Source organism: Methanobacteriaceae archaeon, assembly GCA_030656015.1.
Lineage (GTDB): Archaea > Methanobacteriota > Methanobacteria > Methanobacteriales > Methanobacteriaceae > UBA349.
Map to the genome: position 1 here is coordinate 1 of JAUSNX010000012.1, position 57,671 is coordinate 57,671.

Below are 57,671 nucleotides of genomic sequence, written 5' to 3' on the forward strand. Positions count from 1 at the left end.
AACATCACACAAAACAGTGGAACAGGACTAACAACCATCGGATCCAACACAATCATACAAAACAACAACCTACAAAACAACACCGGATACGGAATCGACACCAACGGACAAAACAACACACTAACACAAAACCAAATCACAAATAACGGAGCAGCCGGAATACAAATTAATGGTATGAATAACATCATCAACAACAATATAATCGCTAAAAACGGATACAGTCCACCTTATAGATGGAATAAAGGAGGAATATGTTTAATAAGTGGTAACCAAAGCGTTATTAATAATTTAATTGCTGAGAACACCGATGGAATTACAATTTCTACCTCAAACAACACCATAAAACAAAATACGTTCATCAACAACAACATAGGACTGACCCTAAGCTCAACAAATAACACAGTAACCTTAAATAATATTTCAAACGGTGCTACAGGAGTTTCCATAAGTACAAATGAAAATTTCTACAATAACACTATCTTTAATTGTACTACTGGAGTCTCACTGATTTCAGCACGCATTTCAGGAAATACAATTATGAATTGTAGCACTGGAATTTCCTTAACCACACCAAACAACAAGGTTTCTAAAAATACAATTACAAATAACGCCGTAGGAGTCTATATAGGATCCACCAATAACCAAGTTTCCGAAAACGAAATAAAAGGAAATCAAGAAGGAATACGTGTTTATAGAACTTCAAATAATTTAATTTCTGAAAATAATATAACTAAAAATGTTATTGGGCTAAGAATCGTTTCTGCAACAAAAAATAATATTGTTAACAATGAAATCCTTAACAATTCTTTAAATGGATGTTTAATAGAATCATCATACTCTAACTTACTGTTTGAGAACACATTGAGATTTAATAAAAATGGACTATCCTCCATCTCATCCGTGAGTTTAGTTTTAAATAGCTTAATTTTAAACAATCTCGAAAATGATATTTCAATGAATAATTCCAAAGCAGATATTGCATATTCAACATATGATGAAACTAAAACGACTTTTAGTAATAACTCCATCATAACTCCAACTTGGGAATTTTATGTCGTTGTTTTAGACAAAAACAGAAATCAAGTAGAAAATGCTTCAATAACAATCAAAAATAATAATGGAACTATAATAGGTCAGGGTATCACTAATTCACATGGTTTGTTCAAACTAGATAATGCTGCATGGTATAATCGTACAGAAAATTCTTCACAAGCCCCTTATAAAATATCGGTCATATTAAATGGGAAAGAATACTGCTTTGAAAATAATATAACACAAAGAGCAGTAGGATATCCTGCGGGCCCATTAGAATGTTTGTTACCAGTTATTGATCCAGCACATGCAACATTGCCAGATGGAGATGGAGATGGAGATGGAGATGGAGATGGAGATGGAGATGGAGATGGAGATGGAGATGGAGATGGAGATGGAGATGGAGATGGAGATGGAGATGGAGACCAGTATCCACCAATATATAAAGAAATATATCAAAAATATGTGGAGACTGCAAAGAACCATATAGAACTCTATGTTTCATTACCACCATTAGATATCAATTCACAGACTTATGTAAGATTTGGCCAATCTGTTGAACAACCAGTTTACATAACAAACTTGGGCACTATAGATACTGGACAGCTACTTATCTACATAAAAATGGAACAAAACGACCAATTCTTTAATATAACTGGAGTAAGATTAATTTCAACTATAAAATCAGGGAATACAACCGAAAAAGCATATAAATACTTACTAACTCAAGAAGAAATGTCAAAAATGGTTTCAAAAGAGGAACCTGCAACTATTGCATTACCAAATATTGCTCCGGGATCATGCATTGAGCTCTCAGTAACAATACAAGCAGGACCCCTACCGGCAGACATACCACCTAGACAAGTTTATACAAAAACAGAATCTCTTAAAGTTTCAATTTTTGGTACGGAAGACACACAAGTATACCAGTCAGGTTTAGAGTTCAGACAAAAATTAAATGGAAGTGAATGGACACCTATTGGAAAATCATATAAAGGAAATACCTCTTTTTATAATGATCTTCAAATAAGCAATTCCATAAAAGTACTAACAGCAGCAATTTCAGAACGATTTCCTCCTTTTAAAATAATAGAATTAGCATTCGATCTAAATGAATCTAGAAAAAATGCTGAATTCGGTGGACAAATTTACAATCGAACAATAATAGTCAATACAGTTTATGTCGATGAAGCCGGTAGAATACAGCCCATAACCATACGTAGAGATCTAATGGACAACGAAACTATCCCGTCAGACTTAAATTATGAGTTTAGGTATGAGTTAAAGTATGGATTAGATGCTCAAATTAGATTTGCAAGAGAAGATAGTGTAAAAATAACTGCAATAGGTTCAAGAGACCCTAATAATAAAATAGGAATTGGCGGTGAAGGTGATCAAGGATTTATACCTTATATACAAACAATCCCATATATAATAAATTTTGAAAATATGGAAAATGCTTCAGCACCTGCACAGAAAGTCGTAATTCTGGATCAGTTGGATGAAAACTTTGATTGGAGAACATTCAAATTTGGGAATATAAAAATTGGTAATCAAACCATACCCTCTTGGCAAGATTTAGTTGATTTACGACCATACCAAAATTTAATAGTAAAAATTAATCGAACTATAGATTATGAAACAGGACTAGTTAAATGGGAATTTATTTCAATAGATCCAGATACGGGTTTAATGACAACCAAGCCTCTAGCTGGATTTTTACCACCCAATATTATCCAACCTGAGGGAGAAGGGGCTGTAAGGTACACTATTCAACCAAAATTAAATCTAACCTCCGGAACAACATTGAAAAACAAGGCTTGGATAATATTTGACAACAATGACCCAATAGAAACCAATGAAGTCATAAACACAATAGATGATGAAAAACCAACAAGTAATGTAATTCAACTCCCAGGGAATACTAATCAGACAGATTTTGAAGTTTCATGGATTGGAAACGATAATAATGGATCTGGAATATCCAAATATACAATATATGTTTCAGATAATAATGGATCATACAACATTTGGTTAGAAACCAATGAAACTTTCGCGACATATAATGGAACTTTAGGTCATACATATAAATTCTTTAGTATAGCAGAAGACAACGTAGTTAACACAGAGTTAGCTCCAAGAGAACCAGATGCAATGACCACCATAATAACCAATCTAGCACCAATGGCCCACCTATTAGAATCTTATTTAGGAGAAGAAGGTTCAGAAATAACCTTTAATGCATCTACATCATGTGATCCAGATGGAGATAACCTTACATACCGCTGGGACTTTGATAATGACGGAATCTGGGATACTGAGTGGCTAACTAATTCAATAATTACTCATAAGTGGGTTGATGACTGGATGGGAATAGTTAAATTGGAAGTTAATGATGGAAATTTAACCAATTCAACTACTACCCAAGTAACAGTTGACAATGCAGCCCCTATTGTAAACGCAGCAGAAAACATTACAATCAATGAAGGAGACACCACACAATTCAACGCCACCTACACCGACCCAGGAACACTAGACACACACACCATAACCTGGAACTTCGGAGACGGAACAACCACCACCAACACACTAAACCCAACACACACCTACCAAGACAACGGAAACTACACAACAACACTAACAATAACCGACAACAACGGAGCAACCACAACCAAAACACTAACAATAACCGTAAACAACCTACCACCAATCGTAAACCCCGGAACAAACAAAACCATAAATGAAGGAGACACCACACAATTCAACGCCACCTACACCGACCCAGGAATACTAGACACACACACCATAACCTGGAACTTCGGAGACGGGACAACCACCACCAACACACTAAACCCAACACACACCTACCAAGACAACGGAAACTACACAACAACACTAACAATAACCGACAATGACAATGCAACAACTACAAAAACATTAAAAATAACGGTGAATAATGTTCTTCCTACAGTTAATGCTGGTTTAGATCAGAGCACAATAGTTGGAAATCAAGTCAATTTCAGTGGTAAATTCACGGATCCTGGAGTTTTAGACACACACACCATAACCTGGAACTTCGGAGACGGAACAACCACCACCGGAACACTAAACCCAATACATAAGTACTCCAATAAAGGCAATTACACTGTTAAATTAACCGTGACTGATAACAGCGGCGAGAACAGCACAGATACGTTACTCGTCTCAGTTAAACCAATTTCAGTGAATTTAGTTATTGATCCAGATACCATAAACATGAAAAGTAATGGAAAATGGGTCACAGCATATATAACTCTACCTTCTAGCTACAGTGCAAATAATATTGATGTTAACAGCATCAAGTTGTCTTATGGAAATAAAAGTGTTTCTGCTTCTAAATACAAGGTTAAAAATGGAATTTTAGTGGTTAAGTTTGAAAAAGATAAGATTAAAAACTTATTTTCAAATTCAATAACCAATGCTACCGTTTCGGTCACGGGAAAAATACTCTCCAATGACCAATACCTTGAATTTGAGGGATCCGATGATGTAACTATTAAACAAAATGGATCTTGTCAGAACATTTGGGAAAAGTGGATCAACTTTTTGTACTCCATTATTTTTAGAAAATGTTTAGATGACTTTTAAACATTTTCACTTTTTTATTTTTTAATATCCAAAAATACTAGTTTTAGAATAATTAAAACATAATAGATAATATGATATCTATTATGGAATCCAAAAAAATCCACCCCACTACAAAAATATTTCCGGGTTCACACATCATAGGAAATGTTAAAATAGGCCAAGATTCTTCATTATGGTACAATGCAGTCATAAGAGGAGATATTGAATCTATAATCATAGGCAATTTTTCTAATGTTCAGGATAATTGCGTGGTTCATTCTTCCAGAGAATATTCAGTAGAAGTAGGAGATTATGTTTCCATAGGCCATGGTGCAGTTGTGCATGGCTGCAAATTAGGTGACAATGTCTTGGTGGGCATGAATGCTACCATATTAAATGGAGCTGAAATTGGAGAAAATTCCATCATTGGTGCGGGAGCGGTGGTGACAGAAGGTAAAAAATTCCCTCCAGAAAGTTTAATAATTGGTTTACCAGCTAAAGCTGTTAGAAGCTTGTCGCAAGAACAGATAAAATCCATTAAAGACAACGCCCTTAGATATGTGGAGCTTTCTAAGAAACACTCTGATGAAAAAAATTCAATCATGAAATAAAATCCCGAAATTTAATAAAATGAATCATCAATTCAAATCAATTAAATAAATTTATAATATTCAATTTTTATATTTTATTTAACAATAAACTCTCGAAGAGATTATGATCAATTTTAAAATTAATTTTATTAGAATAGAATTGTTACCTGAGTTAAAAATTATTGATATCTGATTAACTTTAAAAAATTAATCCTCAATTTAAAATTAAGAATGAAAAATTTAGAATAAATACACTAATAGTGATTTTCATGGTCAAAGTACGTAAAATTATCAATGAACTGGACCCTTATGTTCCTGGAAGGTCTATTAATGAAATTGCAGCAGAATACAACCTTAAAAAGGAAGATATTATAAAATTAGGATCCAATGAAAACCCCATGGGACCATCTCCAAAGGCCATGGTGGCTGTAGAATCAGAAATCAGTAAAATCAGTCAGTATCCAGAATCCGGCCTGGGTGATCTTAAAGAAGAAATAGCTCGCTATTCCCGAGTTTCACCCGAGCAGGTGATAATTGGCGGAGATGGTGCTGATGAAATCATAGAAATGCTGGGAAAAACTTTCATAGACCTTGGATGTGAATTTATAGTAGCTTTACCATCTTATATGTACTATGAATACACTTTACAGAATTATGAGGCCGTTCCAGTTTATGCTCGCTGGGATGTTGAAGAAAATAAACTGGATGTGCAATCCGTACTGGATGTTATCAGTGAAAAGACTCGATTAATATTTTTATGCACCCCCAACAATCCTACCGGCGGTTTAATTGATAAAAAAGATATAAAAACCATATTAGAAGCTACTGATGCATTGGTTGTGGTTGATGAGGCCTATTTTGAGTTTTCACTTGTAGATAATGTGGATCTTCTGGATGATTATTCCAATTTATTTATTATGCGGACATTTTCCAAAGTTCTGGGCCTGGCCGGTATGAGAATTGGGTACGGACTATCCAACAGCAAAATAATTGAATACATGCATCGGGCCAAACCAGTTTTCAGTTTAACCAAACTTTCCCATGCTGCAGCTCTAGCAACCCTCAAAGACACGGAGTATATTAAAAAATCAACCGAACTTTCTATTGCTAGTAGAGAATTTTTGTATGATGAAATTTCTAAAATAGATAATATACAAATATTTGCATCAAAATCTAATTATCTGTTAATGGATATTAGAAAAACGGGTATGAATGCAGCAGAATTAAGTAAAAAACTATTAAAAAATGGGATTATTGTTAGAGATTGTACTTCCTTTAAAGGGCTTGACGAATATTGGATTAGGGCCAGTGTAGGTACATTAAAACAAGATGCGAAGTTTGTAAAAATTTTAAAAGAATTAGTTTCATCTTAAATTGATTTTAAACTAATGTTAACCCAATTTTTATATTTTAATAATATTATACTCCTGTATTTATTAACACAAGCAACTTAAACCTAGCAATAATAAAAATAAACTCTTTAATCTGAAAATACTAAACATAAAAGAAAACGATGATTAAATGAAAATAGGTGGAACATTCATATCATCCCTGGATTTTCCAGGGCGTATTTCTCTAGTTATTTCTACGGGCGGATGCCCTCTAAGATGCCCCTACTGCCATAATCCTGAATTAATTGATGGTGGAGAAGAAATGAGTATTCCAGAAGTATTAAAACAAATTGAAGATGCCTTGGAATTTATAGATGGGCTAGTAATAACTGGTGGAGAGCCTTTAATGCAATTAAATGAAATTAAAGAACTCCTGCATTATGCTAAATCCCATGGCCTGGAAACTAAACTTGATACCAATGGCTGTTATCCAGAAAGGCTTAAAAAAATATTAAATTTGGTAGATTATGTGGGAATTGATGTAAAATCACCATTTGATAAATATGAAAAAATTGTAGGGTCCGATATTGGAGATAATGTTGAAAAATCTCTAGAAGTAGTTTTAAATTCAGATTCAACATTTTTAGAATGTAAAACTACTTATGTACCTGGCCTTATTTCATTTGAAGATATAAAACAGATTTCAAGAGAGATAGAATGTGATTTATATACCATTCAGCAATTTAGAAATAGAGTTGTACTTGATCCAGAATTAGAAAATACGCCCAGCCCCTCTCCTCAAGAACTTAGAAAAATGGCAGAAAGCATAAAACCTGTTTTAAAGAAAGTAAAAATCAAAACTGCCGAATTTGGGGAAGAAATAATATAAAATATATTAGAAAATATTTTAATAAAAATATTTTAATATCTAGTCTATTAACTAAATCTATCAACCAACCTAAATTAAATTAAATTCATTATAAATCAACAAAAAATCATCATTTAGCTGCTAGGAGGAAACAATTGCCAATTTTATCATTTGGAAGCCGCAATATCGATCTTATAACTGGTAAAAAAACCATGACCATTCGTAAGTTATGGAAAAAACCTCTTAAAGTAGGTGACAGACTGCATTGCTACTGGAATTTAGTTTCAAAGGAGCGAAACAAAATTTTTGAGGCAGAAGTAGTGGATGTTGAAGTTTTAAAATTTGAAAATCTGATTAAAAACGACAAATTAGCACAAGAAGAAGGTTTTAAGAACGCATCTGACTTGGCCAGTGAATTTAAAAAGATGTACTTAGATGAAATAAAGAAAGATACATTATTCCAAGTCATAAGATTTAAGAAACTTCCTATTAAAGACTGGGAAGGTGAAAAAATTGATGAAAAGGCAATGATAACTCAAAGGGCAGATATATTATTTGATTCTGGAAAATATGATAAATCTGCTATGTGTTATACTGCTGCTCTAAAATTCGATCCCAGCGATATTTACATTTTAAATAAAAAGGGAGACAACCTTACCCGGCTCGGGAAATTTGATGAAGCATTAAATTGTTATAATAAGGCTTTGAAAATAGAACCTGAAAATGAATACATACTAAATAATAAAGCCATAACTCTTTTGAATTCAGGCCATCCTTATGACGCCCTGAAATGCAGTGATAAAGCCGTGCAAATCGATCCTAAAAACGCAGTAATACTCTATTGGAGAGGATTTATACTAGAAATGCTGGGGAAAACTTATGAAGCCCTAGAAACATATAATAACGTTCTAAAAATTGATTCAGACAATCCTGAAGTTTGGAATGCTCGTGGAAATCTTTTAACCGATATGGGAGAAACTGAAAAGGCGCTTGAAGCATATGATAAAGCATTAGAACTGGTTTTAGAGGATGAACCTACTGCAACTGCATGGAATAGAAAAGGAAATGCTCTTTTGGAGTTGGGACGATTTAAAGAAGCATTGAACTGTTATGAAGAAGCATTGAAATTAGATAAGAAAAATGATGCAATATGGGGCAATAAAGGTGTGGTTTTAATGGAATTAAGCCGTTTTCAGGAAGCTGTAGATGCATTTAATAAATCTTTACTCATAAATTCTCAAAATGACGATGCTAGAGTGTTACGTGATGAATGTCTTGAAAACCTTTAAACATATTTTTCTATCAAACCCATGCGCCAATAATTCTCCTTTAAAAATTAAATAAGATGCAATTAATCTTATTTCAAAATTTTTAAAGAAAAATAAGAGTTATTAATAAACACCCCCCACATAAAAGTGCCCATTAATTAGTTTAAGATATTTTAGCACCTCAAAATTTCATACATGCTTGTTAAATTTTTGGTTTAACATATTACTAATCAATCATAAAGTATTTAATATTTGAATCATTATTCTATATTTTTACAGACTATAATCCAGTTTTTCAGAGATTTTACCTTTTTAGCATCGAATATTTAACTCAATTCTCCAATGGAAATACTGAAAGTCTTTTTTAATATTTTTATCGCTTAAAGAAGATTTAATTATCTTTAAAGGCTATTTTAAATGATTTAAAAATTAAAAACATTTAAATAGTGAATTCACTACACATAGGTATACTGAAACAAATTAGTAGTGTATTCCACTTGGAAAAATTTGTTTAGGCTATTTTCTAAGATAATTTATTTATTAAAACTAATTCTAAAAGTTTTTGAATCTAAAATTTTTGAATATATAAAAATTTCAATACTTGAGTGATATTTTATGGAAAAAAATATTGAGCCGCCCACGCGGCTTTTATTATATTCGGCTATTCTACTATTTTGCGCTCTTATTTTTTCTAGCGCATCTTTTGCAGTCGACAACACAAAGGAAGTTAAAAACCAAAAAGATATCATATCCGGATGGTTTAAACCATCTGGCCCTGGATCAAGCCATTATGAATATAAATGGCATTATAAATATTGGGTAAATGAATGCCCCGTCTGTCATACCCATACTATGGCTTATAACCCTAAAGGAGTTGCTGAAGCAGAATTAACCTGTTTGAAATGTTCTGCTGATTTTGATGGGGTTACGGGCATAGAAAAACAGTACAATCCTCGATGGAGATTAACTCCTGCTTCCCAACCAAAAGAAGAAAAAACAGTTGTGGAAGCTGCAGAGATAGTGACTCTGGCCAAAATTTCCCGACCCACCTTGCTATTAAATAAATGGCAAATTTGGAAATACAACCACTCAATTCCAATCCCTGGAGGATCTTAAATCTGTTAAATGGTGCAATTCACCATTTATTAATTTTAAATTAATTCCATTATTTAATTATTATTAAATTTTATTTATTTTGTTTTATTTTATTAAAAAGAGTTTTTTATACAAATTTATCGCTTAATTAACCAAAAAAAGCATTTATTATATTAAATAATATCTTAATTTAGACCATAGTATTTATTACTCTAAATTAAAAATAATATAATAAATCCTGGGTTTAATATGATTATTTTAGTAAACCAATGCAGATCTTTAAAACTTCAGCCATGAAAGAAGAAAATTTCAGTGCAGAGCTGCTTCCAGCAGTTTATAATATTTTGAATCCCTTGCAAGATAGGGGAATGGTCCCACTGGTATTTAGATTCCACTTAGGCGGCCTTATAAATGAAGATGAAGATGATGTGTTGCTAGATATAGAAGAAATTCTAATTAATAGTGGATGGATAATTCAGGACCCCAGAAGCAGACTTTTAATGGTTAGTGACAAATTGAGGGAATTTATTGAAGAATAAAGTAAAAAAAGCCATTTATTTTTCTAAAAATAGGATCAATCTGCCTCCAGGATGGTTTTTCTGGAAAATCAACAACAATTGGGCCGTTTATTACCAGTGTGATCTTAAAAAATCCTGAAGAAAAATTAATATATTGGGAATCTAGAGAAGCCCGTAAACATCATTTCACTCTGGATAAAAGCTCAGGATAAACTTGGTGGGCACCAGGTGCTATTGGATGGTGGATAGGAATTTTATTTGCCATGGGAGCATTATTTTTTGGATTAGGTTCATTTCCACCATATCATTCCATGGTTGGTAATTTTTATAATGGTTTAACCTTTTTATAGGGTCTCTCTTTTTCACCATTGCCACATTTTTACAGTATTTAGAAATAATTAATAGTCCACACCAGCCTCCCGGGCAAAAATTGAAAGAAAAGTTTCATTTACTGTCTTTAGAACCACGGCGTATAGACTGGTGGTCCAGTGTAGTACAGTTCGTAGGAACACTATTTTTTAATATGAATACCTTAAAATCAATGCACCAATCTCTTTCCATGTCCCAAATAGACCATCTGGTCTGGTATCCCGATATTTTCGGCTCCATTTGCTTTTTAATAGCCAGTGGCCTGGTATGGATAGAAGTAGGACATTCATTACTTTCCTGGAACCCCCAGAGTATTTCCTGGAGAATTGCATTTTTAAATCTTTTAGGTTCGATTGCCTTTGGTGTTTCTGCAATTTCAGCTTATGTCATGCCGGCCACGGGACTCCCTAAAAATGAATTTCTAGTAGCCACCGGAACATTTGTAGGGGCGGTGTGTTTTTCATTGCGGAGGTATTATTACTTCCAGAGAGAACCGATGAAAATGAAATGGTGCCATTAAACCATGAAGCAAGTCTTAAATCATGAAATAGATTGTTCAAGTAAAAATAAATAGCAAGTCAATAAAATCAATTATAAACTAAAAATAAGAAAAATAAAAAAGAATAATATAATTATAAAATTTTTTCAAAAAATAACAGGTTTAAAAATCCTATATTAACATCATATTAATATAATAGAGTTGGATTCTCCCTTTCTTTATGGTTACTAATTTTTTGTTTTTCCAAATACTCATAGGCCTCCATTATATCATCTAAAAGAGAATCGACCATGTCTCTACCAAAGTTTTCTTTTATGACCATTCTCAGTACGGCCACATCCTGTGCATTTTCAGGTAAGGTATAAGCCGGAATTATCCAACCTTTCTCCCTTAATTTTTCTGAAAGTTGAAAAACCGTGAAATCTGCATCTTTAAGGCCAACAGCCACTAGTGGAAACATAACTTCTTTGTTAATAATTTCAAATTTGCCTGATTTCTCTAATTTTCCGGCCAGATGCTTGCAGTTTTGAAGCATGTTTTCCATTATATCTTTATATCCGCTTTTGCCCAGCCTAAGGAAATTATAGTATTGGGCCACAATGGTGCTGCTTCCTTTGGAAAAATTGAGAGAATAATTAGGCATGAGTCCCCCCAAATAGTTTACCTTGAAAATTAGCTCTTCTGGGAGATCAGTTTTATCTTTAAATACTAACCAACCTACTCCAGGATATACCAGACCATATTTATGGCCTGAAACATTTATAGAGCGTACTTGTTCCAAGCGAAAATCCCATGAAAGATCAGGGTAAATAAAAGGAGCTATAAATCCTCCACTGGCACCATCAACATGTATGGGTATGTCCCATCTTTTTTTTTCTTTTATATCCATTAAAAGGTCATTAATTTCATTAATAGGATCCATTTGGCCAGTGAATGTTGTTCCAATTACCGTACCCACACATATGGTATTTTCATCTATTTGTTTGGCTACTTCTTCGGCCGTTACAATATATGTATCCTTTGCCAAAGGAATTAAACGAAGCTCCACGTCGAAATACAGTGCAAATTTTTCCCAAACAGTGTGTACATCCGCCCCCATTACAATATTTGGCTTATCAAAGGGTTTTCCTTCCGCTTTTCTGCGATTTTTCCAGGTCCATTTGTGGGCCAGAAGACCCAGCATAATGGCCTCAGAGGAGCCTATGGCACTGGTACCAATAGATTTACATTCATAAGGTGCGTTAAAAAGCCGAGCCAGCATATTAATAACCCTATCTTGGATTTTAGAAGTTTGAGGGTATTCATCATTATCAATAAAGTTTTTTCCCATACTTTCCATTATTAATTTGTCTGCCTCGGGTTCCATCCAGGTAGTGACGAAACTGGCCAAATTGAGGGCTGGATTACCATCTAAATTTAATTCTTCATGTATTAATTGGTATGCTGCACGGGGAGGCATTCCTTCTTCACTAATTTCATATTTAGGTATGGATTCCGAAAAATAACGGCTCCCAAAAGTACTAGCTACTTCTCTCTCAGATTTCTTCATCTTTTTAAGATTTTTTTTCTTAGATAACACTAAATTCACCCGCCGGTAATAGGAACTTAATTTAATCCCATTTAATAAAAAATAAAAGAATTAATTGCCCTATTTTCATAATAAGCATATATAATCATTAGTATACAACAATATAATTTATAATGAAACTTGTTTATTAAATTTCTCTTAGAATATCTTAAATTGATTAAGATCTAAATAAAATAACAGGAAAAAATTTAAATATATTTAATTATAATTCCCTATTCTCAATTAATCCTGCGAATTTTATAATCCCATTTAGAGGAAATATAAATGGATAAAAAAAATAAAACAGACTTAAACGTCACTGAAAAGCAGCATAAAGGTAAAAAATTCAATCATGAACTTTTAGAATTCATGGCGGGTTTAGGTAAGTCCCTTACTTCTGCAGGAATATCTGTTACGGCTGTTCAATCAATTTTATATGATATAGCTAAAGCTTATGAAGTTAAGGCGGAAATACTTATTTTCACCACTTTTCTAATAATAAAACTGGGAGATGAAGAATCACCTCCTTTAACCACCGTAAACCAAATATCCGGCCTTTCTCACCTAAATCAAGTTTCAGAACTTTATGAATTAATATACTTAGCAGAAAAGGCAGAAATAACGCCAAAAGAAGGACAAGAACGTCTTAAAAAAATAACATGTCAAAAACACCGTTTCGGAGTTTTAGGGATAATATTCGGATATATCTTGTTTGCCTTGGGATTAGGAATGTTGTTACAACCTACCCCTCAACAATTACTTATTTCTGGACTATTAGGAGGAATAGTAAGTTTATTACTAATTTTAAGTGAAAATAAACCTCGATTAACACTTATTTTACCTGTACTAGCAGCATTCATAGTATCCAGCATATTATTTTGGGGAGTAAAAGAAGGACTAATTTTAGTAGGGTCTTTCACCATCTTAGTTCCAGCTCTGGCCTATTTCTTACCAGGGGCCACCCTCACCACAGGTATGTTTGAGCTGGCCTCTGGAGACATGATTTCTGGAGCAAGTAGAACTATATACGGTGTTACTATCTTGTTTTTACTATTATTTGGTGTTTTAATTGGTGTTCAGATTACTGGATTGTCTCAACATGATCTAATTGTAAATTCAATTCCCATCAGCACTTTTGGATGGGTTCCATTAATTGGTATCCTTTTATTTGCTATGGGAATGTTTTTATTCATGTCAATGCGAACCAAAGACTTGCCCTGGGTTATATTGGTCCTTTACATCGCTTTTTTTGGTCAGCAAGTTGGAAACTATTTTATTGGGAGTTTTTTCGGTGCATTTTTAGGTTCTCTCTTTATGACAGTGAGCGGCACCCTAATCGGCCGTTCACCCAAAAGAACACCCAGTTTTGTATCCACCATATCTGCTTTTTGGTTCCTAGTTCCAGGATCTCTAGGATTCATTGGCCTGGCCACATTAATCGGGCAAAATTATTTTACAGCCGTAAATAATTTGATTTTACTTATTATGACTGTAGTGGCCATATCATTGGGCCTTTTGATAGGTGCAGCCATTGCTGAGCCATTAAGATTACAGAAAATAAGGTCGAAATTGTATAAAGATAGCAAATAATGGAAAAATGGGAAAATAATTAATTTAAATAATTGATTTAATTGTAGTTGATTTGATTGTAAATTAATTTAATTTAAGTTATCCTATAATCAAATGGAGGCCATTCCACCATAGATAAACCGCAAATACCAATAGCAGGACACCCATACATCGCATGATGTAAATATAGGATTTTCCCGTTAGAAAATCTCTTGATTTACCAACTAAAACTGCTAACAATATTTTAGAGCCTATCAGAAATACATAGAATCCAAAAAAGAACCATATCGGAGAATAAGGATTTACTTGATAAGCCGCGATGGTAATTGGGCCCCCTACAGTTATCCAAAAGATATAGGGATTGGGACTTAGAAAATTCACAGCGGCCCCTTTCAAAAAAGATCTAGGTTCTTCCATATCAAAGTTTTCTTCAATTCCATGGGTTTTAAAGCTTTCATATGCCAAATAAACCAGATAAAATCCACCAATTATAGATATTAATCCTAAAATACTACTATTTTGAGATAAATAAGACAATAATAGTAAGGTAACAATTATAATTGGTATGTCCGTTATTATTGGTGCACAGGCCACTTTTATGCCTTCCCGGTAACCGTGTTTCAGGGTTTGAGATATTATTAACACCATTAGGGGGCCTGGAGAGAATCCAGCTGAAAATCCAAGGGATATCCCGGCAATTAAGAGTCCAATCATTAATACACCTTAATTATTTGAAAAATTGAATAATAGTTTAAATTAAAAAAATAATGAAAATAACTTTATCTGCTATAAATCCTAAGCTAAATAATTAATAATAGATTTTAATGTTTATTTTATAAAATAAATACATGCATAATATAGAATACGTAATAGATGTTTCTATTTTTAAATATTATCTTTTGTCTGCTTAAGAGCAAGTTCAACAACATCTTTTAATTCTATGTTTTCAAATGGTTTAAGTACGTACCCAAGAGGTTTTGTAGCTAAGGCACGTTCTTGAGTAGCATTTTCAGAATTAGCAGTCAAATATATAAACGGAATATCCGATTTACGGAGCTCTTCCGCCGCAGTAATTCCATCAATATCTCCTTTTAATATAATATCCATTAAAACCAAATCTGGAAGCAGTTCTAATGATTTTTCAATTGCTTCCTCACCTCTACAAGCAATATAAACCACTTCATGGCCCAAGGCCTCCAGGGTGTATTTTAAGTCCATGGCACCTATGCCTTCATCTTCTACAATAAGAATTCTTGCCAAATTAGTATCTCCACATTATTAATTCAATATTCAGTATTGCTTTTTTTATAATATAAATTAGTACATTTTAAAGGCTTTTAAATTTTATATTTAGAATAAATTTTAATTTCCAGGCCAATTTTAGAAAAATTAATTTAATACATCCTACAAAAATAAAAAATAGTATAAAATAGAGGGGTATTAAGATGAATGACACTATGAATGGATTATTATTGATGGTATTAGGTGTATTGTTAGCTATTTTATATTTTGCACTGCCGCCACAGTGGTTTGTGTATGCCTACTGGGCAGCTATACTAATATTCGTGCTTTATGGGTTCTATATGTTCCGAAAAAGATAATATTTCCTAAAATTTTTTATTTTTATTTTCTCTGTCCGATTCAGTCTTCCATAAATAATTGCCAGATTTCTATTTTTACTATTTCATTTAAATAGTACAATTATATTAACTAAAACCTCCACATTAATATTAAATAAAGCTTGTAAATAGGAGGAAATAGATATGGCAGAGGGAAATAATGTTTTGTTAGGGATTTTGGCTATAATTTTAGGTATTTTACTTATGGCATTCCCATTATTAGGAGTTTTTACCGCCAGTATCATTACTGGACTGGGAATAATATTCATTGGTATATGGTTGATTGCACACAGTTTTGGAACCTGGGAAGCCAGTAAAGCCATCAGTATTGTATCTTTAATACTGGGTATTATTGGCATAGTTGTGGGAATAGGTTTATTTGGAAAAATAGTGGCCTTCAGCATATTTGCCAGTATGATAATTTACTTAGGTGGATTTTTCCTAATAATCACTGGAATAATAGCTTTCTTCAGCGGTGCCGGCTCTTCTCCAAAATTAAGGGGCCTGAGCGGAATAATATTAGGTATTTTATACATCATAATAGGATTATATGCTCTTGATCCGTTCTATTTAGGTGCTTTAATCGGAATCTTCCTATTATTAGAAGGAATATTCATGATATTCTTACCTAAAGCTGAATAAACAAAAATAAAAACTATTAATATTTTTTTTATTTTATTTTAAAATATTTTATTTTTAAAAAAAATTATGAATTTATCTTTTTTAGTCTTTTTCTTTAATTAATTAGATTTGCTGACACTGTGGACAGATATAAGAAGATTTAATTAATTACAACTGCTGGCACTGTGGACAGATATAAGATGATGTGCTTCCTGTTTTAATTTTTTCTATGATAGTTCCACATACTGGACATGGCTTTTCTCATTGTAGGCCACTAAAAAATAGTCCCGGGTAAATCCCCATTCTTTAGCGTGAAAATCTTTTTCATAATAAAGTCCGCCTTTATCCAGTGCATCACTCAAGTTTTCAATCATTATTTCATAAAAATTTTCAATTTGAGCATCTTCTAATTCATTGGCCAGTTTTTGAGGGTGAATTTTAGCTTTAAATAATATATCGTGAATGTAAACGTTCCCAATTCCCCCAATTTTCCTTTGGTTTAAAATCAGGTTTTTGATTTGTGAACGGCCTTTAATAAGCTTTTTAAAGTGTTCTAAAGTAAAATTAGAATCCAAAGGAGATATGGCAATGTCTTTGGTGGCCTTATGTTGATTAAGTTCATTATTGGAAACTAGCTCAGAACGTCCAATCCACCAGAACCTGCATGAGAACCCTGTTTCATCAGTGAACGAGAAGCGGATTTGATAGTCTTCTGGCCATTCTTGGCCTTTTGAGTGATAAAATAAATCAGTTCCCATTCCCAGGTTTAATAGAAGATGATAATCATCAGATAACTTTATAAAAATCCATTTTCCTTTGTTATAAACATTTGAAACCTTTTTGCCCTGAATTAATTCTGCAAATTCACTAGGCCCCATATTTAGAATCTTTTCCTGAACAATATCTGCGGAAGCAAATTCCTTATCTTTCAATTCTTCGTTCATTTGACGAGAAAAAATAATTATCTCAGGTAGTTCTGCCATTTATGAAGTTCCTTTCAATTATACTGCTATCTATGATACTGTTTTGTACTATTCAAATATTCTCATTTTCATCAATGACTTTCTGCACCAGAGCCGAATCTACATAGGCCCTAACTTCTACAATAATATCATTTTCAAATCGTGTGATCCAGCAGTAAGTATTGTTGAATGGTTTTCCATTTAGAGCCGTAGATAAGGATTCCATTTCCACAATAGCCACATCAACGTCTATATAAATATTTTTAACTTCTAGAATAACTCCTTCTTTTAATATTTTGTTTAATCGGCCAAATGTGTGCAAAATAAAGTCATCTTTACTGTGATAAGTCCCGGCCAAAGGATGATTTCCCATTACCGTCCATTTAACATCAGGGGCCACTTGTTGGAAAAAAAGTTCATTTTGGCCTGTTTTAAGGTGGTTAAATAAGTTTTTCACTTTTTCATGAGTTAAAGACATTTTATAGCTCCTTTAATTGGATAAAATCTAATTATTTTAATGGATTAAATATCTAATAAATATTATTAATTCCATTAATATAGAAATATTTTGATATAATTTAACTAACGAACGGTAGGAGATCAAGCGAAACACTTTAAAACCCCTTAAAAATAGATAAAAATTTAAATTATGAGTTTTATTAGTATTATAACCTTTTTTTGTACCCTAATTCATTAAATATAAGTTTAAATTCAGTTTCTTGACTTTTATCAAGATGTATATCACCTTCTAATTGTCCAACCAAACTGTGAACAATTTGTAAGCCCAGTGCATCCGGGTTTTTAAAGTCCAGATCATCAGGCCATCCCACACCATTATCACTAACTGTTAACTCATATTTATCATGGAATTTTTTGAGAGAAACCCGAATTTCACCCTCTCTTCCTTCTGGAAATGCGTGTTTAAGGCTGTTAGAAACTAACTCACTTATTAAAAGCCCACAGGGAACCGCAGTTTCCATATTCAATGTTATATCATCAATATCCAAGATAGGGTTAATTAGTCCAATCTTTACAGCATATGAATAAAATAATTCCTTAACCAGGCTTTCAACATAATCCGCCATTTCAATATGAGATAAATCTCGAGACCGATATAGCTTTTCATGAATCATGGCCATGGATTTAACCCTGTTCTGGCTTTCAACCAGAACTTCATTTGCTAATTCATCCTCCACACACTGTTTCTGCAAGTTAAGGAGACTGGATATAATTTGCATATTATTCTTCACCCGGTGGTGTATCTCCCTTAATAAAACCTCTTTCTCTTCAAGTGAAGATTTAAGCTCTTTTTCAGCTCTTTTAATCTCGGTTATATCCTCTGAAATTCCCAGAAGATATTGGGGATTACCTTCGTTGTCGAACATAGGAATTTTCTTAGTGTGTAATAGCCTCGGACCTAATTCTCGAGTTTCAATGGTTTCTTCAGGAATATCTAACAATTCTCTACTTTGGAGAACTTCCCTATCTTTTTGGGTGAAAAAGTCCGCTTCATTTTTCGGGAAGAAATTATAGTCAGTTTTACCAACCAATTCATTAATTGGATGTCCAAAATAGAGCTCACCTGCTTTATTAACTCTTTTAAAACTAAGATCTTCAGCATTTTTTACAAAAATCATGTTTGGGATGTTTTCTATAATATTTTCTAAGAATTCTTCACTCTCTCTTAAGGCAATTTCAGCTTGTTCTTTTTCAACGATTGTCCTAGCCAGCATCAGATTACTGTAGCTTAGTCTGGATATAAATTCTGTAAATCTGGCCAGATATTTCATTGTTTTCTCTACCTTGTCTCTACTGACCCTTGGAACTCGCCGGAGAGCATCCAAATATTCCTCCCGGTTAAAACCATACTTATCTGCTCTTTCGATAAAAAATGATTCATCAACATCTTCATCTTCGAATAATAATTGTCCGGTGTAAATATTAGCTACCAGTTTATCAGCGATGAATAATGGAGTGAAAACATCATAAAGACCATTATCACATTTATACGCCCTATATTCTCCGGGTTTAAGATTTTTTGCCACTAAAATATCTTTTTCATCAGTTTGAATGCAAACACGTTTAGTTTCAGGATTAACGCGGTGAAAATATGTGCATATATCCTGCCAACCAGTTGCCGTCAGAACATTTCCTTTAGTATCTTTAATCGCTGTAGCCATGCCTGTTAATTCTGTGAAATAATCCATTAAGTATTGTATCGTGGGGGCATCGATGATGTTGGAAAGTTCTTCATCAACAATATTAACATCTGGAGAAAGAACAGCATCCAATTTCAAACGTAATTTTTCCTCGCTTTCTCGCAATGCTTCCTCAGCGCGTTTATGTCCTTCAATTTCCTCTTTCAGTTTATGATTAGATTCATCCAGTTGTTTGGTACGTTTCTCAACCTGGATTTCTAAATCCTCATGAGCTTTCCTTAAAGCGTTTTCAGCCTTTTTACGTTCAGTGATATCTCGACAACTGTAAAGATACCTTCCATCATCAATATATACCTTCTTTACATTCACCAGTAAATTGTGGATATTCCCTGACTTATCAATAATATCATGCTCAACATTTCTAATTTCCCCCAAATGTTCTAATTCATCAACAACAAAAAATTCATCTGCTCCTAAAAGTTTCGAAATTTTACCCATTTTTTCGACTTCTTGAAAAGAATAACCAAAAATCACGTCTACATTAGGGCAAATAAAAGTAAATACACCAGTATTATCTGTAATAAAAACTGCGTCAGAGATACTACTAAGGGTGAGGCGGTTAAGTTTTTCGCTTTCCCGTAACTCCTTTAATTCCTGGAGAAGTTCTTCTTTGGTTCTACTCTCATAATGCATTCAAAAATTCCCCCTAATTTTCCCGCTCAATCCGATCTATGCCTCATGAAATCAACCACACTCATTAATAAGGCACATCATCATAATTCTAGTTCTTTAAATTTAATGGTAAATCCCGTGCCATGACTCCTGTCAAGCTCGATGTTACCATCGATTTGACCCACCAGATTATTCACCAATTGCAAGCCCAATGATTCTGTATTCCTAAAATCAATATCTTCCGAGAATCCCACACCAGTATCACAAACCTTCAACACATACTCATCATCAATTTCATGAAAGTCAATATTTATTTCACCCTTTTTACCTGGTGGAAAGGCGTGTTTAACACAATTTGACACCAGCTCATTAACAATCAGCCCCAGTGGAACAGTGGTGTTAATGTCTAGCATTAAACTATCAACGTTGAAATTTAGTGTCACAATAGCTGGATTAGCTACGTATGTGTGATAAAGGTCTGTGGCCAGGCTGCGAATGTAATCACCAAAATCAATCCTCTTCAAATCCGTAGATCCGTACAATCTCTCATGAATAAGTGCCATGGACTTAGCACGGTTCTGACTTTCTCTGAAAATATCAAGTACCTCTTTATCTTTAATAAAGGTAGATTGTAAGTTCAGGAGACTGGATATGACCATTAAATTGTTTTTTACCCGGTGGTGGATCTCTTTAACGAGCATTTCCTTTTCCTTTACTGATTTTTTTAGAGCCTCTTCCGCCATTTTACGTTGTGTTATGTCTCGGAAAACAACTTGTACTGCGGGGTTTCCTTTATATTTGAAGGATGTGGCTACTACTTCCACATCTATAGGTGTAGCATCCAATTTCAACCATTTTTCTTCCATCAGAGGTACGGTTCCACCTTCAGTGTACATTCTCATAGTTCTTTTAGCCACGGCTTCCCGGAAATCAGGATGGACAAATTCTATTAAAGATTTTCCTCGGAAGTCTTCAATCTTGCCCCCCATTACTTCCATGGCTGCAGAATTACCATCCATAATCATTCCCCCAGCATGTATCACCCAGGCATCGAAAGATTCTCTTAATAATCTGCGTGTTCTTTCTTCACTTTCTAAAATTCTTTCTTCAGTTTTTTTCCTATCACTTATGTCTAAAAGTGATGCTAAACTCATTTTAGTCTCAGGGAATACGGCTACGGTTGCAAGAACTGTTTTAATATTATTTTTGGCATCAACAAATCTAAATTCATAATGTTCTGGAGCAAGTTCAGGGTTATCTCGACGGATACTGTGATATTCCCTCATTCTTTCCAGATCATCCTTATAAACCATGTCTGTCCATCTTTTTTTATTCTCAATTTCATCTTTAGAAAGGGCAGAAAGCTTTTCAAATTCTGAATTAACCAGCGATAATATTTTGTCTTCCCCAATAATTGCCATAGCTGTTCCAGTGTGTTCAAAAATAGTGCTATACCTTGTTTCGGATTCTTTCAAGGCTTTTTCAGCATCCTTTGTTTCAGTTATGTCTAGAACAATGCCTTGGTAATGAGTTATTTCCCCTTTCTCATTGCGTCTGATCCAGGTACGGTCATCTGTCCAGCGAACAGTCCCATCTTTAGTAATAATCCTGTACCCCTGTCTGAAACTTTGACGTTCCTCTTCCCGACTGTAATAATCCACTTCGCCTGCTATTCGGGATAGGTCATCTGGATGGATTATGTCAGCATAAGGTACACGGCCAGAGTAGAAGTCTTCAGGAGAATAACCAAATTGGACGATGTTTCGAGTTACAAATTCAACGGGCCATCCTTCACTAGCTCGCCAGAGAAACACAATTACAGGAGTATGATTTATAATATGCTCCAATCCACTATATCGTTCAATCGATTCTGTTAAACTTTTCTCTCTTTTTTCGTGTTGTTTTTCGGATTTTTCCAGCTCAGAAATCCGTTGCTTCATCTCATTTAATTCTAAGATGAGATTTTCCAGGGTTCTTTTTTTATCTCCTGACATCCAAATACCACATTTAATATGTTCATCATCATATTTGGATTTTAGGCTATGCGAACGAACGTTAGTTTTATATAGTATGATGTGTAAGTTGTACCTATGAAGCGAACGAACGTTAGTTATAAAATGGCAATTATAGTGGAAACTATGTACAAAACTGTACATTTTCAGGTTAAGTTAACCACATGGCCTAATAACGAACGTTAGTTTTATATACTACTTTCACTAACCCAATTATACAAACGAGTGTTAGTTAGTAAATAATTTACAGGTGAAAATTATGACATCACAAAAATCAAGCAAACCAACCAAGGAGAAAATATTCGATGTTTCCATTGATTTTTTCTCAGAAAAAGGATTCGACGCCGTCTCAATAAGGGAAATAGGCCGAGGAGTGGGAATAAGGGAAAGCTCCATTTACAACCACTACTCCAGCAAAGAAGCTATCTTAGATTCTATACTTGATTATTTTATAAAAGAAATGGAACAAACCGGATTTCCTGAAGAAGAAATGGATAAACTCCTGGAAGAAAGTCCAGAAATGTTCTACCATGCCGGGTCCAAGATGTTTGAAGAACGCATGCATAATCCTAAAATGATTAAAATATGGAGATTATTACTAATTGAAATGTATCATAATCCCAAAATCAAAGAATTCTTTTTAAAAGAATTAATAGAAACGCCGATCCGGGCCTGGACCCAGATATTCACAGCAATGATAGAAAAAAAGATCATAAAACCAGTAGATCCTGCAAGATTGGCCCGAGAATATTTTAGCTATGCCATCTACCTCTTAATTGAAAATTTCGTGCTGAAGTATCCTGATGAACCAGAGAAGTTCCTGCGCGAAATGTTCGATGATATGGAAGAACACATGCAATTCATTCTAAACAGTGTTAAAATCGAATAAAGGTGATAGAATCTGGAGAAAATATTAATCTGTGAATAGATTAGTTTGAATAAGCATTGTGAATTAATATGGTGTCAAAAATGATATTAGATAAAATAGATAATTTAAAATCAAAATATGCAGATTATCGACTTAATAAAATAAATAAATTGGAAATGAGATTAAATAAAGTTCCTGGAGCAGTTTCAGCTTCCAGTAATTCACCTGAAAAGAAAATGCCTGACAAGCTCAAAATTACATTAAAAACTCTCCCTAAACAACTTTCAATTGCTAAAAACATGGAAAAAACCATTAAATCATTAGATGAAAATCCGGAAAATCCCAGAATGCACATGGATTCAGAATTTAAGGATGGATTTGAAAATTATGCAAGTTCACTGGGAATAAATAAAATTGGATATGTGGATGTTCCTTCTGATTTAATATTCCAAGATAGATCCATTTTATTTAAAAAAGCCATTGTATTGACCATGAAAATGGATGAAGATGCCGTAAATATGGCCCCCAGCCCACAAACCCAGGCAGATGGAATCGTAACCTATGAGGAATTAGGTAAAAAAACCAACCTCCTGGCCCAGTATCTGCGAAAAAATGGTTTTTCATCACACCCCAGTCATCCAGCAGGAGGATTAGTAGTATACACCAAATTAGCAAAAGAAGCTGGCTGGGAAATATTGGAAGACATGGATTATTAATAACTCCCGAATTAGGGCCTAGACAAAGAATATCCGCCCTGTTTACAAGTGCAGAAAACCTACCAGACACTTCATCTGATGCCCATCTGTGGATTAGTGAATTTTGTGCGAGTTGTGGTAAGTGCATAAAAAAATGTCCTGGGCAAGCTATTGTAGAAAAAAATACTCCTCAAGGATTAAAAACAAAAATAATTACTGATTTATGTCATGGATGCACCATCTGTATGAAAGAATGTAGTTTTAACCGATTAGGATATCAAAAAATAGAAAATAATTTCCATTCCTAAATTTATAAAATATTTTAATTAAATTCACAATTAGTGTATTTTTTTACACTTGAAGTGCATGTCTAAATTTGAATAAAAATTTAGTCCCAGATAATAGCCATAATCAAATTTAAAAAATTTATTATTAAACATGATTAATACTAAACAGTGATTCACATGAAAATGAAAGTATTAGCAATAATGGGGAGTCCTAGAAAAAGAGGAAATACCTATCAGGCCACTCAAGAACTGGAAAAAGAAATGCGGAAACTGGGTGATGTTAAATTTGAATATCTCTTTTTGCAGGATGCCCATCTGGAAATGTGTAGAGGTTGTTTTAACTGCTTGAGTCGCGGAGAAGAGTTTTGTTCCTTAAAAGATGACCGCGAAGATATTGAAAAGAGAATTTTAGAAGCGGATGGGGTGATATTTGCATCACCAGTGTACTGTCAAATGGTTAGCGGCTTAATGAAAAATTTTATTGACCGATTTGCTTATATTTTTCACCGACCGGTTTTTTTCAAACAAAGAGCCCTGGCAATTTGCACCACCGCAGGTTCAGGTGCTAATGAAACTCTAAAATATCTGGAAACACTACATATATGGGGTTTTGGTAAAATGAATAAATTAGGAATCATTATTCCGCCATGGCCCATGAGTGAAGCTTTGAAAAAGAAAAATCAACGAAATATTGAAAAATCAGCTCATGAATTTTATAAAAGCCTTGAAAAAGGTGGTATGGCCCGCCCTACATTTAACGAGTACGTTCATTTCCGTTTCATGAAATTTACATCTAGTATGGGAGAATACTTCCCCGCAGATCATGAATTTTACCAAGATAAAGATAGTTATTTTTATCCACTTAAAATAAGTCCTTTTAAAAGAATTGGCGTCACTATAATGATGAAAATAGTTTTATTTTTAATGAGAGATATGGGGCCTGCTGAAAATTGAGAATTAATGACATTAAGGAGATTTCATGCTAAAAAATTCTTCAAAATCATCTGAAATTCCAATAAATCAAAATAATCTTAATCAAAATAATCCTGATTTATCTGGAGAAAAAATAAAAATTCTTTTGGTAGGATATAATGGGGCCAATAATACTGGCTCTGAAGCCAGACTTCATGCAATTATAGCTGATTTAAAGGAAATTTTAGGGGAAAATGTAGAGATTACCGTGCCCACACTCAATCAAGAAAATCTCCGAAGGTATCTAAAAGAAACTGAAAACATTAAAATTGTTCCTTTACCTTCCATTTACTTTTTCACCATGCGCAAGCTGGTTAAAGAACATGACATTGTAATTTTAGTAGAAGGTAGTTGTTACATGGATACCTGGACTTCCGCTCTTCTTTGGGCCTTTTTATGGGCCACTAAATGTGCCGATGATTTTAAAAAGTCGTCAATGGCCTATGCCGTTGATGCTGGGAAATTATCTTCCCTTAATAAACGATTAGTTAAAAGAGAAGCTAGTAAAACTGATTTAATAATCACCAGAAACTACAAATCCCTGGAAATTCTTAAATCCGCAGGTGTGACTGCCCCCATAGAAGTTACTGCCGATTGTGCATTTGAATTGAAATTAAATCCCGATAATTACAATTTTATAAAAGAAACTTGGCCTGAAGCCGAAAATAAGTTGGTGGGACTTTCTGTGGTGGATTTTTACTTGTGGCCAGTGGTCATTCGGCCCTGGGGGAGGTCTGAAGACCAGTATAAATGGCCTTATTATTTCTCCAGTTCCCCTAAAAGGGACCATCAAAGAGAAGCACTAGCAAATTCCTGGGCCCAAATGGCCGATCATCTTATTCAAAAATACCAGCAGAATGTAGCATTAATATGTATGGAGGACCTGGATGAGCCACTGGCCCGGAAAATTTTGGAAAAAATGCAGTATTCTGAAAAAGCCAAAATATTCTCCTCTAATAAATACAACGCCTCAGAAATGACTGTTCTACTGAGAAACCTCAACCTTCTTCTTACTTCCCGTTATCATGCCTCAGTTTTATCCCTGAGTGAAAAAATCCCGCAAGTTGCCATCGGACATGATACTCGGTTAAAAAATCTTTATAAAGAAATAGGAATCTATGAAGAATACTTTATAGATTATACTGACCCTGATTTATGGCAAAAAGTTAGAAATAAAGCTGAAAAGCTTTTAAAATCACCAGAATCTATGCAAAATACTTTAAAAATAGGTTATGATGATCAATTAAAAAGAGCACAGAAAAATAAAAATTTGCTAAAAGAGTTCCTTAAAAGATCTTTAAACAGGAAGGGCATGCAATGAACTCCCCTATCAAAAATTCTACTAAAAATCAATCCATTTCCACACCATTTATCCAGAAAACACCTGTAAAAAAATTAATAGTCCTTCTTACCGGAGCTAATGGTTTTATTGGGACATATATTGCTCAGGAATTACTCCAACGAAAAGATGTACAAATTTTAGCAATGGTAAGGGGGAAAAATGATTTTGATGCTAAAATCCGACTAAAAAGAGCATGGAGGGAGTATCCCTATCTTATTGAAAGCTTAAATGACGGAAAAATAGAGATATTGAACGGAGATGTCACTGAAAAAAATCTGGGTCTGAAGGATTCTCAGTATAATATGCTGGTTCACAATATAAGCCACATCATACATACTGTAGCTGATTTAAGACTGAATGGCCCATTAAATGAACTCAGGAAGACTAATGTAAGGGGTACTAAAAATGTTCTGTATCTAGCCCAAAAAGTTGATGAAAATCATGGCTTAGAAAGGTTTTCATTTTTATCCACCGCTTATGTGGCTGGAAAGCGTGAAGGAGATATTTTAGAAAGTGATTTGGATTCATGCAACGGTTTTTCCAGTAACTATGAAAAAAGTAAATTTGAAGCAGAGATGGAAGTAAAAAAATCCCAAATTCCTTTTTCTATATTCCGCCCAGGAATGGTGGTGGGAGATTCTAAAACTGGACAGATAAAAACTTTTAATACCGTTTATGTTCCACTTAGACTTTATTTAACTGGTAAATTAAGATTTTTACCTATTTCTCCCTCCAGTAAGATTAATCTAGTCCCAGTAGACTACATTAGCCAATCGGTAGTAGATTTAACATTTAATGATAAAGCTCAGAATTTAACCTTCCATTTAACCGCTCCTAACGAAGCTTTACCTAGTGTAAGGGAACTGATAGAATACACTCGAAAGTGGGCATCCACTAATTTAGGAGTTAATCTCCCTCGGCCTTTATTTTTACCACTACCTCAACAATGGGCTGAAAAAATCCTTAAATTTATATTTAAAGACATTAAAAAGTCTAAAAGTACTGAAGGGTTCGATAAATCAGTATTAGGAATACTTGCACCATACATACAGGAAAATCGACGTTTTAATCGGGAAAATACTGAGAAGCTCTCAGTAACTTATCCTCACCAGTGGAAAAATTTTATAGATAATATACTAAAATACGCCGTTTACATGGGATTCTTCCATCGTTCAGAGCGTACCGTTCATGAACAAATAACTTACCGCCTTAAAAGCAGAAGTTTTCCTGTAGAATGCTTTGATATTGTTAATGGACAGTTAATCAAACGATCAGGTCCAGATATAAGAAAAAAAATTATTCTGGCAGCTAATGCTTTACAAAAATTAGGTGTTAAACCACAAGATCGAGTAGCCATCTTAGGATTCAATAGCACCCGTTATTTTATTTTAGATGTGGCTATAGGCCTTTTAGGGGCAGTAAGTGTTCCATTATATTATACTAGCCCATTAAATGAAATAAAAGACCTGATAAAAGATAGTTCATCAAAATTACTCCTTTTAGGAAATGAAAGCGTACTAAAACAAATAAATGAACTAGATTTAGAAATTCCAGCAGTTTCATTTGCACTAAAATCGAATTTGAAGCATGAATTTGTTGAAGAAGGGTCTAAAAAGTACGATTCCGATCCAGTCCATCATATCATTTCTTGGGAGGAATTTTTGAATATTGGTCTGGAAAATGCCAGCAATGATATTGAAAATACCATACATGTTGATGATGAAGATCAGGAAACTCCCACCAAAATACCCGAAAATAATATAAGAGCTCCTGTTGATTTTGAATCTCTGGCCACCATTAGATACACTTCTGGAACCACAGGAGACCCTCGTGGAGTAATGTTCAATCATGGAAACCTGCGCTGGATGGCAGAATTCATTGCTTCCATGCCCCCCTGGAAAGATAGGACTGAAGGAATTTCTTATTTATCATTTTTACCTATGAATCATGTGGTAGAAGGAATACTTGGCACTTACGCCCCATATTATGCTCCTGCTCCACTAAAACTTTATTTTTTAGAAGATTTTCAAGAATTAGCACATGTTCTCCCCCAGGTAAAACCCAAAGTATTTTTTTCCGTTCCCCGGTTTTATGAAAAATTATGGGATTCTTTCAGTGAAAGTATGTGGGGCAAGATTTACTGTAAAAGCAAAGAACAATGGGGACTAAAAATCGTTTTAAATAAATATTTAGCCAGTTTTCTGGGAAATTTAGTCCTTAAAAAGGCCGGGCTACATAAGTGCTCTCAATTAATCGTGGGCTCTGCCCCTATAAGTGAAAGCCTCATTAAAAAATTTCAAAAACTGGGAATTGAAATCTACAATGCATATGGACTTACTGAAGCCCCTCTGATAACCATCAATAGATTGGGTAATAATCAACCAAACACCGTGGGAAAACCCCTACCCCAGACATGTATTAAAATAGCAAATGATGGGGAAGTACTGGTTAAAGGCCCTCAAGTAACTAAAGGCTACTTTAAACAGGATAGAAGTTCATTATTCTCAGATGAATGGTTATTAACTGGAGATTATGGGCATTTAACAGAAGATGGCAGTTTAGTGATTACTGGCCGTAAAAAAGAAGTCATCATAAACTCTTATGGAAAAACTATCTCCCCGCTTAAAATGGAAGTCCTTATCAAGTCCATAACAGGCATATCTGAGGCTATGGTAATAGGAGAACAAAAACCATATTGTGTAGGACTTATATGGCTAGATAAGCCCAATATATCACTAAAAAATCTTGATTATGCTATTATAAACATTAATTCCAGTTTATCCCACCCAGAACAAATAAAACGATGGGCAATTCTAAAAAATGATCTTTCAATTGATAAAGGCGACCTTACTGCTAATTTAAAGCTTAAAAGAAAATTCATCATAGAAAGATATAGTGAAATTATAAATTGTCTCTATGAAGGAAAATTTTCAGATAATATGCTCCATTTAGGGGCTGCAGAGGATATTTAGGAATTTTACGGTAGTATGGAAAAAAATATGATTATATTAAATGATTATAATTAATTAAATAATAAAATATAAGTAAATTTACTTTAATAGGTTGAATAGGAGATAATATGAATTTTAAACTTTTTTTGCTCTCAATCTGGATTCCCAAGTACTTTTTAAAAAAGGAATTGAATCATTTAGCGGAAATTACCTTAAATCAACTGGATAATCTATTAAAAATTCACTGCCCTACCACTTATCAACAAATTACAAAATTAAAATTTCCTTTAAATGGAAATTTAGAAGAGATTCGCTTGAAAATGGCCCAGGCACATAACATAAGGGTGAATGCTCTCTCAAATGTCCTGGGCCCAGAAGAAACCGTGCAAATTGCACGACCTTTAATGTTTAAAACCGGTTATGAACTAGGATTAGACATTAAAACTCGTCTAGGTTTAAAAGAAGATTTAAATGATTTAATAAAAGCAGCCCATATTTTATACCAGGTTTTAGGTATCGACTTTGAATTCCATGAAGGAGATGGTTGTACCCCCCCTAATTTAAAAAGCTGCATCATTATCAATCGTTGCTCTTTGGCCCATTACTACTTGCCCCTGACTTGTCAGGTGTTAAGTGGAGCAGATGAAGGAGTAGTAAGTGGTTTGAATTCGCAAGTGGAAATGATTTTTAAAGAAAAAATTACTGAAGGGGCCTCGGCCTGTATTGCTGCTATTGAATTAAAGAATGAAGATAATAATAATAATAATAATAATAATAATAATAATAGAAAAAGCTTAAAATAAATTTTAAATATTAATAAATAGGATTATCGGATAATTGAAATCCGACTTAATTATAATTAAAGGACTAAAATTTAATATAAATTAGATTGAACTATCAGTTTATGAGTGGGTGAAGAAATGCGAGCTATTGTTGTGGGTAGTGGGGCTGGAGGGGCTACTGTTGCCCGTGAATTATCCCAAAATGGAATGGAAGTAATTATACTGGAATCTGGGGGCGATTTTAAGCCATTTACCCGCCGATTATCTTGGAGTGAGCCACTTCGAAAGATCGGGCTCATGGGAAATGAAAAAACAATAACTAAATTATTTCCTTATTTAGAAACAAGCCGTTCCAGCAAAGAACTGGTGCTGGTCAGGGGTCGAGGTACCGGAGGATCTACCGTTCTTTCCTGTGGAAATATGGTTCGGACTGATCAGGGCCTGGAGGAGATAGGTCTGGATCTGGAAAGTGAATTTAAAGAACTGGAAGATTTGATTAATGTAAAAGAATTTCCCTACAAAAGATGGCGTCCTTTAACTCAGGAAATGTTTAAAAGCGCTGAAAAAATGGGTTTAAATCCTCAAGCAACTCCTAAAGCCATGGACACTGCAAAATGTGTTTCTTGTGGACTTTGTGAATTAGGATGCTCAAGCAACTCCCGATGGGATTCCAGAAGATTCTTAGAAGATGCACTGAAACATGGAACAATTTTAAAAACAAAATCACCTGTTAAAAAACTTTTATTAGAAAAAGGAAAAGTTAAAGGAGTAGAGATAAAATCCGGAATTTCTTCAAAAGAACTGAAGGCCGATTTGGTGGTTCTCGCGGCCGGCGGTATTGGTACTGCTCAGATATTAAAAGCTTCCGGCCTACCTGCTAAGGACAATCTATGGGCCGATATTGTAATAACCCTCGGAGGTATTTCTTCTGGGGCTAAAATGATTAAAGAACCCCCCATGGCATGGTACTCTCAGCAAAAAGATTATATCATATCCCCTTATGTAGATATATTGTCCCATTGGTTCCATAAACCCTGGAAAAATGTTTCTATTAATGATCGAGTGGGTATGATGGTTAAACTGGCAGATCTGGAAGAAGGATCTGTTTTTGAGGATGGAAAGGTTCAAAAAGAAATCTCCTCTGATGATAAACAGAAAATGAATGCCGCTATTGCTCAGGTCCAGAAAATAATGGAAAATTCTGGTGTTTCAGGCCCATATATTCAGGGAATGTACAATGGAGGTCACCTAGGAGGTACTGTCCCTCTGGAAAAAGCAGATGTAGGTGCAATGAAGCCACACTATTTACCTGAAGGATTATGGGTGGGAGATCTATCACTGGCACCTCGTTCTCAAGGTATGCCCACCATATTACTGGCCGCAGCTTTAGGTCTCAAAGTAGCGCGTAAAATCCTGGAAAATAATGCACCATGAATTAATTAAATAGGTGGATAATCAGTTTAGTTTAAATTTTTTATCTAAATCTCTCTATAATCTAATTCTTTGTTAATTTTCTGTGAGTTAAACAAATGAATAGTAAGATTATGGTTGAGATATAAATAAATTAAAAATTGAAAAAAAGTAAATAAAATTGAAAATAAAATTATTTTTCAATCTATTTTGTCGAATTATTAAAATTTTGGTTTATTTAATGTTATCCGACTTATAACTTATTTTAAGTACTTCTCCACCAGAGAAATTCCCCACTGGGCCATTTCAGTGGCCTTGTCCTGAGAATCAGATTCTGAAAAGCACCTGAATATTGGTTCAGTTCCAGAAGGCCGTATAATTACCCAGCCATCCTCAGTGAATATTTTAACACCATCAGTGGTGTCCAGTTCATATCCGCGAGGGTCATTGGCAATTTCTTCGGCAATGTTGTCCATTACTTCTTTTTTAAGGTCATCTGGACATTTAATTTTCATCTTCTCTGAATAATAAACCGGTAATTCCGCTACCAGCTCAGAAAGTGGTTTATCTTCTTTGGCCATGATTTCAATTATCTTAGCGGCAGAAAGGGCAGCATCTCGACCATAAACAAAGTCAGGGAAGATTAATCCACCATTTTCTTCTCCACCAAATAGACCATCTTCTTCTTTGAGCTTTCTCGCTACCAGTAAGTCACCCACTGCAGTAGCAATGACTTCACCATTATTTTCCTTAGCCACATCATAAATAGCCGTAGATGTGGCTACAGTGGTTACCACCAGGCCACCGTCATTTTCCTTAAGCATTTGCTTTTCTACCAGGGCAAAAGTCTTATCTCCCAGTACGAATTCCCCATTTTCATCAATACAAATGGTTCTATCAGCGTCCCCATCATGAGCCAGTCCCAAATTTGCTCCAGTGGCCTTCACCACTTCAATTAGTTCTGTAAGATTGTCTTTTATTGGTTCCGGGTCTCTGCCTGGGAAGAAACCATCTGGTTGGCAATTTAAGGATAAAACATCACATCCCAGTTTTCTAATCAAGTATGGTGCTGTGAAACAGGCCGCTCCAGACCCACAGTCCACTACTACTTTTAGGTTGGCCTTTTTAATTGATTCTAAATCCAATCTTTTCAGAACTTCTTCTTGATACTCTTCAATTATCCTTTCATTAACAGTTACTTCCCCAATTTCATCCCAGCCCACTCTTTTAGGATTATCATTGAAGAACATGTCTTCAATTTTAATTTCCATCTCATCGTGAATCCCAATACCATCTTCATCTACGAATTTTATTCCATTATATTGTGGGGGGTTGTGAGAAGCCGTAATTATTATTCCACCGTTATAATAATTACGTACTGCATATTGGGCCGCAGGTGTTGGTAAAATACCTAAATCCACCACATCACATCCAGAAGATAATAATCCGGCAATTACTGCGTGTTTAATCATAGGAGTAGTCGTTCTGGGATCTCCACCCACCGCTACTTTTCCTTGAATAACTGTTCCATATGCCGCTGCTAGCTTTGACGCGAATTCCGGGTTTAAAACCTCATTTGCAAGTCTTCTAACTCCAAAAGTACCGAATAATCTTTTCATTTTATCAATTCCTTTCTAAATATAATCCTGTAAAAATTTTTAATTCTAAAGCTTAATTAATATTATAAACCAATAAATCTCTCTAAATTTTAATTTAGATCATGTAAATTATTTTATCATCCTATTATCGTTTAATAGTTAAAAATATTAAATAAATTTTTATTTTAATGTTTATTATCCTTTATAGTAGAATAATATGTGATGTAAAGAAGATTTTATTATTGAATACTAGTTTTATTAAGTTCAAACACCTTAAAATCCTTATTTTCATAGGCTACTGTTGAATAAGGCATAGTAGTGACATTCTTGTTTAGTACAATATATCCTACATTATCATTTATCATATCTAAGGTATTGTATTTTCCCAGAAGATATTTTTTTATATTCAAATTTTTGGATATTTTTAGATATTGGGAGCCATAAGGAACTGATTGATTAGATATGGAAAATATTGCAGCATTCACAGAAGAATTATTAGATATTGCAATTAGATTTTTATCACCGGAGTTTTTAAACCATTGCGCTACTGCAATTTGAGAATCAAGTTCTGGTTGAACTGAATTAGCAGCTTCAAATCCATAATAAGCACCTAATAATAAAATTACGACTGTGAGTACATAAATCGGTCTTTTATCCCCCTCGATACGAATACATTGAACGCCAATCCCAGCCATGACCATAAGGGGGAATATGGCCAATGCCAGAATGTATACTGCCCCCAAAGGTGTGGTCAAAAATTGAATGAAGCTCAAAATAATTACCGTTAGCAACCAGGTCAAAATTAAGATATCCTTAATTTGATTTCTTTTGGCTAAGTAAAAAGCTCCTATGAATGCAAAGATTAAAGGAATTATTCCTAAAAATTCAGGATATTTGTTAATAGCAATCAATTGCGATAAATAGGGGGAAATAAATATCTGAAACGTAAATGATCCTTTTATAAATATCGGTGCCCACCAAATAGCTGCAATTACTATTGAAACAGCCATTAATATCCAGTAAGCCTTAAGATTAGCTTCTTTTTTCATTATGAAAATTATTAAAGTGAAAATAGTAAGCATAAGAAAAATAATGGCCGCTGAGATCGTTTGGGTTAAAAATGCAAACCCTAAGAACATACCAGATATTAAAGCATATTTTAGACTTTTATTTTCAAGAGCCAGAACATAAAAATAAGCCAATAATGGCATAATTATTAAAATCATAGCTTCTGGCGTGGTAAACATTATTTTAGAAAATAATGCAGAAAACATGACAAATATTCCAGTTAAAAAGCCAGTTATCATATTATACATTTTATAAGCCGTGAATGAAAAGGATAAAACAATTAAAAATGCAAATACTGGCTGTAAATACTTTAAAATCACCATAGAGCCCATAGATAATATTTTGCTCAATGAAAGAATAAAAAAGTCAAAAAGGGGAGAATACATAGGTTGGCCAGACCATAGAAGCGTTTTAGTCCAGGAGATTCCATTTTCAGAGAAGAATTGAATTAAAGCCGCATGATAAAATGTTTCTCCACCGAGAGGAACTGAATATTTTATAGTCGGAATTAAAACCAAGCAAAATGTTATTATTGCTGGAATAAAAACTAAAATTGAATTCCTGTTTTTTTGTATTAAGTTCGACATCAAATCACCCATTCGAATTTAACTCAGAGATTAATTTATATTTAATGATAAATTTAATAGATTATTCCTAATATATTTAATAGATAATTTAATATATTATTTCTAATCTAATTATTTTATTATAGTAGATATAGTTTGATGGTTTAATTAATTTTAGAAATTCTAATAGGTCTGAATGAGATTTATTAAAAAAAGTTTTTCAACATTAAATGAAACTTGAATTAAATATTAATTTAGAATTTAGTTACACTTCACAATATTTTAATAGAGTTTTGATCTTTTAATATCAGTTCAAAAGCCCCATTATATTGAGTAACAGTTCCAATTACTCTTATTCTAAATTTATTAGTGTTCATAGGGCTAAATCCTATTTTTTGCATTTCATGAGTAGTTCCTTCAAAGATTACCACGGTAATTTTGCCAGTGCCATCATTAACCTTTAAAAAATAAGTATCGCTTTTTAAGGCTTTTTTAACCTCTTCCACATAACACTCCACAGTAACCTCTTTATCCATGGTTCCCTGATTAATCTCACTAATTTTAAGTTTATAAGGACTTATTTGGCCTGCAAAAGCGATCATGCCCACTATACCAATTATAGAGAATATGAGTGCCATTTTAAATATTTTTTTATCATCCATGTTAATTACCCTTAACAAAATTTAGTAATACTTTTTTTAAATATTATTAATATTATTTTATTTAAAAATTATTACTGGAAAATAAAAAATATATAAAAACAGGATTCTCCCTAGAAAAATAAGATAAACATTGATTATGATTTTAAATTAATTTTAAATAAAAATTAGAATTCCTGAAATTAATTAGAAAAAAATAAAATAGGAATATTAAGATCTCAAAAAATCATCCCTTGAACATGGATTCCACCCGGGCCACCGTATCAATGTCATCCAGACTTAAATCATCCCTAATTCTTTTAACAACCGGAAACCGAAGAGAATATCCACTCTCGTATTCTGGGCTCTTAACAATCTCACTGTAAGCTATCTCCAGAATAATATGTGGTTTTACCTTTACCCGCCGTCCTTTGCTCTCCTGAATAATTTCATCCATCCTCTGAGAAAGTTCCAAAAGAGTTTTATCGTCCAAACCAGTGGCCACATGAGCAATAGTCTTTAAATCACCAGATTCATCACTGAGAGCCATTAAATAAGATCCTATGAAGTGAGCTCGTTTACCCTTACCATAGGTACCCCCAACCACCACCAGGTCCAGTGATTCTGGTTCTGCCTTGAATTTAAGCATTTTTTTACCTCTGATGCCCGGAATATAGGGTTCATTAGGATCTTTTATCATTATACCCTCGTGCCCTTTATTTAAAGAGTCAGTGAACAAGTATTCTGCGTCTTCCACATTTTCCATAGTCACCTTTACTTGTCGACTTAATTGAATCTTGTTTTCACTTAATTTCACAATAGATTCCAGAACATCTCTCCTCATTTCCAATGGGGCATCAATAAGTGGTTCATTAAAGTAGAGAACATCAAATAAGTAAAGTGTTAGGGGGACTTCCTCCATGACTTTTTCAATATCATATTTTCTTCTAACCCTTTGCAGAATATACTGGAAGGAAATGGGCTTTCCATCTTTGGTAACAATTATCTCTCCTTCTACAATGAAATCCTGCTGGGGGAGTGCGTTTTCAATATATTCGATAATATCTGGAACTGCATTACTTATATTTTCCAGTCTCCTGGTGAAAACCATGACTTCGTGGCCTTTTCTATGGATTTGAACCCTGATACCATCATATTTAGTCTCACAATATGCACGGCCCATTTCTTCAATACTTTCTTTAATACCTGGTGCTAACTGGGCCAGCATAGGTTTAACTGGTTTTCCAGGTTTTAAAGTAAGTTTCTTAAGGCCTTCTTCACCTTCCTCCATAGTAACCTGGGCCACCAGACCCAGATCATTGGTTAGCATATGTGCCCGATCAAGTACCTCTTTCTTAACTCCGAAAGCTTGGGAAATAGCATCTCGTATAGTCCCTTCACCTACGCCCACCCTTAGTTCTTCTAAAATTGTTCTAGTTATGTATTTAGCTTCTAGTGGTGAAGCAAGTGATAAAAGCTCTCTAATTATGTTCATTTTTCTTGATTGAGCCCTGTTTCCTGACACTGAAGATATTTTTCTCAGATTATTATAAACCATTTCAATAGTAAGTGGTTGGGAAAAGAATGTGGTTTGAGTTCTTTTTTTAAATAAAACTTCACTGGCAGCACCGATATCCCCCTGATCCCTAACTTGATCTTCTACCTCTTCCGGAGTCACTCCTACCACAGAAGAAATGGCCTTCATAAGGAGTTTAGAACCAATACCTAGTTCTTCTTCACTCCAAACTGGAAATACTCTACCCAATGCCATTAAAGTTACTATAGGAAGTAATTTTGGATGTATGTCTGAAAAAAAATCGGATAGAATTTCAGTTTTTTCTAGTCTTTTTGTAGTTGAGTCTAAAGCTTGATAAACATCAACCAAACGTTCATATTTAATTTTATTCTTTTCTGAAGACATTTTATCATCCAAAAGTTAGCAGCATAATTTTATTATTATTATTATTATTATTATGAAATAAATTCAATGAAATATTAATTAGAAATATCTAGTTATTTATATTAAATAATGTTTATTTATAACCGCAAGTTATGCTTTTTTAAGTGGTTAATATAAAAATGATGATAATTTATAATAAATGATATTTTAATAAAATAAGATTATTATTAAAAAATCCATTAGGAATTACTTCAATTAATATTAATGCCCGCTATAATTTAAATTCATTTGCTTGCTCAAGGTAGTGATTAAATAATCTGTTTCCCCAATTTAATGATTCCTTACCTTCACTGATTAAAAATCGATTTGAATCATATACTCCATTTTCTAAAAAAAGGCCTAATGCTATAAAATCATCGGCCAGGGCAAACGAAAGTTTCAGAGAATCTTCAATTTTCCATATATTTATCTTAGAATTGTCTAAATTATTTAAATCATCCATATATTGATTTAAAAGAATATCACATACATTATCAGTCATGATTAAATTAACATTCTTTTTTAAAGAGTTTGAATCTTTTAATAAATCCATATACTCTGGAAAAAATACAGAGGATATTAGGCTAATTTCTTTAGAATTCAATATCCTGTCTGAAATTGCTTTGTGAGGGCCCATTAAATTTTGGAGCTTTGATTCAATTATTTGACCTTGTTCTAAATTATCTATACCCTCTAAAAGATGAGGAGGTATAACTTCAATTTCGTGATTTAAGAAAAGACTTTCCAATTTATTCATGGATGAAAATGACTTCATTAGATTAACTAACTTTATAGCGGCGAGCTTTCCCATCTGAGAGAGATAATAAAGTCCAGAATTCTTAAAAACAAAATTCTTGTCTTCTAATTGATAGATTCCATGGAGTATGGTGGAAGAGCTAAAATCTAGTTCGCTTCTCAAAATAGGTAAATCTTTAGGTTTTTCCCGTAAACTCAGTAATATCTTGGATCGAACATCCGAATTTACAAAAAATTTCATATCACCTTTTACATCGTCATATAAACCTAATGCTCTATTCATATCCACCCAATCAACCCCAAATAAGCTTTTAAATAATAAAAGCCTATTTTTAATGCTGTTATAATACAGGCACCCCTATAATCGTATAATTTGATTTAAGAACTATTTAAAATATTTTATTATAAAATATGAATTAAATAATACTTTTAGGTGTGTTTAATGGGAAATTATTTCAAGAATAATCTTAAAAAAAGATCTAAAAAACTTAAAACCTCCATATAATGCTCATTTATACTTAAAAAATAAAAAAAAGATTGAATAGAACATAAAAAATTATAGTTGAATTTAATTACAAAAACCTTTCAAAACGTTCTTTGCCCACTTTACAAATAGGACAAACTTCTGGAGGTTCATCACGTGCACATAAATACCCACAAACCCTACATCTCCAGACCGGAAATGGTAAAGCAGATGCAGAAATTCCAATATCTGAGAACTGGCCTGCGTTTTCTTTGCGCTCTTCCAAAGTAGGTCTTCTCTCAGGAATAGATCTTAATTCCTTTTCACCCCTTAAAATTTCGCCAGAAACATATAGACCACAATAACACGCCCCGTATTCATCCAAATCAGGATCACGATAATCGCATGGGCAAATTAAATCCAGATCTTCTTCATTCTTACCTGAAGCCAGGCGACATGGGCAAGCCCCATAACCATAACGCTGTTGATTTACTAATATGCTGGATAAAAGCTCCTTGGTGAATTCTTCATCGGGATTGAGATGATAACCTGATATTTCGGCCTCTTGTTTAAGTTTTTTATAATAATCTTCCACCAGAGAATCGTCGGGTTCACTGGAACTCATCCCAATGCCTCCTCAATAGACGCCTTATCAAAACCTACAATTGATTTGTCATTATTTACAACCAGGGTGGGGAACGATAAAGAAGTATTCCATTTTTTAAGATTTTCTATGACTTTATTTCTCTCATCACCCTCAGTTAAGTCCACGTAAACATAATCATAATCTACCCCTAGCTCTTCTAATAGAAGTCTTGTTTTTTTGCACCATCCACAGGTGCTTAAGGCAAATAGGAGGATTTCTCCTTTTTTCTCACCATCAACATGTTCTAACTTCATTAAATACCTCCTGAGTAAATAAATAATTCTAAATACAATTCATTTAATAATTATGCTCATCTTTTTATATTATTTTATGGATTTATAAAAAAAAATTTAATAATTATTGTAATTACTGAAAAAGAATTATAAAAAATCAGAATATCTAAGAAAATAGAATAAAAATAATAAAAAGCAGCAATATAAATAAAAAAGAGTAAAAATATAATTTAAAATCTAAAAGTCATCCCTAGCCAGTCTAAGAGCACAATATTCCCCACACATGGCACACATATCATCTTCTTCAACTGGACATTCTTTTCTAAACTTTTTAGGTTTCTCAGGGTCAAATGCCAGCTCAAACTGTTTTTCCCAGTCAAAGTTTCGCCGGGCATGAGACATTTTTTTCTCATTTTCCCAAGCAGATTTAAGACCTAAAGAAACATCAGCGGCTTGTGCTGCGATTTTAGAAGCAATTACTCCTTCTTTAACATCTTCAATACTCGGAATGGTCAGATGCTCGGCAGGAGTCACATAGCATAAAAAGTCAGCCCCTGATGAAGCAGCAATGGCCCCACCAATAGCAGAAGTAATATGATCATAACCTGGGGCCATATCCGTGACAATAGGGCCTAAAACATAGAAAGGAGCTCCTTTGCATATTGTTTTTTGAATTTTCATATTGGCCGCAATTTGGTCCAGTGGAACATGTCCTGGGCCTTCCACCATACACTGTACATCAGCATCTCTTGCTTTTTGAACTAAATCTCCCAGAGTAATTAGTTCCTGTATTTGAGGAATATCTGTAGCATCAGAAAGACATCCTGGACGTAATCCATCGCCCAAACTCAAAGTAACATCGTGCTCATATGCGATTTCCAATAAATATTCATAATTTTCATATAAAGGATTTTCCTGCCCATTATGTTTAATCCAGGAAGCTAAAAAGGCCCCACCCCTACTAACAACACCCATTACTCTCTCAGCACGGATCAATTTATCAACCGTGTCTTTAGTAATTCCACAGTGTAAGGTCATGAAGTCCACACCATCTTTGGCCTGGTTTTCCACCGCACGGAACATATCCTCTTCCGTCATGTCAATTACGGTTTCCCCACGGGATCTTGCTGCTACGCCTGCCTCATAAATAGGCACCGTTCCAATAGGAACATCAATAGATTTTAATATGGCATTCCTGATCTCTTTAATTCCTGGGCCAGTGCTTAAATCCATTACCGCGTGAGCTCCGTACTGTACGGCCACCAGTGCTTTTTCCAATTCCAGATCAATATCTTCCATTTCTGAAGAAGAACCTACATTAGCATTAATTTTAGTGCTTAAACCTTCACCCACAGCACATGGAGTCGATTCACGGTTTACATTACGAGGTATTACGATACGGCCATCTGATAAACCTCGGATAAGCTTTTGAATATCTATATCTTCGATTCTAGCCACTTCTTGCATTTCTGGAGTTATATGGCCTTTTTTTGCTTGTTCCATCTGTGTCAATTTTTATCCCTCAATTTTGAGTATGAATCATTAATTTTTAAATAGAAAATTTGTTGTTTAAAATTTAATTTAAATTCAATTTGCCTATTGATAGCAAAAATCAAAATATTTACGCATCTATTAATTAACTTAAGTTATAGTTGTAAATATAAATTCTTAAATTTAATCCCCAATTCTTAAAAGATCAATTACATACAAATCCCACAGCAAGAAAATTTACTTGATTTTTATATTCTTATAACCAATGCCGAAATAAGAAAATTTACACCTCAATTTTAATATATCATCATAAACACAAATAAATCTATGATAAGAAATTTGCATGCCCATGACGTCATGATAACTGAAGTTGTGGTTTCAGCCCCAGAAGACCTGGTTGCTGCTGCTAATCTTAAAATGGTGCGTGCCAACATAGGTGGCGTCCCAATAGTTAAGGACGAAAAGTTAATTGGTCTCATAACCCATAGAGATATCCTTTTAGCCGGAGGAGAAGCATTAAAACTTAAAGTAGAAGATTTAATGAGTAAAGATCTAGTTGTGGTTAATAAAGACACTCACCTTAAAGACATCAGTAAAATTATGGCCGATACAGGGTATCAACGCATTCCAGTAGTTAAAGGCGATAAGTTAATTGGTTTAATAACACAAAGCTGCATTATAAGAGCTGTAGCAGATTATCTTGATTGATTTCTGGTTAAACTGTGATTTAAAACCTATGACTCAATCAGAGTTTATTTAAAAGATAATTTAATATTTAATTATAAATTTTTATATTAAATTTAATTTTATATGAATTTTAATATTATCACCAATAAATGCCCAAATTAAATTATATCAATGGTTCCGGGCTTCGGGCATTCTTTTTGGCCTTCAATCCACCAATTTTTTCTACTCTTCTTAAAAGGAATTTTTTTCCATTTTCAGTGGCAGCAAAAATAGGAATAGATTCACCCACCTTTAAGAGTGACTTTTTTTCTCCAATTTCTCTAATAGGTTTAGAAGCACAAGCAGTAATTACATCGGAGTAATCAAAAAGTTTATGGGCCTCTTTTTCAGATATTCCAGTCACATGGACCGCGAAAATGTAAATATTTACCCCATTTACAGATTTTTCCAATTCTCTAAGCTTTTCAGCATCCTCAGAAGAAGCAATAGTAACTGCAATGTTTTTAAAACCTTTATCAATTGCTTTTTTTGTGCCTTCGATTTGATTAATAGATGCTTTTGCGGGATCCAACACTTTACTTTCACCCAGAGTTTCTATAACCTTAGGAATTGGACTGGTAGTCATAAATCCAGATATACGGCCCCCTATGCCCTGAACTTCTTCCGGATCAGTTATCAATACCGTTCCTGCACCATCACATACTATTACAGCACAATCAACTATTTTCTCCTCCAAAAGAGTAGATATGGTCTCTGAAATACCAAAAGATAAAAAATCTTTCATTTTAAGGTTTCGCTCAGGGCTGCACATTCCAAAATCATTGATTCTAAACTCAATATTCTCTTTTATGGATTCTGAGTCGAGTTTCTCTATTCCCCTATACTTGTGAAATAAAGGGCAGTAATCAATTTGAGGATCTCCCACATCCACAACTTTTCCATCTTTAACAATGATTTTGGTCTTCCCCATAGCTTCAATAATGTGTTCGTCCATTTTAACCACTCATTTAATATATTACTATTAATAAAAAATTTTAAAGGAGATCTGATAAAAATTATAGTCCCCTAAAAATAACAACTAAAATAAATCAAACTAATATCTATGATTAATGTTTATGTTTTAAAAAGATAAGTTTGATTGTTAGAATAAAATTGTTGTAAATATAATCAATACCATAAACGAAAACTTTAAATTATAGAAAAACTGATGTTTTATAAGTCACACGCCGGGGTGGCTCAGCTGGTTAGAGCGCACGGCTCATAGGGTATTAAGCAGTGCTCTGACTTTTTCCTGGGATACCGTGAGGCCGCGGGTTCGAATCCCGCTCCCGGCACTCTCATTTATTTATCCCAACGAGAAAGAAAGGTTCTAAGATCAATCGATTCTAAAGAACCTTTAAAAACCAGCTAAAATTTTATTATTTTTATTTTATTTTCATTCGTTTTATTAATAAATTTAAATAATTCTAAAGTATCTATTAAATTTTTTAGAGAGTATGTTTTTTGATAATACTTGTTTGAGTCAATGGACATTGTTTTTTAGGTTCAGTGAATCTGGTTTTTTCTAATTCATAATTAGGAATATATTTAATGTATTAAATCATTATTTAACATTAAATAAATTAAATGCCGGAGAGAAACCATGACTAAGTATTCCATAAATGAATTTGTTTATAATACCGCAGAAAAAGAAGATGCTGGAAAAGAATTGTTTGAACTTGAAAACGATTATACCCTCTATGTAAATTTAAATGGTAAAGTCTGGGTCAAATTAGGATCCATGATTGCCTATGCTGGAGATATAAGGTTCAAAAAAGAAAGTAGCCTAGAAGGAGGAGTTAGTAAATTCCTTAAAAAAGCCGTCACCGGAGAAGGAGCCCACATGATGGAAGCCAACGGATATGGTAACCTTTATCTAGCTGATGACGGTAAAAGAATAGCCATTTTAAAATTAAATAATGAAAAAATATACGTCAATGGAAACGACGTTATGGCCTTTGAAGAAAGCATTGACTGGGACATCAGCATGATGAAAGGCTCCGGTAGTTCTTTAGCTGGTAATTTATTTAACATGAAATTACAGGGCACTGGAATGGTGGCCATTACTACCCATTACACCCCATTAACCTTAATTGTGACACCAGATAGGCCAGTTTACACTGACCCTAATGCCACTGTGGCCTGGTCCGGAACATTAAAACCAGAGATAAAAACAGATATAAGTTTCAAATCATTAACTGGACGTGGAAGTGGAGAAGAATTCCAGATGAAATTCGAAGGCGAAGGTTTTGTAGTTGTTCAACCTTTTGAAGAAATTACTCCCATAAAATAAATAAACCTGAAATAGTCCTTAAAATCAGTTTATTTAATTTTTAACTGGTTTTAATCTTTTTTTATTTAATCCCCCTAAACGAATTTTAAAATTTAATAAATAGTAACAGTTTTATTTATTCCATAATTTTAATTAATAATATCAATAAATAAAAATTATTAAATTAATTTTAAGTAAAATAAATCAAATATAATTATAATCCTCAAAGAGTGTTTCTATGCCAAAAAGATACGAAGGAATGGCCTACTGGGAAATAGTAAGTCGGCAAATGAGTATTGTGAGTAAAAATCAGCAAGAGAGGTTTAAAGATTCTAAAATAACTGTAATCGGTTGTGGAGGAATTGGGGGAGCCGCCATTGAAATACTGGCCCGTATGGGTGTAGGCCATATAAAAATTGTGGACAAAGACTCATTTGATGTATCTAATATCAACCGCCAGCTTATGAGCAGCTTTTACAGTGTAGGAAAATCTAAAACCCATGTTACTCAAGAAACCATTCAGTCCATAAATCCATTTATTGAAGTTGAAGTCTTTGAAGGCGAATTAAATGAATCTAATGTGGAAAAAATCATTGAAGATAGTGACTTAGTAATTGATGCCCTGGACAATCTAGTTTCCCGGATTATTCTAAACCGTCAAGCTAGAGAACTTGAGATTCCATTCATTCACGGGGCTATTCACGGCACCATGGGACAATTATGTGTTTTTAATAACGAAACACCATCTTACGAAGAATTATTTAAATTACCATCACAAAATAAAGAATTGAGTCCAGAAGTCATTGCAGAAGTCCTTAAATTAAGTCAAGACATTCCTCCTGTTTTAGGGCCAGTACCCAACATAGTTGGTTGCTTGCAGGCCTCTGAGGCATTTAAGATCATTACAGGAAAAGGAAAAGTCATTCTGGCCCCGAAGGTTTTGAATTTTGATTTAATGCGTGGAGAACCATTTTCGATGATTGAATTATAATAATCTAAAATAACATGTTATTTTTTTTAAAGACTAATTAATTAAAAACAAATATTAGCTAAACTTTATTTTTAAAAAAAGAAAAAAAATAATTAATTTTTACTTTCTAATTAATTGTTTAATTAATGTCAATAATGAGGAATTTAGAAAATCTAAAACCAATAAAAATCCAATTAATATTAGCATTAATTCAATAAAATGTACTGATTAAGCTGTCCATAAATCTTATTATTCAATGGTCAAAAAATCATAGTCAAAACATTTATATATAATTAAAAGGAAATCTCTTTCCGGTGTAAATATACCTTATTATATAATTATTTTAAATTCACGGAGGTATTAATCCATGTCAGATAAAGTAGGACAAATAATTAGTAAAATGGACGAATGCGGCGTTAAGTTCGTGCGACTCCAGTTTGTAGACATACACGGAATTCCTAAAAATATGGCCGTTCCCATCAACAGGCCAGACCAGATCGAAGATATTATAAATGACGGTCTTCTGTTTGACGGTTCATCCGTTTCAGGATTCGTAAATATAAATGAAAGTGACCTTATTCTAAAACCAGACCCAGAAACATTCTCCACTCTCCCATGGAGACCAGAAGAGAAGGGTGTTTGCAGATTTATCTGTGACGTATACTGGCCAGACGCCAAAACACCTTTTGAAGGAGACCCTCGATACGTATTGAGAAAAGCTCTAGAAAAAGTAGAAAAATCCGGATACGAATATAACGTAGGCCCAGAACCAGAATTTTTCATCTTGGATCAGGACGAAGAAGGAAACATAATTCCTCATGATGATGGTGCTTATTTCGATGTAGAACCTGTTGATAAAGGAACCGACATACGAAGACGATTGGTAATGGATTTGGAAGCATTGGAATTTGATATAGAAGTTTCTCACCACGAAGTAGCTCCTGGTCAACACGAAATTGATTTCAAATTCGACAAAGCTTTAAAAACTGCTGATGCAGTAATCACCTTTAAACAGGCCATTAAAGCTATAGCAGATAATATGGGCCACTATGTGACCTTCATGCCAAAACCATTCTTCGGAGAAAATGGAAGCGGCATGCACATCAACCAGTCCTTATTCAAAAACGGTGAAAACGCATTTTACGACCCAAATACAGAAAATCAGCTTTCTGAAGAAGCTATAAACTTCACTGGTGGTCTATTAAAGCACTCCAAAGCTCTAGCAGCCATATGTGCTCCAACCATAAACTCTTACAAAAGGTTAGTTCCAGGATACGAAGCTCCAGTATATATTGCTTACGGTCTCAAAAACAGATCCACCCTAGTCAGAATCCCTGCATCCCGTGGAAAACGTACTCGTGTCGAGTTAAGAATGCCCGATCCATCTTGTAACCCTTACTTAGCATTTGCAGCTGTTTTAGAAGCGGGTATGGACGGTATTAAAAACAAGGTTGACCCAGGAGAAGCAACAGAAGTGGATGTATTTGGAAAAACCAGCGCTGAGTTAACCGATATGGGAATAGATGTTTTACCATCCAGCCTATGGGAAGCTTACCACGCTCTGGAAGCCGACGAAGTAATTAAATCTTCACTTGGCGACCATGTTTTCGAACAGTTCATGTCCATTAAACGCAAAGAATGGGATGACTATAGAATACAAGTATTCCCCTACGAATTAGAGAAATATTTAACTATATAATCTCTAATTTAATTTTTTATTTTAATATTTTTTTATTTACGGTTAATTTTAAATAAGACTTATATAAGACCCCCTCTAACATTATTAGGGTGGTAATTACATGCCCAATGAAACTGATCAAAAGATGATGGAAATTCTAAGGATTCTCGCTGACCGCGAGGAAGTTCTTGGAGCAAAGACCATCGCTGAAGAATTAAAAAGAAAAGGTTATAACCTAGGAGAGCGTGCTGTACGCTATCACATGCGCATCCTAGATGAAAAAGGATTTACCGAACGTATAGGATACGCCGGAAGAGAAATAACCAATAACGGCCTTAATGAATTGAAAAAAGGTCTAATTTACGATCAAGTAGATTTTATTTTCTCAAAATTTGAAAGTATGATTTATCAAACTACCCTTGATGCAGTTAAAGCTCAGGGCAAAGTAGTGGTAAATACTTCCAGTTTTAATGATAAGAAAGCCCTGAATATCATAAAAGAGGTTTTCGAAGGAGGCATAGGTGTAAGTCCTCTGGTTCAAATCGATGAAACGATTAATGAACAAAGTTCCCAAAAAGAGGTTCTACTGAAAACAGTTTGTGGAACCACTATTGATGGTATGCTCCTTAATGAAGGAATACCAGTGATTCCCCAGTATGGAGGGATTGTAAATGTGGAAGATTACATACCTACTCATTTTACTGAGTTAATTGCTTATCAAAAAACCTCCATGACCCCCCTAGAAGCTTTTACTGCTAAAGAGATGACTTCTGTTTTAAATGTGGTTAGAGAAGGTCATGGAATGATACCTGCCAATTTTAGAATTATACCAAGCTCTTCTAAAGAAATAGCAGAGCAGATGTTCCAGAATTTAGAAAAAATTGGAATTTCAGGTATGCTCAAAATAGGAGAAGATGGGGAATCTGTTCTAGGAGTTCCTGTAGAAGATAATATGGTAGGAATTGCCGTGACTGGAGGAATTGCTCCATTATGTGCAGCTAAAGAAGCTGGATTTGATGTTAATATAAAATTAGCTGAAAATTTAATGGATTACAGTGAACTTAATAAAATTGGATCATTTAAAAGTGCCTTGAAATCTTCAAATAATGAAAACGGCCAAAAAGTTAAATTTTTGCTTTCTAAGGCCTGGAATTTAATACAACAAGTTGATTTTGATCCTCAGACTCAAAAAGGACATATGATTGCCAATATATCCTATGTACCCAAAGAACATCTAGAAGAATCTCTGGAAATTATGGGCGAAATCTTCAAAGATCATCCGGAGTATTGTACCAGTCCTTTTTATAAAATAGTGGACCATCCAGAGGATAAAAATAAAAAAGGGATTGCTACCGTGTGCAGCTTGACCTTGGACGGGATTTTAATCAAAAACGGAATAATGTCCACTCCAAAATACGGTGGAATTCTAGAAATGGAGGAAAAAGGGCCCCGATTCGTAGAACTAACAGCATATAGTGGTTCTTCTCTGGATCCCCACGAGATATATATCTCCAAAGATATGACCTCTGTTAATGAAGCTCTTACTGGATACGGTCGATTATTGGCTGGTTTAAAAGAAATTCCTTACTTGACCCGGCCCCATGCGCTAGAAATATTGTCACATATACAAGATGCTGGATTATCCGTGCTTAAAATTGGAGAACCCAGTGAATTAGTTTATAATGCTAAAGTAGAGCGTTATAGAGTAGGAATAGTTGCTCCAGGTGGTTTAAATCCTTTAGCAGCGGTTAAAGAGCAGGGCATTTCTGTAGAACCTAAAGCTGTGGAAACCTTGGTTGAACTTAAGGAATTAGAAAAGATTATTTAAAAAATCTCTAAAATTATATTCACAGATTTATTTTTAATTAATATTTTTTATTTAAAAAACAAGCATTTTTAATTAAATTTCATATAATAGGTTTTAAATATTGGAAAATGAAACATAGATTAATTACATAATCGGGTGATGATATTGAAAAAAACTGAAAATCTTAGTGCTAGTTGTGACGAAATTTGCCAGTACATAAATAACGAAGTAAAAAATGGAGATACCGTTCGTTTATCTATTGGAAGAGTTTACATTCCAGGGAAAGTAATAACCAATAATGACGGTGTCATTCAAATTAAGATTGATAGTGAAATGATAAAAGGATTAACTACCATTGATGTGGAAAAACTCAAAGAACAGCTCATAGAAGTTGAACACGAATGTGAAGATGGCATATGTGTTTTAGAAGCTACAGATGATTGATAAAATTTATTATTAATTTTTAAGGTAAAATAGAAAAATTATATAAAAATTAATTACAGGTGAGAATATGGATGCAATTATAACCATTTTAATTTTACTTATGGTGAGTTTTGCCTTGGTAACTATTATGAGCCAACTATTAAACAAAAATACCCCTAATTACTAAACATTTTATTTTTTTATAGAAATCGATATGTTTATATATTCACTTCGTGAATTATTATATATCAATTATGTGGAGGCCCATCTAATGCCAGTGATTATTGACCAAGAAAAATGCGAAGGAATATCAGAATGCCCTGGAGAAGGATTATGTATCAAACTCTGTGAAAAAGGAGCATTAGAAGAAAAAGACAACCAAATTGTATTTATTTCAGAAAAGTGTGACGATTGTGATATTTGCATACAAAACTGTCCCAGCCAGGCCATAGTGAAGGAATGATAAAATGGTAGTTGTAAAAAGAGAAGGAAAGCAAAATCGTTCTCTAGAACATAAAAACCAAAAATGTCTAGGCTGTGGCATTTGTACCGATATTTGTCCCACTAGTGCCCTGCGGCTGGGTCCTATTCTTCCCATAGCAAGAGGACTTTTAAAAATTGATTTTATAAGTATTAACCAAGAAAAATGCTGCCTATGTGGATTATGTGCTTCTTCTTGCCCATTTGATGCTTTAGAATTTTGTATAAATGATGAAAATACACGGCATATGAAACAATATCCACAATGGAACCATAATGCATCCATAGATGAGAAAGAATGTATCTACTGCGGTAAATGTGCCATAGCTTGTCCCAGAGACGCTATACACCTACAAAGAAAATTACCAGCTCGATCGGATTTAGTATTTGGAGAAACAGAGGTAGATCTGGATAAGTGTGTTTACTGTGGTATGTGCGAAGAAATGTGTCCTGCAGATGCCATTACCATTGAAAAAAATGAAATCAGTTCCGATAAACCCTACGTTGGCAGCAGCACTAAAATAGACGAATCAAAGTGTATTTACTGCGGAATATGTAAACGTATTTGTCCTGAAGACGCCATTAAAATTGTTTGTACAACTTGTATGAATAGAGACAATATTAAGCCCGTCGCAGTAGATGGAGATATAATTCTTGATGAAGACCAGTGCATAAATTGTGGCTGGTGCCAGGAAATTTGTCCAGTTGATGCAGCCCATGTTACCAAGCCATTTGAAGGAAATATAACCTTTGAAGAGAATTTTGAGTGCAAAGGAGATTCATGCCACGCTTGTGAGGATGTTTGCCCATGCAATGCTATTAGTATGGTGGATAACCATTCATTTATTAACCCTCAGTTTTGTGTTCTATGTGGGGCTTGTGAACGAGCTTGTCCTCAAAAAGGAATAGTTATAGAACGTATTGACATGCGACTAGCAAATGTACGTTCCACTTCGTGGGATAAACGATTGAATAGCCTAAAACAATCCAAATGAAGTTCATTTTTGATAATTTAAAAAATAGAAAACTCCTCATTTTTCTATTTTATTTTTTTTATTTTTTATACTGAAATTGTAATTTTCTAAATTTTCTCACTCATTTTATCTAGAAAATCGATATGTATATATTTACATATCGATAATATATTCATTATCACATTAAAGGAGGTGAAAATGTGAATAATAAAAAAAATAAATTCTTGTTAATTGTATCAGTATTCCTATTTGCCTTATTCATTTGTGGATCTGCTTCAGCAACAGAAAATTATAATATTGGAGAATTAGTGACAAAAAACGCTATTTCAGATCCAGGATTAAATTTTTCTAATTCTGATGATGTTTTATGCATATCCAACGGTGGATCAGCACATTACAAAAATATGAGTACCGAAGACAGTTTGCAGGGCGTGGTTGATGCAACCAGCAATAAACCAGATAAACAGAAGATCAGCGTTGGGAAAGGAAATTTGATTGGAATTTCTGACCCATCAGGAACTCTATCATTTACATTTGTAACAAAAAAAGGAAACAAATTAATGGCCAAAAAATACCTGGCTACCACAACCGGTTCTGAATTAAGTATAACATCAAGTAGAACTGTTGATATTTCCAGTTATATCAGCGCATCAGACTGGAATAAAGCAAAAACTGAATTAGGAATTAATTCTTTTGAAATAGCCAGTATAGTTAATGCTTGGGCCTCTGGAGCACCTGTTGATCTTTTAAGAATAGCAGGTTCCAGTGGAGGAGTATCGCAAGGACTTTTAAGTGGATATGTAATGTCCAAAAGTATAAATCAGAATTATCCTTTATTAAGTGACAGTGAGTCTTACCACATCATAACCACTCCTGGGGGAGGCGATGACAATGTTCCTCAATATTTACTGGAATTAACACCTTTAAAATGGGTTAGAGACAGCGATAAAGTAAGTTATTTCAATTATATGGCTATGGATAATGGAGATCCTAACCAGGCCGCATATATGTGGTGGAATCGAGTTTCTCAAACTGGAGTTCTCATTTTAATGAGTTCTCAAAATTTGAAGAGTCAGTTCAGCACTGAAACTGGCCTATCTGTAGTAAGTGGTACTATAAGTGAAATAAAGTTTAATAACTGGTTATTGAACAAGTTAAATAATAATCCTGCCGTTTTGATTAATATAGACAGCCTAAAAACTATAAATAAAGAAAATTTCGACTATTTATGGTCTAAAGGTATAGACAAGAATTATATTAATGGTTTAACTGACGAAAGAAAGGACTACTTGATCAGTAATGTCCTAACAACCAATGATTATAATAATATGTATAATATTGGAGAGCAGGCCGCATTACTGGCAAAAAATGTACTTGGATTCCAAAAAGGAGATTCTGATTTAGCCGTGCTTAGTTCAGCAGGTTATGTGCTTTTAAATGGATTTTCAACTCAGGGCGCACTTGACGGAGCAATTAGTGTTACTGGCACCACACTATCTAATTTGATGAATCTTAAAAGAGCCATGTGGCAGCCATTATGGTTCACTTTTGTCAAAAAAGATGGTGCGCAGTTGAATGCTGTAATTGTGAATTATGTGAATGGTGCTCTCATAGCAAGTCAAGTATACAATATATCAGCAGAGGCCCTGAAAAATAATGCCTATGCAAAATCAGTTTCGGCTGCATTTTCAGGTGGTGCTGCAGATAAGCCTTACTTCCAGCAAGATTATTACATAGTGAGTCTAGCAAACCAGTGGGCCGTCGGAGTACCCTATGATTATCAAATTTCAGGTATAGGTGGTGGATGTCCGGGTTCGGGGCTATCACAGGGATATTTAATAGCCAATTATGTTTTAAATAAATATCCTTTAGCACCTGGGCAGCAATATATAACTATCAGCATACCGGCTCATTGTAAAGAACAGGTTATAATAGATTCTTTAGGTGTTTCTACAGCTTTAGGTACTTATTATAGCTTGGGTTTATCAGGATATACATCAGATGCTAATTTAGCAGGAATATTTATTCTGTGGAGCGAAAGTACCCATACTGGTAAAGCAATAGTGCTGGATATGAACCGTGACCTTATAAATGCCATGCAAAACCAGGATGTGGGTAGTAACAACTATTACTATAAAACCATGTACTGGGCATTATGGTATTTAGAAAAGGCATTTCCAGGACAAGATCGTTATGAAGAGGTTTTGGGTGCCTTTAAGGTTACTAGGGAAATACCAATTACTCAAAAAGAGTTAAGTACCATGTTAGCTGCCGGAGGAGACCCGGTTCAGTTCGTATTAAATTACGTTGTTCCAGTTACTCCACCTACAGATAATAATACAAATCCCACCGACCCGACAACTAATCCTACAACAGATCCTTCAGGACCAGCAAACCCAATTAGTCCTGTAGATCAAGGTACAATATCTGAAGAAATTATAAGTGCTTTGAATACAGTTTTAGCAACTGATCAGTTTAGTGAAACTACTAAAGAAGTTGCTTCAGGATTACCCTTAGAGAAATCTACAGCCTCAGCAACTTCTGTAAGTGGTATGCCCATGGTAACAATGGTGACTCTACTTTTATTAAGTGTTTTTGCTCTGGGACTATACTTTAGTAGAGAAAACATCATTTCCATTCTGAAAAAATCTGAAAAGTTAGGGAAGTAGGTTTAAACCTCTCCCATTATTATTTTTTTTGATTTATAATAAATTCTATTTAAGATTAAAGATAATTATGAAAAATAATAATTTATTTTCACCTTCCCGATTATCATATCAACATTTATTCAGTAGACGTAATAATGTCTTTCTAATTAAATCCTCGGATAATAAAACTACCCCATTTATAATGAAGTTTTATTCAGAGCCCAATTCCATGTTAAAAAGTAACATAGAGTATAAAAATCTTATTAAATTAAATAGAGAAGGTCTTAATGTTCCTCATGTTAAAAAAAACAAAGATCATTACAATATAATAGAATACATACCCGGGGTTTTGGTGAGTGATTTAGCTTACAGACTAAATAAAGGAGAGTGGATTAAAAAATTAGCCTGCTGGATGTTCAAATTGCATTCCATAAAATTGAATTCCAAGCAGAAGAAGAATAAAAAATCCTATTTAAAAGGAGACTGTAATTTGAGGAATTTTATTTACTATGAAAACCAGATCTATGGCCTTGATTTTGAAGAAAAATTATTTGGAGATCCTCGACAAGATTTAAGCGAAATCTGTGTTTTCATTCTAGATAACAAAGTGGATAATCCTGATAAAATATTTATAGCACTAAAGTTTTTAAAAGAATATGAAAAATTATCCGGCCAGAAAATAAATGATTTAGGTCATTTTTTAAGAAAAAGTATCATTAATAGTCAAAAAAGAAAAAATAAATATAGAAAAAGTTTAAAAAAAGTTTAAAAACATGGTTTTTGTTTTAAATTACTTTTTGGCAATCATTACTTCACTGGATTTAATAATAGCCATTACTTCATCACCAACTTTTAAGCCCAGATCTTCTACGGCTTCTTTGGTAATGGTGGCTGTAATTTCGCCTGGAGTTTCAATTTTCATCTTTATTGTGGCGGTTACAACCCCTTCCTTGACTTCTTCCACTTTTCCTTTTAATGAATTTCTAGCACTTATTTTCATTATTCACACCTCTTAGAATTAATATTTGTTTTTTAATAGATATATGAATTAACCTAATATGCACATATCTAAAATAAATATTGTTAAATTTTTGGAATTTGTAACTTTTTAATAATCCTTTAAAAATATTTAATAAAAAGAAAAAGAAAATCGATAGGATTATATATTCAATTCGGTAAATTATTTTTGTTAAGAAATTTTTTAATATTCTAATTAATATTTTGGAGGTTAAAAATGAATAATAAGATTCTAGCAGCAATATTAATAATGATTATTGCATTGATAGGTGTTGGGGCTTATGCCATGAATGGGGGTTTCCAGGAAAAGCAAATCCTTCGAATATCAACCACAACCAGTTTAGAAGATACTGGACTGGTTGATAACTTAGAAACCGCTTTTGAGAAGGAACATCCCAACATCGATGTGCAATTTGTCTCAGCAGGAACTGGAATCGCACTTAAATACGGGGAAAAAGGTGACGCCGATATGGTTATAGTTCACGATAAGAAGAAAGAACAGCAATTCATAGACGATGGATACGGAACCAAGAGATATCCATTTGCCTACAACTACTTCTATATTGTGGGACCAACCAACGATCCTGCGAAAATAAAAGGCATGAAAAATGCCACAGAAGCATTTAAAAAGATTATGGAAGCTGGAGAAGCAAATTCTTCCGTAAAATTTGTATCCAGAGGAGATAATTCCGGGACCAACTCTCGTGAATTGAAAATCTGGAATAATACTAAAGCCAATTACAACTCCAGTATAAATGGATCTTCTTGGTACATTGAAACTGGAAAAGGAATGGGTGATACCTTAGTCATTGCCAATGAAAAATCGGCTTACACTCTATCTGATTCTGGTACTTACCTGGCATTTAAAGGAAATATAACTTTAGTTCCTTACCTGACCAGTGGTAAAGATCTTTTAAATGTTTATTCTGCCATACCAGTGAACCCAGAAAAGATAAAAGGCGTAAATTATAATGCTTCCATGGAATTTGTTGATTTCCTCTTATCAACCGAGGGCCAGCAGTTAATTGGAAACTATGGTAAAGAAAAATACGGACAAGCACTTTTTATTCCCTTGTATGGAAAAGGTGAACCTACTTAGGTAGTTTGATTTTTCTAATTCTCTTATTTTTTTTGAAATTTTTTGGGATAAATATATAAATTAATGGGTTAAACACCCATATATTCATTTTTTGGTGGTTTAATGAACGAGTTTTTAAATGGAATGTTACAGGCTATAAATCTAATTTTAACCTTAAATCCAGAATTAGTTGAAATAACCACCCGTACTCTTTTCATATCTCTTTCAGCCACATTCATAGCAGCCCTAATTGCCATTCCCCTGGGAGGATTAATTAATTTTAAAAAATTTAAGGGCAAAAGAAGTCTGATAAATCTAATTCAAACTTTATACAGTCTCCCCACAGTCCTGGTGGGTTTATTTGTATTTTTGCTACTCTCCCAACAAGGAGTATTCGGTGATCTCAATCTATTGTTCACCCCCACTGGAATGATAATAGGTCAGACCCTTTTAATATTACCCATATTAATTGGATTTACTATTACTGCCCTTAAAACCGTGGGGAAAGACCTCACAGATTTATCTATTTCCCTGGGAGCCAGTGAATTTCAGACCATTTACACCATAATGCGCGAGGCTAAGTACGCCATAATGGCCGCTGTGATTCTGGGATTTGGAAGAGCCATATCCGAAGTGGGTGTGGCCATTATGATTGGAGGAAATATCAGAGGGGCCACCAGAGTAATAACCACTACCATATCTCTGGAAACATCTAAAGGTAATTTAGAGCTTTCCATAGCTTTAGGGATTATCCTGCTGGGCATAGCACTTATAATCAATCTCATACTTAACCAGATACAGGAACCTTAACTGTAAAAAATCCAAAATAATGAATCTAAAAAAGAATTAAACCCCACTGAAATCAGGAAAAATAATTTAAAATAATCAGGAGAAAACATGAATATTTTAGAATTAGAAGGAATTTCAAAAAAATACGATCAAGAAGAGATTCTACTTAATGTTAACCTTAAAATTAAAAAAGGTACCAATTTAGGGCTTATTGGCCCTACAGGATGTGGAAAAACCACATTACTTAGAATAATTGATTTGCTGGAAACTCCTGATTCTGGAAAGATTGTTTTTAATGATATTGATGTATTAAATTCTTCAAAAAAAGAAAAAATTCAAATTAGAAGAAAAATAGGCATGGTATTTCAAAAACCAGTGGTTTTTAGAGGAACCGTTATGGAAAACGTGGCTTATGGCCCGGATATACGAGGCCGTGACAAAAATGAACTAAAAGGAAAAATAAGTGAAAAACTGGAATCCCTGGGGCTGGGAGGTTACGAAGACCGGGATGCTTCCAGCCTATCTGGCGGGGAAACCCAACGAATGGCGCTGGCTCGAGTGCTTATTAATGAACCAGAACTCTTAGTTCTGGATGAACCAACTGCTAATCTGGATCCCCTGTCCACTGAAAAAATTGAATCAATAATCCTGGAGCTTAAAAAGAATGAAAACACAGTTATAATGGCTACCCACGATTTAATCCAGGGCCAAAGATTATGTGATGAAATTGCCATTTTAAATCATAAAATTTTCCAGATTGGCTCCCCGGAAGATGTTTTTAGTAAACCAAAGAATCGTTTTGTGGCCGATTTTGTAGGGGTTAAGAATATCATCCAGGGCCATGCTGAAGCAGCTTCCGAAGGATTATCTGCCATAAAAACTAGCTCATTAACTATTTATTCGTCTGAATCATTGAATGGTTCGGTTCATGTGAGTATTCGGCCAGAAGATATTACGCTTTCCCTTAATAAAGTAGAAACCAGCGCCTTAAATGAATTTAAGGGCGAGGTTACAGAGATAAGTAAACAGGGTGCATTGGTTAATGTTAAAATAAGTGTTTCAGGGGAAATTTTCATGGTTTACATGACGAGAAAATCCTTTTTAGACATGGAACTTACCATTGGTTCACCAGTATGGATTCAGTTTAAGGCCTCGGCCGTTCATGTTTTTAAATAATATGAAATCAACATTTACTATATTTATAAATTTATGACTTTATCTGTGTATGCTGAGACTATTAATTAGATTTGAATAATTGTCCACCCATATGCTTTAAGTTAGCATAATTTATTTTAATAGTTGAACCTTAATTTATTTATTTAATTAAAAGAAGTTTTTATTTAAAGTATGGTAAAAATAATCTTATATTCTTATATTGATTAAGATATAGTTTGAAAAATTATTTTTATGATTTATGTTTGTTTTAATAAAAATTTAAAAAAATATTATCAAAAATGTTTAATTAAAAAATAGTTTTGGTTTAAAAAGTCTAGAATTTTATTAATAATCTTAATTAATAATCAAAATTGTTTTATGAATTTTATTAAAAATCAATTGCGCTTAACAGCCGTAAGAAGGCCATCCCTTCCTTCTTCCACAAATAAAACTGCTTTCCCATTAACAGGGCATGGTTTTACAGGCTTATTTTCTTCATTAATGACTTCACCATTGGTCACGATTCTACCATCAATATTAAAAACAATATCAATTCCAGCATCAAGAAGGTTTTCCACAGTTTGGGCGCCAG

The 57,671-nt window shown here is 33.9% G+C and carries 51 protein-coding genes and 1 tRNA gene (1 of these 52 running past the window's edge); 33 read left to right on the forward strand and 19 right to left on the reverse strand.

The features are described from left to right. The 9 genes from Q7I96_08525 to Q7I96_08565 form a co-directional block, all read left to right on the forward strand. Positions 1-4,659: PKD domain-containing protein (locus Q7I96_08525; GenBank protein MDO9627650.1), on the forward strand; the 4,659-nt coding region annotated here is incomplete at its 5' end. Positions 4,660-4,742: 83 nt separating this feature from the next. After that, positions 4,743-5,249: a gamma carbonic anhydrase family protein gene (locus Q7I96_08530; protein MDO9627651.1), complete on the forward strand. Its 507-nt coding sequence runs from the start codon at positions 4,743-4,745 to the stop codon at positions 5,247-5,249. A 248-nt stretch (positions 5,250-5,497) separates the two neighbouring features. Then, positions 5,498-6,601 (forward strand): histidinol-phosphate transaminase, encoded by a 1,104-nt coding sequence (gene hisC, locus Q7I96_08535; protein MDO9627652.1) that lies wholly within the window; start codon positions 5,498-5,500, stop codon positions 6,599-6,601. A 148-nt stretch (positions 6,602-6,749) separates the two neighbouring features. Beyond that, positions 6,750-7,448 carry an anaerobic ribonucleoside-triphosphate reductase activating protein gene (locus Q7I96_08540; protein ID MDO9627653.1) on the forward strand — a complete coding sequence of 233 codons (699 nt, stop codon included), beginning with the start codon at positions 6,750-6,752 and terminating at the stop codon, positions 7,446-7,448. A gap of 134 nt (positions 7,449-7,582) precedes the next feature. Continuing rightward, positions 7,583-8,716 (forward strand): tetratricopeptide repeat protein, encoded by a 1,134-nt coding sequence (locus Q7I96_08545; GenBank protein MDO9627654.1) that lies wholly within the window; start codon positions 7,583-7,585, stop codon positions 8,714-8,716. Positions 8,717-9,310: 594 nt separating this feature from the next. Beyond that, positions 9,311-9,811: a hypothetical protein gene (locus tag Q7I96_08550; protein ID MDO9627655.1), complete on the forward strand. Its 501-nt coding sequence runs from the start codon at positions 9,311-9,313 to the stop codon at positions 9,809-9,811. A gap of 248 nt (positions 9,812-10,059) precedes the next feature. Next, the gene (locus tag Q7I96_08555) at positions 10,060-10,329 is read left to right on the forward strand and encodes a hypothetical protein (protein MDO9627656.1); all 270 of its coding nucleotides are present in this window, start codon (positions 10,060-10,062) and stop codon (positions 10,327-10,329) included. Then, positions 10,319-10,447 (forward strand): hypothetical protein, encoded by a 129-nt coding sequence (locus Q7I96_08560; protein MDO9627657.1) that lies wholly within the window; start codon positions 10,319-10,321, stop codon positions 10,445-10,447. The genes Q7I96_08555 and Q7I96_08560 overlap by 11 nt, the downstream gene beginning before the upstream one ends. A gap of 291 nt (positions 10,448-10,738) precedes the next feature. After that, on the forward strand, positions 10,739-11,197 hold the full coding sequence (locus Q7I96_08565) for a hypothetical protein (GenBank protein MDO9627658.1): 459 nt from the start codon (positions 10,739-10,741) through the stop codon (positions 11,195-11,197). A 166-nt stretch (positions 11,198-11,363) separates the two neighbouring features. Here Q7I96_08565 and Q7I96_08570 read toward each other — a convergent pair whose 3' ends face one another. Beyond that, complete coding sequence (locus Q7I96_08570) at positions 11,364-12,755, reverse strand: glutamate decarboxylase (protein ID MDO9627659.1); 1,392 nt, start codon at positions 12,753-12,755, stop codon at positions 11,364-11,366. A 273-nt stretch (positions 12,756-13,028) separates the two neighbouring features. Here Q7I96_08570 and Q7I96_08575 point away from each other — a divergent pair, with 273 nt between their 5' ends. Then, positions 13,029-14,333 carry a threonine/serine exporter family protein gene (locus tag Q7I96_08575; GenBank protein MDO9627660.1) on the forward strand — a complete coding sequence of 435 codons (1,305 nt, stop codon included), beginning with the start codon at positions 13,029-13,031 and terminating at the stop codon, positions 14,331-14,333. Between the two features lie 78 nt (positions 14,334-14,411). Here the strand turns inward: Q7I96_08575 and Q7I96_08580 are convergent, their stop codons facing one another. Next, entirely contained in the window at positions 14,412-15,026 is a 615-nt protein-coding gene (locus Q7I96_08580) for a LysE family translocator (protein ID MDO9627661.1), read from the reverse strand. Positions 15,027-15,197: 171 nt separating this feature from the next. After that, on the reverse strand, positions 15,198-15,572 hold the full coding sequence (locus tag Q7I96_08585) for a response regulator (protein MDO9627662.1): 375 nt from the start codon (positions 15,570-15,572) through the stop codon (positions 15,198-15,200). 185 nt (positions 15,573-15,757) lie between these two features. Here Q7I96_08585 and Q7I96_08590 point away from each other — a divergent pair, with 185 nt between their 5' ends. Beyond that, a complete protein-coding gene (locus tag Q7I96_08590) occupies positions 15,758-15,913 on the forward strand; it encodes a hypothetical protein (protein MDO9627663.1) in 156 nt (51 codons plus the stop codon). 162 nt (positions 15,914-16,075) lie between these two features. Continuing rightward, positions 16,076-16,573: a DUF308 domain-containing protein gene (locus tag Q7I96_08595; GenBank protein MDO9627664.1), complete on the forward strand. Its 498-nt coding sequence runs from the start codon at positions 16,076-16,078 to the stop codon at positions 16,571-16,573. A 147-nt stretch (positions 16,574-16,720) separates the two neighbouring features. Here the strand turns inward: Q7I96_08595 and Q7I96_08600 are convergent, their stop codons facing one another. The 5 genes from Q7I96_08600 to Q7I96_08620 all read right to left on the reverse strand — a co-directional run bounded on the left by Q7I96_08600 (position 16,721) and on the right by Q7I96_08620 (position 22,501). Further along, positions 16,721-16,774 carry a hypothetical protein gene (locus Q7I96_08600; protein ID MDO9627665.1) on the reverse strand — a complete coding sequence of 18 codons (54 nt, stop codon included), beginning with the start codon at positions 16,772-16,774 and terminating at the stop codon, positions 16,721-16,723. Between the two features lie 5 nt (positions 16,775-16,779). Continuing rightward, the gene (locus tag Q7I96_08605; protein ID MDO9627666.1) at positions 16,780-17,535 is read right to left on the reverse strand and encodes a DNA-formamidopyrimidine glycosylase family protein; all 756 of its coding nucleotides are present in this window, start codon (positions 17,533-17,535) and stop codon (positions 16,780-16,782) included. A gap of 52 nt (positions 17,536-17,587) precedes the next feature. After that, a complete protein-coding gene (locus tag Q7I96_08610) occupies positions 17,588-17,992 on the reverse strand; it encodes a ketosteroid isomerase (GenBank protein ID MDO9627667.1) in 405 nt (134 codons plus the stop codon). Positions 17,993-18,179: 187 nt separating this feature from the next. Next, complete coding sequence (locus Q7I96_08615) at positions 18,180-20,366, reverse strand: PocR ligand-binding domain-containing protein (protein ID MDO9627668.1); 2,187 nt, start codon at positions 20,364-20,366, stop codon at positions 18,180-18,182. Positions 20,367-20,446: 80 nt separating this feature from the next. Then, complete coding sequence (locus Q7I96_08620; GenBank protein MDO9627669.1) at positions 20,447-22,501, reverse strand: PAS domain S-box protein; 2,055 nt, start codon at positions 22,499-22,501, stop codon at positions 20,447-20,449. A 115-nt stretch (positions 22,502-22,616) separates the two neighbouring features. Here Q7I96_08620 and Q7I96_08625 point away from each other — a divergent pair, with 115 nt between their 5' ends. From Q7I96_08625 to Q7I96_08655, 7 genes are all read left to right on the forward strand, one after another. Next, a complete protein-coding gene (locus Q7I96_08625) occupies positions 22,617-23,246 on the forward strand; it encodes a TetR/AcrR family transcriptional regulator (GenBank protein MDO9627670.1) in 630 nt (209 codons plus the stop codon). Between the two features lie 80 nt (positions 23,247-23,326). After that, positions 23,327-23,941 carry a hypothetical protein gene (locus Q7I96_08630; GenBank protein MDO9627671.1) on the forward strand — a complete coding sequence of 205 codons (615 nt, stop codon included), beginning with the start codon at positions 23,327-23,329 and terminating at the stop codon, positions 23,939-23,941. Between the two features lie 443 nt (positions 23,942-24,384). After that, the gene (locus Q7I96_08635; protein MDO9627672.1) at positions 24,385-25,161 is read left to right on the forward strand and encodes a flavodoxin family protein; all 777 of its coding nucleotides are present in this window, start codon (positions 24,385-24,387) and stop codon (positions 25,159-25,161) included. 25 nt (positions 25,162-25,186) lie between these two features. Continuing rightward, complete coding sequence (locus Q7I96_08640; protein ID MDO9627673.1) at positions 25,187-26,500, forward strand: polysaccharide pyruvyl transferase family protein; 1,314 nt, start codon at positions 25,187-25,189, stop codon at positions 26,498-26,500. Further along, positions 26,497-29,493: an AMP-binding protein gene (locus Q7I96_08645; GenBank protein ID MDO9627674.1), complete on the forward strand. Its 2,997-nt coding sequence runs from the start codon at positions 26,497-26,499 to the stop codon at positions 29,491-29,493. The genes Q7I96_08640 and Q7I96_08645 overlap by 4 nt, the downstream gene beginning before the upstream one ends. A gap of 107 nt (positions 29,494-29,600) precedes the next feature. Then, positions 29,601-30,275, forward strand: coding sequence for a hypothetical protein (locus Q7I96_08650; GenBank protein ID MDO9627675.1), 675 nt, complete (start codon positions 29,601-29,603; stop codon positions 30,273-30,275). Between the two features lie 117 nt (positions 30,276-30,392). Beyond that, the gene (locus Q7I96_08655; protein MDO9627676.1) at positions 30,393-31,688 is read left to right on the forward strand and encodes a GMC family oxidoreductase N-terminal domain-containing protein; all 1,296 of its coding nucleotides are present in this window, start codon (positions 30,393-30,395) and stop codon (positions 31,686-31,688) included. A 236-nt stretch (positions 31,689-31,924) separates the two neighbouring features. Here the strand turns inward: Q7I96_08655 and glmM are convergent, their stop codons facing one another. The 8 genes from glmM to thiC form a co-directional block, all read right to left on the reverse strand. Continuing rightward, complete coding sequence (gene glmM, locus Q7I96_08660; protein ID MDO9627677.1) at positions 31,925-33,283, reverse strand: phosphoglucosamine mutase; 1,359 nt, start codon at positions 33,281-33,283, stop codon at positions 31,925-31,927. Positions 33,284-33,501: 218 nt separating this feature from the next. Then, the gene (locus Q7I96_08665; GenBank protein MDO9627678.1) at positions 33,502-34,917 is read right to left on the reverse strand and encodes a hypothetical protein; all 1,416 of its coding nucleotides are present in this window, start codon (positions 34,915-34,917) and stop codon (positions 33,502-33,504) included. A gap of 251 nt (positions 34,918-35,168) precedes the next feature. After that, the gene (locus Q7I96_08670; protein MDO9627679.1) at positions 35,169-35,558 is read right to left on the reverse strand and encodes a DNA-binding protein; all 390 of its coding nucleotides are present in this window, start codon (positions 35,556-35,558) and stop codon (positions 35,169-35,171) included. Between the two features lie 223 nt (positions 35,559-35,781). Beyond that, positions 35,782-37,434: an ATP-dependent DNA ligase gene (locus tag Q7I96_08675; GenBank protein ID MDO9627680.1), complete on the reverse strand. Its 1,653-nt coding sequence runs from the start codon at positions 37,432-37,434 to the stop codon at positions 35,782-35,784. A gap of 271 nt (positions 37,435-37,705) precedes the next feature. Beyond that, complete coding sequence (locus Q7I96_08680; protein ID MDO9627681.1) at positions 37,706-38,512, reverse strand: DUF1724 domain-containing protein; 807 nt, start codon at positions 38,510-38,512, stop codon at positions 37,706-37,708. A 289-nt stretch (positions 38,513-38,801) separates the two neighbouring features. Further along, positions 38,802-39,317 (reverse strand): ferredoxin-thioredoxin reductase catalytic domain-containing protein, encoded by a 516-nt coding sequence (locus Q7I96_08685; GenBank protein ID MDO9627682.1) that lies wholly within the window; start codon positions 39,315-39,317, stop codon positions 38,802-38,804. Further along, positions 39,314-39,592 (reverse strand): glutaredoxin family protein, encoded by a 279-nt coding sequence (locus tag Q7I96_08690; GenBank protein ID MDO9627683.1) that lies wholly within the window; start codon positions 39,590-39,592, stop codon positions 39,314-39,316. Before Q7I96_08690 ends, Q7I96_08685 begins: the two co-directional genes overlap by 4 nt. A 216-nt stretch (positions 39,593-39,808) precedes the next feature. Continuing rightward, on the reverse strand, positions 39,809-41,083 hold the full coding sequence (thiC, locus tag Q7I96_08695) for a phosphomethylpyrimidine synthase (GenBank protein MDO9627684.1): 1,275 nt from the start codon (positions 41,081-41,083) through the stop codon (positions 39,809-39,811). A gap of 306 nt (positions 41,084-41,389) precedes the next feature. Here thiC and Q7I96_08700 point away from each other — a divergent pair, with 306 nt between their 5' ends. Continuing rightward, positions 41,390-41,770: a CBS domain-containing protein gene (locus Q7I96_08700; GenBank protein ID MDO9627685.1), complete on the forward strand. Its 381-nt coding sequence runs from the start codon at positions 41,390-41,392 to the stop codon at positions 41,768-41,770. Between the two features lie 142 nt (positions 41,771-41,912). Here Q7I96_08700 and Q7I96_08705 read toward each other — a convergent pair whose 3' ends face one another. Beyond that, positions 41,913-42,743, reverse strand: a complete 831-nt coding sequence (locus Q7I96_08705; GenBank protein ID MDO9627686.1) for a DUF2099 family protein — start codon at positions 42,741-42,743, stop codon at positions 41,913-41,915. 231 nt (positions 42,744-42,974) lie between these two features. On the opposite strand from Q7I96_08705, the gene Q7I96_08710 reads away from it, so the two are divergent. The 10 genes from Q7I96_08710 (at position 42,975) to Q7I96_08755 (ending at position 53,809) form a co-directional block, all read left to right on the forward strand. Further along, positions 42,975-43,083: transfer RNA gene (locus Q7I96_08710), tRNA-Met, on the forward strand. 308 nt (positions 43,084-43,391) lie between these two features. Next, positions 43,392-44,081: an AIM24 family protein gene (locus Q7I96_08715; GenBank protein ID MDO9627687.1), complete on the forward strand. Its 690-nt coding sequence runs from the start codon at positions 43,392-43,394 to the stop codon at positions 44,079-44,081. Positions 44,082-44,298: 217 nt separating this feature from the next. Next, on the forward strand, positions 44,299-45,051 hold the full coding sequence (locus Q7I96_08720; protein ID MDO9627688.1) for a HesA/MoeB/ThiF family protein: 753 nt from the start codon (positions 44,299-44,301) through the stop codon (positions 45,049-45,051). A 346-nt stretch (positions 45,052-45,397) separates the two neighbouring features. Next, positions 45,398-46,729: a type I glutamate--ammonia ligase gene (gene glnA / locus Q7I96_08725; protein MDO9627689.1), complete on the forward strand. Its 1,332-nt coding sequence runs from the start codon at positions 45,398-45,400 to the stop codon at positions 46,727-46,729. Positions 46,730-46,829: 100 nt separating this feature from the next. After that, entirely contained in the window at positions 46,830-48,536 is a 1,707-nt protein-coding gene (locus Q7I96_08730; protein ID MDO9627690.1) for a DUF128 domain-containing protein, read from the forward strand. Positions 48,537-48,674: 138 nt separating this feature from the next. Beyond that, a complete protein-coding gene (locus tag Q7I96_08735) occupies positions 48,675-48,959 on the forward strand; it encodes a DUF2097 domain-containing protein (GenBank protein ID MDO9627691.1) in 285 nt (94 codons plus the stop codon). A 250-nt stretch (positions 48,960-49,209) separates the two neighbouring features. Then, a complete protein-coding gene (locus tag Q7I96_08740) occupies positions 49,210-49,401 on the forward strand; it encodes a 4Fe-4S binding protein (GenBank protein ID MDO9627692.1) in 192 nt (63 codons plus the stop codon). A 4-nt stretch (positions 49,402-49,405) separates the two neighbouring features. After that, on the forward strand, positions 49,406-50,413 hold the full coding sequence (locus Q7I96_08745; protein ID MDO9627693.1) for a 4Fe-4S binding protein: 1,008 nt from the start codon (positions 49,406-49,408) through the stop codon (positions 50,411-50,413). A 179-nt stretch (positions 50,414-50,592) separates the two neighbouring features. Further along, positions 50,593-53,061 carry a hypothetical protein gene (locus Q7I96_08750; GenBank protein ID MDO9627694.1) on the forward strand — a complete coding sequence of 823 codons (2,469 nt, stop codon included), beginning with the start codon at positions 50,593-50,595 and terminating at the stop codon, positions 53,059-53,061. Between the two features lie 208 nt (positions 53,062-53,269). Beyond that, entirely contained in the window at positions 53,270-53,809 is a 540-nt protein-coding gene (locus tag Q7I96_08755) for a hypothetical protein (protein MDO9627695.1), read from the forward strand. A gap of 21 nt (positions 53,810-53,830) precedes the next feature. Here Q7I96_08755 and Q7I96_08760 read toward each other — a convergent pair whose 3' ends face one another. Further along, positions 53,831-54,040 carry a TOBE domain-containing protein gene (locus Q7I96_08760; GenBank protein ID MDO9627696.1) on the reverse strand — a complete coding sequence of 70 codons (210 nt, stop codon included), beginning with the start codon at positions 54,038-54,040 and terminating at the stop codon, positions 53,831-53,833. Positions 54,041-54,274: 234 nt separating this feature from the next. On the opposite strand from Q7I96_08760, the gene Q7I96_08765 reads away from it, so the two are divergent. The 3 genes from Q7I96_08765 (at position 54,275) to Q7I96_08775 (ending at position 57,100) form a co-directional block, all read left to right on the forward strand. Next, positions 54,275-55,156, forward strand: a complete 882-nt coding sequence (locus Q7I96_08765; GenBank protein MDO9627697.1) for a substrate-binding domain-containing protein — start codon at positions 54,275-54,277, stop codon at positions 55,154-55,156. A 102-nt stretch (positions 55,157-55,258) separates the two neighbouring features. Beyond that, positions 55,259-55,945, forward strand: coding sequence for an ABC transporter permease (locus Q7I96_08770; GenBank protein MDO9627698.1), 687 nt, complete (start codon positions 55,259-55,261; stop codon positions 55,943-55,945). An 87-nt stretch (positions 55,946-56,032) separates the two neighbouring features. Then, positions 56,033-57,100, forward strand: a complete 1,068-nt coding sequence (locus tag Q7I96_08775; GenBank protein MDO9627699.1) for an ABC transporter ATP-binding protein — start codon at positions 56,033-56,035, stop codon at positions 57,098-57,100. 374 nt (positions 57,101-57,474) lie between these two features. Here the strand turns inward: Q7I96_08775 and Q7I96_08780 are convergent, their stop codons facing one another. Continuing rightward, positions 57,475-57,671, reverse strand: partial view of an ABC transporter substrate-binding protein gene (locus tag Q7I96_08780; GenBank protein MDO9627700.1) — the 3' portion only. Its footprint extends 511 nt past the window's final position; only the last 197 of its 708 coding nucleotides appear in the window; its start codon lies beyond the right edge, outside the window; its stop codon occupies positions 57,475-57,477.

Bases quoted from the DNA above. Each gene is read 5' to 3' on its own strand.
- Q7I96_08530 (MDO9627651.1), top strand. From the start codon at position 4,743: ATGGAATCCAAAAAAATCCACCCCACTACAAAAATATTTCCGGGTTCA.
- hisC (MDO9627652.1), top strand. From the start codon at position 5,498: ATGGTCAAAGTACGTAAAATTATCAATGAACTGGACCCTTATGTTCCT.
- Q7I96_08540 (MDO9627653.1), top strand. From the start codon at position 6,750: ATGAAAATAGGTGGAACATTCATATCATCCCTGGATTTTCCAGGGCGT.
- Q7I96_08550 (MDO9627655.1), top strand. From the start codon at position 9,311: ATGGAAAAAAATATTGAGCCGCCCACGCGGCTTTTATTATATTCGGCT.
- Q7I96_08555 (MDO9627656.1), top strand. From the start codon at position 10,060: ATGCAGATCTTTAAAACTTCAGCCATGAAAGAAGAAAATTTCAGTGCA.
- Q7I96_08575 (MDO9627660.1), top strand. From the start codon at position 13,029: ATGGATAAAAAAAATAAAACAGACTTAAACGTCACTGAAAAGCAGCAT.
- Q7I96_08580 (MDO9627661.1), bottom strand. From the start codon at position 15,026: ATGATTGGACTCTTAATTGCCGGGATATCCCTTGGATTTTCAGCTGGA.
- Q7I96_08590 (MDO9627663.1), top strand. From the start codon at position 15,758: ATGAATGACACTATGAATGGATTATTATTGATGGTATTAGGTGTATTG.
- Q7I96_08595 (MDO9627664.1), top strand. From the start codon at position 16,076: ATGGCAGAGGGAAATAATGTTTTGTTAGGGATTTTGGCTATAATTTTA.
- Q7I96_08605 (MDO9627666.1), bottom strand. From the start codon at position 17,535: ATGGCAGAACTACCTGAGATAATTATTTTTTCTCGTCAAATGAACGAA.
- Q7I96_08610 (MDO9627667.1), bottom strand. From the start codon at position 17,992: ATGTCTTTAACTCATGAAAAAGTGAAAAACTTATTTAACCACCTTAAA.
- Q7I96_08615 (MDO9627668.1), bottom strand. From the start codon at position 20,366: ATGCATTATGAGAGTAGAACCAAAGAAGAACTTCTCCAGGAATTAAAG.
- Q7I96_08620 (MDO9627669.1), bottom strand. From the start codon at position 22,501: ATGTACAGTTTTGTACATAGTTTCCACTATAATTGCCATTTTATAACT.
- Q7I96_08625 (MDO9627670.1), top strand. From the start codon at position 22,617: ATGACATCACAAAAATCAAGCAAACCAACCAAGGAGAAAATATTCGAT.
- Q7I96_08630 (MDO9627671.1), top strand. From the start codon at position 23,327: ATGATATTAGATAAAATAGATAATTTAAAATCAAAATATGCAGATTAT.
- Q7I96_08635 (MDO9627672.1), top strand. From the start codon at position 24,385: ATGAAAATGAAAGTATTAGCAATAATGGGGAGTCCTAGAAAAAGAGGA.
- Q7I96_08640 (MDO9627673.1), top strand. From the start codon at position 25,187: ATGCTAAAAAATTCTTCAAAATCATCTGAAATTCCAATAAATCAAAAT.
- Q7I96_08645 (MDO9627674.1), top strand. From the start codon at position 26,497: ATGAACTCCCCTATCAAAAATTCTACTAAAAATCAATCCATTTCCACA.
- Q7I96_08650 (MDO9627675.1), top strand. From the start codon at position 29,601: ATGAATTTTAAACTTTTTTTGCTCTCAATCTGGATTCCCAAGTACTTT.
- Q7I96_08655 (MDO9627676.1), top strand. From the start codon at position 30,393: ATGCGAGCTATTGTTGTGGGTAGTGGGGCTGGAGGGGCTACTGTTGCC.
- glmM (MDO9627677.1), bottom strand. From the start codon at position 33,283: ATGAAAAGATTATTCGGTACTTTTGGAGTTAGAAGACTTGCAAATGAG.
- Q7I96_08665 (MDO9627678.1), bottom strand. From the start codon at position 34,917: ATGTCGAACTTAATACAAAAAAACAGGAATTCAATTTTAGTTTTTATT.
- Q7I96_08670 (MDO9627679.1), bottom strand. From the start codon at position 35,558: ATGGATGATAAAAAAATATTTAAAATGGCACTCATATTCTCTATAATT.
- Q7I96_08680 (MDO9627681.1), bottom strand. From the start codon at position 38,512: ATGAATAGAGCATTAGGTTTATATGACGATGTAAAAGGTGATATGAAA.
- Q7I96_08685 (MDO9627682.1), bottom strand. From the start codon at position 39,317: ATGAGTTCCAGTGAACCCGACGATTCTCTGGTGGAAGATTATTATAAA.
- Q7I96_08690 (MDO9627683.1), bottom strand. From the start codon at position 39,592: ATGAAGTTAGAACATGTTGATGGTGAGAAAAAAGGAGAAATCCTCCTA.
- Q7I96_08700 (MDO9627685.1), top strand. From the start codon at position 41,390: ATGATAAGAAATTTGCATGCCCATGACGTCATGATAACTGAAGTTGTG.
- Q7I96_08705 (MDO9627686.1), bottom strand. From the start codon at position 42,743: ATGGACGAACACATTATTGAAGCTATGGGGAAGACCAAAATCATTGTT.
- Q7I96_08715 (MDO9627687.1), top strand. From the start codon at position 43,392: ATGACTAAGTATTCCATAAATGAATTTGTTTATAATACCGCAGAAAAA.
- Q7I96_08720 (MDO9627688.1), top strand. From the start codon at position 44,299: ATGCCAAAAAGATACGAAGGAATGGCCTACTGGGAAATAGTAAGTCGG.
- glnA (MDO9627689.1), top strand. From the start codon at position 45,398: ATGTCAGATAAAGTAGGACAAATAATTAGTAAAATGGACGAATGCGGC.
- Q7I96_08730 (MDO9627690.1), top strand. From the start codon at position 46,830: ATGCCCAATGAAACTGATCAAAAGATGATGGAAATTCTAAGGATTCTC.
- Q7I96_08735 (MDO9627691.1), top strand. From the start codon at position 48,675: ATGATATTGAAAAAAACTGAAAATCTTAGTGCTAGTTGTGACGAAATT.
- Q7I96_08740 (MDO9627692.1), top strand. From the start codon at position 49,210: ATGCCAGTGATTATTGACCAAGAAAAATGCGAAGGAATATCAGAATGC.
- Q7I96_08745 (MDO9627693.1), top strand. From the start codon at position 49,406: ATGGTAGTTGTAAAAAGAGAAGGAAAGCAAAATCGTTCTCTAGAACAT.
- Q7I96_08755 (MDO9627695.1), top strand. From the start codon at position 53,270: ATGTTAAAAAGTAACATAGAGTATAAAAATCTTATTAAATTAAATAGA.
- Q7I96_08760 (MDO9627696.1), bottom strand. From the start codon at position 54,040: ATGAAAATAAGTGCTAGAAATTCATTAAAAGGAAAAGTGGAAGAAGTC.
- Q7I96_08765 (MDO9627697.1), top strand. From the start codon at position 54,275: ATGAATAATAAGATTCTAGCAGCAATATTAATAATGATTATTGCATTG.
- Q7I96_08770 (MDO9627698.1), top strand. From the start codon at position 55,259: ATGAACGAGTTTTTAAATGGAATGTTACAGGCTATAAATCTAATTTTA.
- Q7I96_08775 (MDO9627699.1), top strand. From the start codon at position 56,033: ATGAATATTTTAGAATTAGAAGGAATTTCAAAAAAATACGATCAAGAA.